Raw genomic sequence first — 57167 nt, 5'->3', positions numbered from 1 at the left:
GTGAATGCGATCGAGCACGCCCTGCACCATTTTGCCGCTGCCGCAGGCGGGACACGCCGCGGGAAGCTGTGCCGCCTCGGGCACGGATCCGCACTCCATGCAGCGCGATCGATGATACTTGCCCAGGCTCGGGTTCAGCCCGTAATTGGCATTGACGCACCGGCCGTCCCGATTCTGAAGCGCCAATGCCCACTCCTTGAAGCTGGGCTCGGCTACAGTCAATTGGTTGTACTCCCGGGCAATCTTGCGCAGCGAATGGGCATCTGAATTCGTCAGCAGCGTGTAGCGATCCAATTCGGAGATCAGACCGGCCATCTCGGTGTCGGCGCTCAGGCCCAGTTCCACCGCATCGATAAGCTCCATGTCCAATACATCCGCCATCCGCTCAGAGCAGTTGCCGTAGATGCTCTTGAACGGCGTGAATACATGCGCAGGAATGAATATGCCACCGTGAGCGGCCGTCTGCTCCTGCAGTGCCTGTCCCGATACGTATACCCGTTGAGAAGACAGATTCATATTGGTTACGTAAGGCGACACCCACGCCGAGAAATGACGCATCGCATCGAAGCTGGGAAGATAGCACAGCACATGCGCCATGCCGAGTCCTTCCGCACGGATTTCAAGCTCGGTGCCCAGGAGCAGCGTCGTGTTCCGGTAGCGGATGCCGCCGTCGGCCAGCTCCTCCATCTCTCCCCGCTCAAGCAAGGCAGCGATATCCTCCTGTACGCCCGGCGCGTGCGCATCGATAATCCCTATCAGGTGCAGGCCTTTGCGCTCCGACGCTTCCTTCGCAATCGCCTCGAACGTCAGATCCCGGCTTGCGCTCATCTTGCAGGGTGCGCCGCGGGACGTGCTCCCGATATGGATATGGAAATCTCCGAAGACGCGCATGCCGGTGAACTGGGAGCCTTCCGCGGACGTAATTATACCGGCCATGAGCCCGTCATCTCGTATATTTTCCATGCATAGAGCGCTTGTATCGTCTTCGCGTCGCCGATTCGGCCCTGGCGCATCGCCTCGAATGCTTCGTCCATCGTCAGCGCGCTCACCTCGAGGAACTCGTCTTCGTCCGGCTTCATTACGCCTTCTTCCAAGTCATCCGCCGCATACAGATAGATAATCTCATCCGCGAAGCCGGGAGAGGTCGAGAACGCCCCGAGCGGAATCAGGGAAGCTGCCCGGTAGCCCGTCTCCTCCTCCAGCTCCCGCTTGGCCGCATCCTCCGGCCGCTCGCCCGCGTCCAGCTTGCCTGCCGGAATCTCGACCTGCGTCCGTTCAAGCGGCTTGCGGTACTGCTCGACGACGAGCATACGCCCGTCCTTGATCGCCAGCACCGCGACCGCGCCCGGATGGCGGACAATTTCCCGAGTTGCTGTGGTCCCATCGGGTAAAGTAACCGTAGCGACCTGTAGATCGATGATTTTCCCTTCGAAAATGGTCGTTGTATCAACCGTCACTTCTTCGAGCGACGGGCGTTTCTTTTCTTGATTGACATCATCTTGCACGCTCATCTCGCTGCCACTCCCTTATAACAAATGGTTGGGTCATCCTTCAGGGGCTGTTCCCCTTCGGATTGAGCCATCGCTATGCATACATAATTCCGTTCGATGCAACATACTCATTATACCAAAACGGCTCGTCCGAACGAAATGAGGGTAATGACGTGAAACAATATTATTCGAAGCAGGATATGCTGCTCGTCGGGAAAAGCTATGAAATTCGCGCCGAGCTGAGAAGGCTCATGATTCGGGAAGGCCGTAACGCCATATTGTCCGTGATTCTCCAAAAGCAACAGAGCCGGGCCAAAAAATAGAGAAGCATTGCTTTGCGGCCTATCCAAGCTTGCTGCAAAGACAAAAGGGTACGGACCAAGGCGTGCATCGCCTCATCCGTACCCTTGTCTTCGTTGGCGGGATTATGACTCCCCCGCCGCATCAGAACATTTCGTCACGGCTTCCCAAATGCCGTTCAAGTAAACGGCGCCGAGCGCCCGGTCATACAGCCCGTAGCCGGGACGCCCCTGCTCGCCCCAGATCATGCGGCCGTGATCCGAGCGCAGCGGCCCGGTGTAGCCGATATCCGCAAGCGCGCGCATTACCGCCGTCATGTCGACGGATCCGGCGGACGACAGATGCGCCGTCTCCTGGAATGAGTGGTGCCCGGTAACCAGCACGTTCCGCGCATGAACGAAATGAATGCGGCCCGCATGGCCGAATTGCCGGATCATATGCGGCAAATCATTGGCCGGATCAGAGCCGAGCGAGCCGGTGCAGAAGCACATGCCGTGAGCCGGATGATCGAACAGGGACAAATAGCGGGCGAACTGCTCCTCGCGGCCCAGAATTCGCGGCAAGCCGAAGATAGGCCATGGAGGATCATCCGGGTGAACCGCCATCCGCATCCCCAGCTCCGCCGCCTCCGGCATGACCCGCTGGACGAAATAAGCGATGTTCTCCCAATACTGCTCCTCGCCGATGGAACGGTAGCGTTCGAACAGGCGGCCGACTTCCCCGTCAAGATAGCTGGTGTCCCAGCCGGGAAGGCGCAGCGTTCCGTCCGCCGGATCCATCTGTTGGATGACGTCATCCTCATAGATAAGCGTCCTGGAGCCGTCCGGCAGGACATGATCGAGCCTGGAGCGGGTCCAATCGAACACCGGCATGACGTTGTAGCAGACCGTTCGGATCCCTTCCGCCGCCAGATTGCGAAGCGTCGCAATGTAATTGTCGATATACCGATCCCGTCCGGCCAGCCCCAGCTTGATACCTTCATGCACCGGAACGCTCTCGATGACGGCGAGCCGCAAGCCGTGCGCCTCCACCGTCTCCTTCAGGCCGCGAATCCGTTCCCGGCGCCACACCTCACCAACCGGAACGTCATAGACGGCCGACACGATGCCTTGCATCCCCGGAATCTGATGAATATATTCAAGCCGGACCGGGTCATCCGCGCCATACCAGCGGAACGTTAATTCCAAGCTCTTCGCCTCCTTTTCCTGATGGATTCGGAATGACGATCGCATTCGCCTGTGCCGCCAGCGCCAGCTCGGCCGCCTTGAACGCATGCTGCTGCGTCATGGCCCGCTCCGTCCGGTGAAGGCAATCGAGAATCAGCTCCCCGAAGAAAGGGAATCCGACCTTGCCGGACACCGGAATATGCCGTTCTCCCTCATGATTGACCAGATAGACATGATCCGGAGTGTTGGATCGGGCGACATCGATATATTTGCGCAGCTCGATATAGCCGTCCGTGCCGAGGATGACAGTGCGGCCGTCTCCCCATGTGCCGAGGCCGTCCGGCGTGAACCAGTCGACCCGGAAATAATTGGTGGCTCCGTTATCCCCCAGCAGCATGGCGTCTCCAAAGTCCTCGATCTCCGGATATTCGGGATGCGCGTAATTAGCCACCTTGCTGTGCAGCACCTTCGCATCGCGGCAGCCCGCGTAGTACAGAAATTGCTCGGCCTGATGACTGCCGATATCGCATAATATCCCGCCGTAACGCTCCTTCTCGAAAAACCAGGCCGGACGCTGCTGCGCCTGCAGCCGATGCGGTCCCGTTCCCATCACCTGCAGCACTCTGCCGATCGCTCCCTCCTGAATCAGCTGTCCGGCATATACAGCGCTCTCCGAATGCAGCCGTTCGCTGTAGTAGACCATATACTTCTGCTTCGTATCGGCGACGGCGCAGCGCGCCGCTTCCAGCTGCTCGAACGACGTGAACGGCGTCTTGTCCGTAAAGTAATCCTTGCCGTGCTCCATCGCCCGAAGCCCGAGAGCGCACCGGTCCGCCGGAACGGCAGCCGCGGCGATGAGCCGCACCTCGGGATCCTCCAAAATCTCCGCCTCCGAGAGGGCGGCCCGCACGCCGGGGTAACGGGCCTGAAAAGCTTCTACCTTGGCGGGATCGGGATCATAGACCCATTTCAAGGTGGCTCCCGCTTCGACCAAGCCGTTGCACATGCCGTAAATATGCCCATGCTCCAGCGCCATGGCCGCGAACACAAATTCTCCCGGCCCGCATACCGGGTTCGGCTTGCCTTCCGGGGCGTAGCGCATGCCGTCAGTACGGTTCATCGTGAATTCCCTCCGCCACTTCCGGCTTCCTGACGGGCAGCGGCTCCATGCGCAAGCTCCTTCATCAGGGAGACGAAGCTGCGCAGCATCTCGCCTGATGAATGGATGCCGCTGAAATCTTCTACCCCGCAATAGCCGTCATAACCGACAGCGGCCAAGTCCTCCATCACCTGCTGCCAGCGGACGAAGCCCCGCTCCAGCGGCGACCATTCCAGCTTCGGGCCGTTATTTTCCCGTGCTGCCGCGACATCCGCATTTTTGACATGGACATGTGCCAAGTACGGACCCAGCATTTCCAGGCCCATGCGGTGATTCTCATACCCCTCGAACACCATATTGCCGGGGTCGAACAGCACACCGATATGTTCCGGGTCGAAGGAAGACGCGATCCGGTATGCCGCGCTTGCGCTTGGCGCGATCGTCATATGATGCGTCTCGATCAGTCCCCGGATGCCATATTGCTTCAGCAGCGGCACGAGCTTCGCCACGTATTCCATCTGGTCGTCATACAGCTCGCTGTAAGGCCGGCTCCGGTTATAGCCATGGACGCCGATGCGCATCAGCGGTGCGCCCAGCGCCTGGGCAATGCGCATCACTTCTTCCGCCGCCTCCACATCTCCGACCTTCAAGTAGGGCATAACGGCGGTGCTGTCAAGGCCATGCTCGCGCATCTGCCCCCGCAGGCCCTGAAGCACCTCCGGAGCGGTTCCGGGCTCGATGGTGCACAGATTATTGCCCCAGAAGGATGGCGGCTGGTTCCTCGCTTCCGCCGGGCTTGGGGAACAGCGCCATTCGATTCCATGCAGTCCGGCATCAACTGCTGCCGGAATGACTTGTTCCACCGATAGATCGGGAACGGCTACGGTAAAGACAGACCATTTCATAGATGCGTCCTCCTTCATATAGAGACCGTGATTTGAAATTGCTTGCTGTGTTCATTGGTGTATTGCAGCATAAGCTTCCTTCCGCTCCTCGCAGATCATGTTCAGTACGATTCTCTCATGTTCAGTTCGATTCTCGGATGCGCCGGGCAAGCCTTTAGATCGTCATCGCGCCGAAGCCGCCATCGACCCGGATCAAAGCGCCGGTCACAAAGCCCGAAGCCCGCTCCGACGCCAGCCAGACGGCAGTCCCTTGCAGCTCCTCGGGGGTGCCGAACCGTCCCATTGGCGTATGCCTCATAATCGCTTCCACCCGCTCCGGGGACAGGATCGCCCGGTTCTGCTCCGCCGGGAAGAAGCCGGGGATGATGGCATTGACCCTGACGCCGTGAGGAGCGAATTCACGGGCCAAATATTTGGTCATGCTGTTCAAGGCCGCCTTCGACATAGAATAGGTAAACACGCGGGATAACGGCGGATCCGACGAGACGGAGGAAATGAGAATGATAGAGCCTCCGCTGGCGCCCCCGATCATCGATTGCCCGAACTGCTGGCAAATCCGGATGGCGCCCTTGACATTAACGTTCATAATATGGTCCCATTCTTCCATCTCCAGCTCGAAGAACGGGGTCGCGCTGTTCACTCCGGGACAGTACAGCAGCACATCGACCTTCCCGTAGCGCTGTATCACTTCCGCGTGGACGCGCTCGATATCGCGCCCGTCCGTCATATCGCCCAGGAACGCCTGGGCTTTACCTCCCGCCTCGGCCAACTGCGCCACCACTTCAGCAGTTGCATCCGCCTTGCGCCCGATGATGGCGACTTGGGCGCCATGCGCGGCCAAGGCCTCGGCCATCGAGCGGCCCAGCGTGCTCGTTCCTCCGGCAATCACCGCGGTCTTGCCGTGCAAATCAAACCACTGCGACATATTCATCCTCCTTGCTCATCCTGACGCTCCGGCCGGCGCGATGCCGGCAAACGTCCGGAATTGACAGTTGAACCATTCATCCGCATCCCGTTCCATCTCTTCTCGCGACACCGTCCATCCGTCCCGCGCGAGACGGATATATTGATGAGCCAATACTTCCGCGATGGTGCGGCGCGAGTAGTCCCACTTCGTAAGCAACTGCTCCAGCACCCGGCAATCCGAATGCTGCGGAATATAGGAGGTGCCGAGCAGTTCGGTGCGCATCCGGGTCATCTCCGCAATCATCGATTCGGTATGCAGGAACCACCAGCAGCCGAAAGGCAGCAGATTGCGGAACTTGCGCGCCAGCACGGCCAGCTCATGCTGATTCTCGCGGGCGAGCAGGGTAACCATGAACCGCTGGGACGGATGGCGGACAAGCAGCCGCTCCAGCATGCCGATGTCGGTCCGCTCCCCGCGGTCTCCCGCGAGCCGCAAGGCCGGATTGACCTGGCGCTTGACTCCGATCATGAGCGCCAGCGGCAGATTCAACTCCCGGCAGACCGGAATGACCGCCTCGTCGAGGATGCGGCTGCTCCACCCGTCGTCCGGATACCGGAACGTTCCGGGCAAGGAGGCAGCAATATAGACCGCCTTCATCCGCACCGCCCACTCCTTCAGGAACCGTCTCGCCTCGCGGATATTCTGTTCGCCGTCCGGACCGCCCCATTCCGCCGTCACCGCCAAGCCTTCCGCCTGCAGCTTCGGACAGGCCGATTCCCAGTCCAGCAGCAAGGAATCGATCCGGAGCGCCGCCAGGAACCGGGAATCCCGGACTCCGCCGCCCTGCCAGACCGGACGCTCCAACGGGTCGAACGGATCGTTGGTCATCACGACCTGCTTGATATTGGCCAATCGGAAAATATGATCGATATGCTCCGATAAGCTTACCTTCGACCACGCTTCCCGGAGCGCCTCGATGCTCCGGCTTGCGATAGGCATGCCCAGCCGCTGACAGATACCAACGACCGCAATCGCCGCCTCGCTGACGGGAGAGCGATCGACGAACAAGGTCTGGAACACGTGATTCGCCTGCTGTTCCTTGCTCCAGCCCCAGAATGTCTCCTCCGGAACGGCGGAATGCCGGAACATTTCGGCAATCAGGTAATGGTACGTCAACAGCTCATCGATCCCCCAGAGCAGCAGGGAACCGAAGTTCTCGGCGTACAGATGGGTATGCATGTCGGTGACGGCGCATTGCTTCACGACCTCATGCGCCATCTGCCGAATCGCCTGTTCTTCCTGGTTCATCCACAGTCAACCTCCTTCTCCCATTTACCCAGGCGCCGTATTCGGACGTGTCGGCCACAGCCGGCTATGAACCGAATGAACGGCTCATATCCGCAGGAGCCCGCACCTCTTCCGGCGCATCGGCCGCATAGCGGGACTGGTCAATCCGCTTCTGCAGCTCCGCATGGAACAGATCCTCGTCCAGCGGGAACGTGACCCAATTGTCCGTCCAGGTCGACAGCAGCATCGCATTCGACAGCGTCAGGCCGTGGATGCCTTCCTCGCCCGGCGCAAGGAGCGGCGAGCCTGTCCGGATCGCGTCGGCCCAGTTCTGAATAATGTAGCGGTGCTCGCCGCCCTGTCCATGAACGGGAATATCGCATTTCCAGCATTCGGGCTGTCCGAACATGCCTTCATACTGCCTGTTGAATTCCGGCTCAGATACCCGCAGCCGCCAAAACGTCAGCTTCCCGTTCTCAATGACAACCTTGCCCCGATCCCCGGTGATCTCGAAGCGATTTGTGCCCGGTGCTTCGCCGGTCGTCGTCACGAATACGCCGCTCGCTCCGTTCTCGTATTCCACATAGGCGGTCACATCGTCCTCGACCTCGATGTCCCGGTAATGCCCGAAGCGGCAGAACGCCCGCATCCGCTTCGGCACAAGGCCGGTCGTCCATTGCCACAGATCAAGCTGGTGCGGATCCTGATTGATGAGCACGCCGCCGCCTTCGCCCGCCCAGGTCGCGCGCCAGCCGCCCGAATTATAATAGCTCTGCGGCCGGTACCAGTTCGTAATAATCCAGTTCGTCCGCCGGATCTCGCCCAGCTCTCCCGAGTGAATCAGATCGCGAAGCCTCTGATACATAGGCTGGCTGCGCTGATTGTACATGATGCCGAACACTTTGCCGCTTCGCGCCGCCCGCTCATTCATCTCCCGCACCTGCTTCGTATAGACCCCAGCCGGCTTCTCAATCAGGACGTGCAGACCTTGCTCGAAGGCGTTGATAGCCGATTGCGGGTGATGGTAATGAGGCGTCGCGATCAGGGCGGCATCGATCGTCCCGGAAGACAGCATCTCTTCCTCTGTCGAATAACACGGGATATGCTCCCCCAATTCGGACTTCGCCCATTCCCTACGGCCGGGAATGGTGTCGCAGACAGCGCTTAATACCGCCCCTGTTATCTCGCCGCGCGCAATGCACTTCGCATGCGCGCTCCCCATGTTTCCTAATCCAATGACGCCAATTCGTACGGTATCCACTCGCGTTTCCTCCTTAACTAACGAATAAATAGCTGGAACGCAGCCGGAACGGTTGCATTTGTACGTAGCGTATCACAAGACGAGTTGAGTGCGCTTTCATCGGATTAATCGTTTCCGGGGCTCATTTAACTGTGGTTGGCATTCCACGGATGGCGGCGGCGCCTGCTGGAGACAACCATCCTTTATTCGCGCCGCCCATACAAAAAAGCTTCCGTTCCAGGTTACCCTGACTCGGAAGCTTGAAGCTGCTTGCGGTATTGATCCGGCGAACACCCGACCATTTGCTTGAACAGGCGGGAGAAATGCGATAAATGCTTGAAGCCCGCCCGCATCGCCACCTCGGTTACCGACCAATCCGGTTCGGTCAAAAACCAGATCTTCGCCTGATTGATGCGGCGGTGGTACAGATACGTGAATACCGTCGTACCGGTCACTTCTTTGAATACTTTGCTGAGATAATGCTTGTTCATATGCAGGCGGCTGGCGATCTCCTCCAGCGTAATCTCCTCTTGATAGCAGCCTTCGATGACCTGTATCGCCTCCTGCACGCGGATTTCGGGCTCCCCCTCGGCCGATCGTTCCGCCAGCGGCTCCTGACACCAATCATAGATACAGTACAGCAACTCGAGAAAAGCAAGCCGCTGCCGCTGAACGCCAACGAAGTCCCCGCGCCCTTCCATCAGGCTTATGCGATCGAGCAGTTGCATCGCCTCCTCTAGCTGCCCTTCGGACAGCCGCAAGCGGGCGTACTTCAAGTCCCGGAACGGGCGCAGCAGCTCCTGAGCGGTATCGCCTGCCGCATGGATCGCCTCCACATATCGCGGATCAAAGTGAATGATGGAGCGGATATACGGATAACGGGTGTCGATATTCGGCCGATGCAGCGTCAAGCCATGCATCAGAATCAGATCTCCCGGCTGAAGGAGATAGATCTGATCGCCGATCAAATAATGAACATGGCCGGAATGGAACAGATAAATCTCATAATTGGCATGAGAATGGAAATACGGCGTCTCGTAAGGCGCCGTATTGTGATATTGAAAATCGAACATCGAGGAATGATGAATGAAGGACAATCGTCTCTCCTCCTTCAGCTGGCCGCTTCGCGGCCCGGACGCCTGCCCCGCCGGTTCGGGCGCCGATCTGCTCCCGGCTCGGTCCGACACGGCAGGCTTCCATCCGAATCGCTCGGCCGCTTACGCCTTCGCTGCCTCTTCGATCAAGGCAACGACCAGTTCGCTCGTCCGTACCAGATCGGATACGTGAATGCGTTCGCTCGTCGTATGGATATCTTCGTAGCCTACGGCCAGATTGACCGTCGGCACGCCCATGCCGTTAAAGATATTGGCGTCGCTGCCGCCGCCGGAATGGAACAGGCGGGACACGGAGCCGATTCGCTCGATGGCGCGCTGCGCCAGCTTCACGACTTCATCCTTTTCCGTAAAATTGAACGCCGGATAGACGATATCGCTCTTGAATTCCGCACGTGCGCCGTACTCGGCCGCCGCGCTCTCCAGCGCTACCTTCATCTTCTGAACCTGGGCTTCAACCTTGCTCTGCACGATGCTGCGTGCTTCGGCATCCAGCTTCACATAATCGCAGACGATATTCGTGGCGCCGCCGCCCTCGAAGCGGCCGATATTCGCCGTCGTCTCATGATCGATGCGCCCCAGCGGCATGCGCGCGATCGCCTTGCTGGCGACCTGAATCGCGCTGATGCCGTCCTCCGGATTAACTCCGGCATGCGCGGACTTCCCGATAATCTCCATCGAAATCTTCGCCTGGGTAGGCGCCGCCACCGCAATAGCACCGACCTCTCCATTCGAATCGAGCGCGAAGCCGAGATCGGCTTGAAGATGCTCGGCCGACATAGCCCGTGCCCCGACGAGACCGGATTCTTCGCCCACCGTAATCACGAATTGAACCTGTCCGTGCGGACGATTCGTCTCCGTGATGACACGAATGGCTTCGAACATGGCCGCCAGACCTGCTTTATCGTCCGAGCCAAGAATCGTGGTGCCGTCGCTGCGTATGTATCCATCCTCTCCGAGCTGCGGGCGAATGCCGTTGCCCGGCTTGACCGTATCCATATGGGAGGTGAAGAACAAGCGTGTGCTGCCTTCCTGTCCCGGCGTGGCCGGCCAGTTCACGATCAGGTTCCCTGCGCCATGCCCTGTCACCGGAGCCGTATCGTCCTCAGTCACCTGCAAACCGAGCGCTTCGAACTGCTGCTTCAGCACATCGCAGATTCCGCGCTCGTTTTTCGTCTCGCTATCCACCTGCACCAACTCCATAAAGTGCTTCACTACTCTATCCTGTTGAACCATATTCGCTTTCCTCCTGACGAATTGTTCGTTACAATAAGGGTATGATCTGAAATTCAGCTATTGCTGAAGAAAGGAGCTTACCCGTTACATGCAATCCAAAAAGTGGTTCAAAATTATCGTCTATCTGATGCTGGCGGCCATGCTTGTGTCCACTGCGCTCGTACTGATCGAGCCGTTGTTATTCGGCTGACAGCGGCAGCATCCGGAATGGGAGGGACAGGCTGTGCCCGACAGGACGCCTGTCCTCCCGCTATTCCCGTGCACCCTGCGTTCCTCCGCTCCATTCATGACCATTCCGCCCATGCTGTGGCGGGAACTCACTCCGCCTGCACTCGCTTCTACCTGCTCCGAGCCTCCAATGGCTCGACGATCGCCTCATCGTACTCCAGCACCTCGGCCAAGTGAGGCAGAAGCAGCCTGCCGACGTCCTCTACCGTAAATTCCATGCTTGTGCAGTCCTCCAGAGAAGTGACTCCATACTCGCTGATTCCGCACGGCACGATGCCGCTGAAGCCGCCTGCCTGGATGCCGCTCTTGACGTTCAGGGCGAATCCGTGGCTCGTAACGAAGCCCCGGTGCCGGCTGCATTTATTGAACTTGACGCCAATAGCCGCCAGCTTCATGTCGCCGACCCAGACGCCCGTATATTCCGGCTTGCGGCTTCCCTCGATCCCGAACGAAGCGAGAAGCCGAATGATCGCTTCCTCCAGGGAGCGCAAGTAGCCGTGAAGGTCGATCCGCTTCCCTTCGAGCAGAAGAAGCGGATAGCCGACAAGCTGCCCCGGACCGTGATAGGTGATATCCCCCCCGCGGTCAATCTGATAGACGGCGATGCCTTGCGCCTTCAATTGCTCGGGAGACAGCAGCAAATGCTCCGGATGCCGCTGCGATCCAATCGTATAGGTCGGCGGATGCTCCAACAGCAGCAGCGTATCGTCCCGCTCGCCGCTATCGACCTGCTTCACGATGCTTTTTTGCAGCTCCCACGCTTCGCCATAGTCGGTGAAGCCCAGGTGATGAACACGAAGTCTTCTCCCGCCTTGTCCCGATTCTGCCGTTCCATTCATCCTGATATCGCCTTCTTCTGTAAAAAGTCTTCTCTCGTGCCGTTCATGCCGATTCCTTCGCTCAGTATACTTTCGTATCGAGCGTATAGCCTTCCAGATTCTCCTTCACCCGCTGCAGGAAGCGGCCGCAGATGACGCCGTCCAAAATGCGGTGATCGAGCGATAAGCACATGTTCGCCATCGAGCGAACCGCGATCATGTCGTTGATAACGACCGGCTTCTTGACGATCGACTCGAACGTCAGAATCGCTGCCTGCGGGTAGTTGATAATCGGGTAGGACAGAATCGAGCCGAACGAGCCCGTATTGTTCACGGTGAAGGTTCCGTCCTGCATATCATCGGGTCTGAGCCGTCCTTCGCGCGTTTTGCGCGCCAGCTCGTCGATTTCCCGGGCGAGGCCCGCAATGTTCTTCTGATCCGCATGCTTGATGACCGGCGTCAGCACCGAGTCCTCCGTGCCGACCGCCAGCGACAGGTTGATGTCTCGCTTGACGATAATCTTGTCAACGGCCCAGACCGAGTTCATGATCGGATAATCCTTGATCGCGTTGACGACAGCCTTCAGCACAAAGGCGAGATAGGTCAGATTGAAGCCTTCCTTGCGCATAAATTCGTCCTTGACCTTGTTGCGCAGCAGCACGAGATTCGTCACGTCGACTTCAATCATCGTCCACGCATGCGGAATCTCGGAGACGCTTTGCCGCATCCGGCTCGCGATCGTGTGACGGATAGGCGTCACATCAATGAACGTCTCTCCGCGGCCGGCTTCCTCTACTTTGATGGTCGGTATGCGCGGCGAATCCGCCAAATGGAGCCCCGAATGGCGGACCGGCACCTGAGCCGCATCCGACAGCGGATTCGAAGCTGCGGCGGGCGATGCCGCGGCAGGCTGAGCCGCAGGCGATGAGGCTGCTTGGCGATGCGTCTGATCGCCCGCACCTGCTCCACCGGCCGCAGCAGGCGTGCCTGACTCGACGGCCGCCAGCACGTCCTTCCGTGTAATCCGGCCGCCTAAGCCGGAGCCCTTCAAGCGGGCCAGATCGATGCCGTGCTCGAAGGCCAGGCGTTGAACCGCAGGTGAGTAGCGCCCGCTCATATCTTGCCCGGCGGGAGCTGGCGCCTGACCGCTGCCCTGCGCGGCGGCCGGCTTGTCCGCCTGCTCTGACTCTGCGCCTGCCGGAACCGCTGCCGCGTCCGCACGGACGCGGCAGATAACGGCGCCGACGGCGACGGTCTCGCCCTCTTGGGCGATAATCTGTTCCATGACGCCCGCTTCGGTAGCCGGCAGCTCGGCGACGACTTTATCGGTAATGACTTCGCAGATCGGCTCATACGCCTCGAATGATTCTCCAGGCTGCTTCAGCCATTTGCCGATCGTAGCCTGAACGAGCGATTCGGCCAACTGCGGCATCGTGATTTCTTTCCCTTTAACATCAGACATTGATTTTCACTCCCGTTCTTGACAACCGGCCGGACCCGCGAATCTGCGGCATGCTAGAGCACAGTGCCGGCGTTCGCCTGTCCGGCCGCTTCCCGTCCTTAGAACAACGCCAGCTCGCGCATGGCATCCTTGACCTTATCCTTGTTCAACATAAAGAATTTCTCGAGCGGAGGGCTGTACGGGCCTGCCGGAATATCCGGGCCGCACAGTCTCTTGATCGGCGCGTCCAGATCGAATAGAAGCTCTTCCGCAATAATAGCGGATACCTCCGCGCCGACGCCTCCCGACTTGTTGTCTTCATGAATGATCAACACTTTGCCCGTCTTCGCCACCGCTTCGAGAATCGCTTCCCGATCCAGCGGCTGAATGGTGCGCAGATCAAGAATATGCGCGCTGATTCCTTCCTTGGCCAGCTCATCCGCAGCCTGCATCGCCATATGGACCGGGAGGCTGTACGCAATGACGGTAATATCCGTCCCCTCGCGCACGACATTCGCTTCTCCGATCGGAACGATATAATCGCCTTCCGGCACTTCCCCGCTAATCATGCGATAACATTTTTTATTCTCGAAGTATAATACCGGGTCTGGATCACGGATGGCCGCAATGAGCAAGCCCTTCGCGTCAAATGGTGTAGCCGGAGCGACGATCTTCAATCCGGGCGTGCCGAAAAATACCGATTCGGGACATTGCGAATGGTACAGTCCGCCAGCCACCCCGCCGCCAATCGGGGCGCGAATGACGACTGGACAGGTCCAGTCGTTGTTGGAACGGTAGCGTATTTTCGCCGCTTCACTAATGATCTGGTTCGTCGCCGGGAACATGAAGTCCGAATACTGCATCTCAGCGATCGGCTTCATCCCGACCATCGCGGCGCCGATCGCGACACCAGCGATCGCGGATTCGGCCAGCGGCGTATCGAGCGAGCGCGATTCGCCGAATTGCTCATACAGCCCCTTCGTCGTTGTGAAGACGCCGCCCTTGACGCCGACATCCTCGCCGAGCACGAATACGTCGGCATCCCGTTCCATCTCTTCCTTCATCGCCGTTCGTATAGCGTCAATATAATCGATTACTGCCATGTGCCTGATTCCTCCTCCGCATAGACGTGCCGCAGCGCCTCTTCGCCAGCCGGGAAGGAAGCCTGCTCGGCGTAGGCAATGTCGCGATCCATCATCGATTTTATGTCCGCGATCAGCTGCGCGTCCTCTTCCTCCGACCAGAGGCCGCATTCCATCAAATACGCCTTGTAGCGAGGCAGCGCGTCGTTCTTCCAGTTCATGTCCACTTCTTCCTTCGTACGATATACCATATCATTGTCCGAAGTCGAATGCGGAGTCAGCCGGTACATGACGGCCTCGATAAGGGTTGGCCCTTCGCCCCGTAGCGCCCGCTCGCGTGCTTCCTTGACTGCACGGTATATTTCCAGCACATCGCAGCCGTCAACGCGCACGCCCGGGAAGCCGTAGCCGAGCGCCCGGTCGCTGATGCGTCCCGCCACCTGCTTGTCCAGAGGGACGGAGATGGCATACTGGTTGTTCTCTACCATCACGATCATCGGCAGCTTATGCACGCCTGCGAAGTTGCACCCCTCATGGAAATCGCCCTGGTTGCTCGATCCGTCGCCCAGCGTGACGAAGGAAACCGCTTCTTCGCGGCGCATCTTCGCCGCAAGCGCAATGCCAACGGCATGCGGCACCTGCGTCGCCACCGGACTGGATCCGGTGACAATGCGAAGACGCTTGCAGCCGAAATGGCCCGGCAGCTGCCGGCCGCCGCTGTTCGGATCCTCCGCCTTGGCAAAAATGGCCAGCATCAATTCTCTTATAGTCATACCGACGGATAAGACGAATCCGTAATCGCGGTAATAGGGTAAAAAATAGTCTTTCTCCTTATCCAATGCAAATGCCGCACCGATCTGGGCAGCTTCCTGACCGATACCGGACACGTGAAAATTGATTTTTCCCGCCCGCTGCAGCAGCAGCGCCCGTTCATCGTACATGCGGGCAAGCCGCATCTTCCGGTACATGTCAACCGCCTGTTCATCCGAGAGTCCGAGGGACTCATGCCTCGTCTTCTGACGAGTATTCACTTCCGGCGCCATGAAGCAGACCTCCTTATTCATCAAGTCCATCGAAAGTATAATACCAGGTACTAAGACTTGACTCTAAACATATTATACTCTCATCGTTATGAAAAAGAAAACATCAGCTATGGTCAAGCCCCCGCTTCCGGATGCGTCAGATATGAATCGCTTTGCCTTCTACGGCCAGCATCGCTTCGGTCAAGATCTCGGAGAGCGACGGATGCGGCCGGATGACCTGTCCCATCTCCCACGCGGTCGCATCCAGCAGCATAGCTACCGAAGCTTCTCCGATCAACTCGGTCGCATGGGGCCCGACGATATGGACGCCGAGCAGATCGCGGGACCGGGCATCCGCAATCACCTTCGCGAACCCTTCCGGTTCGCCGTGCACCAATGACTTGCCGACCGCATGCAGCGGCACGCGGCTTACCTTCACGTCATAGCCTGCGGCTCTCGCCTCCCGCTCCGTCCAGCCGATAGACGCCGCTTCCGGACGGGAGTAGATCGCGCGCGGAATGTTCCGCGAGTCATAACCAACTGACGTATCGCCGAACAGATGGCGCACGGCGGTCAGACCTTCGGCTGCCGCAGCATGAGCCAGCTGCAGGCCGCCAATGACATCGCCAATCGCATAAATATGGGACTCGTTCGTCTGCATCCACTCATTGACGCGAATAAACCCCTGCTCCGTCTCGAGGCCGACATTTTCCAAGCCGATATTCTCGATATTGGCCTGTCTTCCTATAGATACGAGCAGCTTGTCCGCTCTTATGCTTACGCTCACCCCGTTTTCTTCAATGATGAGATGAACTTCTCCGTTCTCTTCATCCTTATGTACCGCTTCCGGCTGAAGCGCCGCCTTCGTATGGAAGCGGACGCCCCGCTTCGCCAATTGCCGTTGAAGCTCACGCGCCGTCTCTTCCTCTTCCATCGGGACAATCCGCTCCCCCGCTTCGATGACATCGACCTCCACGCCGAAGTCGGCTAACATCGATGCCCATTCGACGCCAATGACGCCGCCGCCCAGAATGGCGACACGTTCCGGAAGCTTCTCCCATTCCAACGCCTGATCCGTCGTAACGATGAGGTCTCCATCGGCCTCCAGTCCCGGCAGCATCCGCGGACGAGAACCGGTCGCGATAATGAGATGCTTCGGCACAATCGTATCGGCCTCCTTGTCCGAGTACTCGACCGCCACCGAACCGCTCTTCGGGGAAAAAATCGACGGCCCCATCACACGCCCGGTGCCATGAATGATTTCAATCGCATGCTTCCGCATCAGCATCGTAACCCCTTGATGCAGCTTCTCGACAATCTCCCGCTTGCGCGCCTGGACACGGTCGAAGCATAGCTTCACGCCCTCGACCTCGATGCCGTAGGCAGAGCCGTTCACCGCTTCCTGATACAATTCCGCGCTGCGCAGCAGCGCCTTGCTCGGAATGCACCCGCGGTGCAGGCATGTTCCTCCCAGCTTCTCCCGTTCGATGACGACAACCGATTTACCGGCTTGCGCCGCCGCGATGGCCGCGACATATCCACCCGTTCCTCCGCCCAAAATGGCTACATCAACTTGCTTTGTCATACCAAGCACTCCTTTTTATCGACCGAATCCAATGGTTCTATTGTACTCCCTTTTTCCGGCACCGCCAAACCTGAATCTGTCAACTGCTGGCGTCGCGACAGCGCTATCCGATTAGACAATCCCCCGATTTCAAGGTAAGATATAACGTAGTTAATGATAAATGATGAACATATTGCGACAGGTGATCTATTCATGAGACAGGATACGCATGTGATAACCCGCTTTATCGCCATCTTGCTGCTCGTCATTCCGGGCCTTCTTGCGACCTTCGGCTTTCTGACGATGAAGAACGTCATCTTCGATTACATCGCCGACCATGGGAATGACAGTCTCGCCGCCCCATCCTTCGGCTGGCTTCCTTTCCTTGGCGGCTTCATCATGTTCGCCATCGGAGTCGCCTTTATCGGAGGATGGGTGTTCTACCGCGACCGCAAGCGGAACTACGTCGCCCCCCGCTTCCGCAAGAAGAAGGGGCCGCGGCCAGCCTCGTTCAAGCCCATGATCGATCAGCAGGCCACTGCCCGCGAGGGTTCTTCGTCCGAACCTCCCGCCTCGCCATAACCCAAAAACGGTCTCCCCGCCCTTCCGGACGGCTGGAGACCGTTTTTGCATTTCCTTTTATTTATCGGACCGGTCTTGATCGAGCTTGGCACGCAGCCGCGCCAGTTCCTTCGCAACCTGCTCCTCCCGGCTCCATTGCTTCGCTTCGTCTTCGGCGGCCTTCTCTTCCTGCTCCGCCACAGCTTCAGGCCCGCCCGGGGCAGCATCCTGAGACTCCTGTATCTCGACGGGGGCAGACAGTTCCTCCTGCGGCTCCGCCACGGCATCCGCCCGAATAATAAGCTGCGATCCATCCTGGAAGTCCATCGTGCGGCGGACAGGCGAATTCTCTTCCGAATCCTCCCTCGTCTCCTTCGGATCGGCCGTGCCCGCGTAAGGCAGCATCCGGTCCGGGATCGTGATAGCGTTGCGGGTTCTGCTCATTTTTTCATAGAAGAGACGCTTATCCCGCCGGAAAATATGCAGCAGGACATGCAGACCCACGAACGCATTGAAGACGAGCCAGAGAATGATGACGATCCACGCGAATCGTCCCAGTTCCAGGATAGAGCCGGAATTCATCACATAGAAAAATACATAATTGATCCCGCCGATGCCGAAATACAGCAACCCGTACCGGATAAGCAGACCTTTGAAAGAAAGCTTGTTCGCCCGCTCCGGATCCTCTGCTAAGCGGTCATCGATCAGATGAATGCGCGTCACCCATTTGCCGAACGTCTTCCCTTCGGTCCACAGCGGCATCAGCATGAAATAGACAAAAATCGTGATTGCCAGCACCCAGCCATTGGACTCCAAGTAGTTCAGGAAGTGATCGACGTCATTCCCGTTGGCCGCCACCATGAAAATGGCGATAATCCAGTAAATAAAACCGATGCACAAATAGTCGAGCCAGAGCGCAAGCGCCCGCCGAATGAAGCCGACCGGCCTGCGCGTCAGATCCACGTCCGCATCCAATTGGCTGCTCCGCGGCAGGAAATACGTAATCAAGGGAGCCAATAAAAATCCAAGCATCCCCCCGACTGTGTTGAGAAGCAAATCATCGACATCGAACAGCCGGTATGGGCACGCATAGATCCCGTACAAGCCCGTGCGCTGCGTCGTCTCGAAAAAGAGAGACACGACAAAGGCGATGAGCGTCGTCGACAAGAACGATTTTCGAAAATAATAACGAAGATAGACCCCAAGCGGCAAGGTTAAGACGACGTTGAAGGCCGCCTGCCAGAAAGCCCGCTCCCCTAATATCGTCACATAGGTCGAAGGCTGGGACCAGACGACATTCGTCTCCTTCATGATGTCACGGATGAATGTGAATGGAATCCATTGAGAAAATATCCCGCTCCCGCCGGGCACGCAGTTGTCGCGATTGGCTGGCAGAGGCAGAATCACGAGATAGTACGCTGAAATAAAATACAGCAGCATCGAGTACAGCACAAATGACCGTACTTTGTTCACATAGCCGTATTTGCGGTACTGCACGATTAAAAACGGCAGCGTTAGAAAAAAAGCCATGATCGGAAACGTAATCAATGCAATTTTGATCGGAAATAAATAAGCATTCATCGTTGCTGGCTTACCCCTTTGTTGCACAGTCATATTTGATATGTATATGGCGTCAGGCTGCCGCACACCGAAGTCTTATTTTGGACGCAAACGCATACGGCGATTCCTTCAACGCTCGTCTATTTTACCGTATTTCTCCGAATTCTCCAATAAAAATCTGGAAACGCGCCGGCCCCGCGAACCGAGTTCATCTTCCGAACCCGACAAGTCAAAATTTGTTCCTATTTCATAGCCCTTTATCGTCCGCTAACGAATGAGCCTAGTTAATTTATCGGTAAGCAGTTATCGATTGATGAGGATAAATACCGCTCTACAACGATAAATTTGATATTCTTTGCATGGGTGGTGAGATTAGTCTTTTCATATCCAGGTGATATTTCGATAGACAGATCTGCACTGATTAGGGAGATACATTCGATTTGCAAACTTCCGTTTTCGTACGGAATCAGGTCTTCCCATCATTTCCTTTCCCCCCGGTTCATTGATAGACTGGGACAAAAGGAGGCTATGGGATCCATGATAAAATTGCCATCCAACGAAATGACGTCGGGAATGCTCGTATTGATGCTCTATTTCTTGAAAGGGGGGGTGCCAAGTAAAGATGCCTATCAGCTATTAGCTGATAGGCTAGGATTATCAGCGGCACAGCGTAATGCCAGAATGCACCGCGATCACCGCTCGCATTGGGAGAACCGAGTTCAACAGGCCTTTCGCCTTCACAACATGCGTATTTCCGAAAAGCTTCTTCTGGGAGAGCGATAAGGTCATGCTCGTTGGTCTTAGTCGCACTCTCCCTATTAGTCAGGTAGTGCATGTACTGCACCCGCCTTTTAAACGTTATCCCTATGCTTCAGGAGCGGAAATATGCGGTTCTATAGTTATTCCTGACTATGCCGTCATAGAAAGGAATGCCCCATAAATGTGAACGAAGACAACAATCAGGATGGCAGGCACGATCCACAACCCAGGAATTCCTGCAAGAATATAAGCAGCTTTAAACTGCCGATTATGATAAGCGATCCAACATGTAAGTGATGCGAGTAAAATCCCCTTTTATAAGTGAGCTTCCAAAGAAAGAATGCTACCGCGTGGCAGGTTGAACAAAAAACATCCGCAACGATTTAGTTACGGATGAAGATTTTTATTTGGTATTGATTCTATGCAGCTCGTATGACTCTAATTTATGTATTCTTTTAGCTTACCACATAATGGGTTTTGAATGAATAAAAAAATGACGCCTAAATGGGCCTGGACATACCTTTATAAAGAACACGCGCCCCCGTTTATTTTTACGATGTGAGTAGGATCAGTCCAGTTTCGGATTGATGAAGGTTTGAACGGCATGACAGAAATTGCGTGGTTAACGTTTTCTTTACAGCCTTCTCCGCCATATAGTCACGGAATGGCGGCATCCATACGTCGATGAGAACAGCCGACTCATTAGCATCGAGTCTAAGGTCAAGCGCACGGATTGGTTCCGGAATATCTTCCCCGTCTTGTTCCATACCGTACAGATGCAACGCAAGACATTCTTTTGCCATACGGAACGCCTCTTCATCGTTCTCCCCGCAAGAAAATGCTCCAGGTAAATCTGGAAAATTGACGGAAATACCATCATCTCCATAATCGAAGATCGCAGCAAAGATATATCGGTCTTTCATATTTTCAACTCCCTTAATGCTCTTCTGCAACGCGTTTCGACGCAAGTCTTTATTCGGATGAGGTATTCTTACCTCGCCCTTCTTTATTTGGAAGTTAATATTGATGATGACTGCCTGCCGTATGTATGAAAACCACCGTCAGCTTCTCATTTATCTTATCGGACTAATATCCAACCTTCATGTTAGCACGATTGGCAAAAATGAATAACCCAAATATGTAAGCCGTTAGTAAATGGAAAGAAGGTCAAGGGGGATCAAGAAATGAGGAGCATATGAATTGCCTATGTTTTAAGCTTCGCAAGAAAGTGAAAAAAGGTGGATGATCTTAAAAAAGAGGTAACTCCATTCTGATGAACTGTAATCAAAATGGAATTCTGTAAATGCGTACAACCCTTGTAGAAAATATACTTAATCCAGTACAGCCGGGATAATACCTTCCTTAATCAGTAGCCATCGATCACGCGGATTCATGCTGAACTCGGAGGCAATGGCCACGACCAGGTCTTTTTCCGGAAGGCAGCAAATGACATTACCGCTATCGCCTAGTGCCGAGTAGGCAAAAACTCCGTCCTCTTCGCGCAACCACCATAAATAACCGTACTGATTGGGGTTCATCGCCGTTGAGTCGCCAATCCATGTCCCCGAAATAATCTGATGATGGTCCCACATGCCGCGGTTCAGATAAAGAACGCCAAAACGTGCCATATCCCGGGGAGTTAATGTAAGTCCCCACCCTCCCGTGGAGTGACCGTGCGGGTCCGTAACCCATCCTTTTACGTTTTTCCCGAATAAATCGTCAAAGCCGAAAGATTTCATTTCAATATGCGGAATTTCTCTCATGCCGATCGGTTTAAATAAATGTTCATTCGCAAACTCACGGGCACTTTTTCCAGTGCTGCGAGTGAGGATGGCTGAAAGTAGGTGCGCCCCTGCGGTGGAATATTTGAAAGCTCCGATACTCCCTTTTTGGCCCATCATATCCAGCGTATACGTTACCCAATCGGGTTGCATGTACAACTTGTCCAACGGTTCATGCCAGTCCTCAAATGGATAGGGAGCCGTCATCGTGAGAAGATGGCGTATCGTGATTTCCCGCTTCTGCCTGTCAGCCGCAGCGGGTACATATTCGGGAAAAAAACCGAGCACCTTATGGTCAACATTTTGAATATATCCTGCATCGATGGCAATACCAATGAGGGCAGATAGGATGCTTTTCGTTACAGATGCCATATGGTGCGCAGCATCCGGGCCATAGCCATTATAATAACTTTCATAAGCAATGTATCCTTTTCTTACAACGACAATACCGTTAATATTGCTATACTCGGATTTTATCACAGGTTCAAGCTCTGACAGCTTGACAGCGTCCATTTCCAAGGCTGCCGGGTCTGCGGCTTGCCATTGTGTAGTTGGCCAGTAGCTTCTTGCATATATAGATACCTCTCTACAAGACGTTATTTTTTCTTTACGGGAAAATACACTTCAGTTACCATATCTTCCGGCACTACCTGCTTGGGGTCAGTTACATACACTTCATATGGTGATTTCACCAATTCATAGTCTTCATTTTCTACCCATTCCCTCAGCCTGGCATATACCGATGTCAGTTCTGAGTATGAACCCTTTAACACAGATTTCGCACTAAGGCCACCGGGGAAATCTCTCGTTCCCTTTGCAGCCTCCTTTATCGGGATAGCAAACTCAGTGTCATTGCCGTCAGGATTGTATTCGGGGCTGTGATAAATCGTCATCGGCGCACCAAGCAGGGTAAGTTTTTCAGTGGCAATCTTTTCATAGAGCCTGCTAAAATACATTCCATATCCGGCCGCATAGTCATCACTGCTCAGCATCTGCCGCATATACAGGATATTTATTGGCTCGGTTTCAACAAGCTGCACCTCTATATGATCAAGATGCGACATCATTGGAATGCCCTTCTCTACATTTGAAATATCACGGTTCATTTGATTGAGGGCATATGCGAATGCATTTATCTTTTCCTGTACTTCCCTTCGCTTGCGATTCAGGGCAGAACGAAGCTTCTCTTCCGCGTGATCCTCTTCCCATTCCAGAATGTCTTTAATTTCTTCAAGAGAAAAATAATAAGATTTCAACCGGTTGATCAAGAGCATCTTTTTGAGTTGCTTGATGGAATAATACCGATAACCGTTTTCGGGATTAATCTCATCCGGATGGAGTAGTCCGATTTCAGCATAATATCGAAGCGTTTTTGTAGACACTCCGCATATCTTTGAGAATTCTCCAATCGAAAGCAAGAGGTCACCTCCATTCTTCATTTTTTACGGGCGTTAAGGCTTTATATCTCAATACTTTGTTTAATTCAACCGTACACCTTACCCTACGGGCAAAGTCAACGGCAAAATTAAAAGAAACCCAACGTTCTAACAAAACGCGGGTTTCCCTGCAAGGAGAGCCTTAACAGGAAGTACTCGGTATTGGTAATGCTGTACACCTGCCAAAACCACGCAAACCGCGTCACATCGAAAAATAAAGTTAGTAAGTCACGGCTTCGACGAATTGAAAATTGTAGTCCATCGTCCAGTTGTGATGATCCCGAAGAAAATCGTAAAATGTTAAATTCCGAAGGAAGTCGAGAACTCGTAATATAAGCGCCTGTTCGTCGGCTTCTTTACGTTTTAACATCCCCAGCCATAATCCAGCCTTTGCGCTAGTATATAGGTCACCTTCGTCCTTCTTGCACACATGATACATCCACATCACATTATTCTCGATGACGACTATGTAATCGTCTGCGACTAGGTACCCAGTCAGATGAATGATCTCATTTCCGAGATCCAATTCTATGACCGCCTGTTTCATGCCGCTCTTCCCTGCTCTATAATGAAGCCGAGCTTCCCTATTTGCTTGGATGTCACCGTAACTAGTCCGGTAGTCTCGTCGGCCAATGTCAGCGGCGCGATGCTATTTATAGCGACAGGAAGAAATACCGCCCGTTTAACGCATTTGTTATCATAGCTGGACTTTGACGGTTCGACCCACGATACCTCGTAATTTCTGGTGCGGCAGTTTCGGTAATAGCCGATCTCGTAGCCGTAAACCTCACGCGGGTGACTGGGTCTGTGCCGGATTCGACGGACGAAACGGACATACCGCAAGCCTTCAGTCGTTCTCTCGCCTTTCGCGAGAAGCTGTGCGTCTCGTTGATTCATCGCTATATCCAGCGTTTTCATGTCGGTAATCCCTCCGTAAAATATTTTTTCAAATTGCACGCTTATACGTACATTATATATCTTAATTATAGTGTACCTTTATAAGTACAGTCAAGAGAGAATTTTAAATAATCCGGAGGTAACTTATAATGGCGAAAAAAGTAGTAGTAAAATTGAGCTCCTTATTAGCAGAGCGAGACATGTCATTGAATCAACTCTCTGATTTAACAGGGGTTCGCCGAGCGGCACTAAGTGAGATTGCTAACCACAAACGTGAACGAATTCAATTCGAGCATATCGAAAAAATTGCGGAGGCATTGAATATCGACGACATACGCGAGATTATTACGATCATGACAATACCAGATGAAGAATAAAAAGAAGCCCACTCTCGGAATCGTCCGTTGGTGGGCTTTAAAAAAAGAATATCGAAAAGTTTTCATTTTTGCTACATCAATCACCTCTCTACTTGTATCCCCCGTTTCTGTCTTCTAATCGTCTTGATTTGCTTTATATTATCAACCGGGTTCTTTTGTAGTTCCCCATCTCCCTTTAACCAATTAAAGAACACTTTTATATTACAGATGTAGTTATTGATTGTAACCGTGGAAACTCCTACTACATTTTGGGGGAAATTAATTTGTGCAGTCCTTTCGCGGCTTACGACTGTGTACTTTCCTCTTGCTTGAACATAAGAAAGGTACTGGCGGATGTGTCCTTTTTTCACTTCCGCCAATGTACCAACGCCATGTTTTTTTATTCAAGTAGGCAATTAGAAGTCGAAATGACTGCACATATGAGGATAAGGTTTTATTGGAGAGTTTTTTCTGCTGACAGTACATCAAAAAAATCTTCGAGATAAAATTCCATTTCCGACACTTTCAACGATTCCATCTCCCGTCTGTGCGTAACACAGACCCGAAAATCAAGAAATTCATCGAGTAAATGGAAAGAAGTTTAACCCACACCCCTATTGCCTTCAGCTCACCTTATGCTCAATCCGCAGCTTGTCAGCGACCATCGCGATGAATTCGCTGTTGGTTGGCTTCGACTTGCTGATGTTGATCGTGTAGCCGAACAGGCGGCTGATGCTGTCGATGTTGCCGCGGGTCCATGCCACCTCGATGGCATGGCGAATCGCGCGCTCGACGCGGGAAGGCGTCGTTTTGTATTTCTCGGCAATGGCCGGATAGAGCGTTTTCGTGATCGAGCCGAGAATTTCGATGTTGTTGTACACCATCGTAATCGCTTCGCGCAAGTACTGATATCCTTTAATATGCGCCGGAACGCCGATTTCATGTATGATGGACGTAATATTTGCATCCAAATTCTTGGTCTTGCCCAATTGGACGACATTCGACTTGGAGGAGGTCATGTAGCTGCCGGTGGAGCTGCCTACGGTCGCTGTCGAAGCGACGCCAGCCAGCTGCCGGATGCGGTTCGCCAGGATGTCCATGTCGAACGGCTTCAGGATATAATAGGACGCGCCCAGTTGCACTGCACGCTGTGTAATGCTCTCCTGCCCGAATGCGGTCAGCATGATGATCTTCGGTTGCGGGGACAGATTCATACTGCGTAAACGTTCTAACACGCCCAGACCGTCCAGGTGAGGCATAATAATATCGAGAATGAGCACATCAGGCACCGCTCTCGTCTGTTCCAGGAATTGAAGCACCTCCTCGCCATTATAGGCGACACCGGTGACAACCATGTCTTCCTGTTCTGATAAAAAATCAGCTAATAAGTTTGTGAACTCTCGGTTGTCGTCCGCTAACAGTATTTCGATCTTTTGCAACTTCTGATCCTCCCTTGTCAAAGTTTAGCATTCCCGTGCATTGATGTCGTTGGCATTCCTCTACAAGAATAACTTATTCGACACCAAGAATGAAATTCCTTCTGTCGAAAACTTTTTTTCTTTATTTTTTTAGGAACATGATTTATAATGTATAGTTATTCATTTTTTCTACATCATTCGCATTCCTTCGACACGCAAAAGGCGAATTAGCGCATAAAAAAGAAGGCTCACGCAGCGTGTGAGCCTTCTCTGCTGGAGGTCGGGGGTGGCGAGAGCACCACGCCCGCATCCTGCAACATCCATTCAATGAAGCATCCGTAGCCGGAGCTCGGATCATTGACGAACACGTGAGTAACGGCGCCAATGAGCTTGCCATTCTGTATGATGGGACTTCCGCTCATCCCTTGGACAATGCCCCCGGTCTTTTGCAGCAATCTAGGATCTGTAATGCGGATAACCATCCCTTTGGTGGCCGGTGACGTCTGCTTCGTCACATGAACCACTTCCAGCTTGAATCGTTCCACCTGCTGGCCATTGACGACCGTAAGCATTTCGGCGGGGCCTTCCTGCACTTCCTCGCTAAAAGCGACAGGGATGGGCTCCTTGTACAAACTGTGCTGCGGTTGATTCGTCATTTTGCCAAAAATGCCAAACGGTGTATTACGTTCAATATTGCCCAATACGCGGCTTTCCTTCAAGAAATGAGCCCGCTTCTCGCCAGGCTCGCCATTTTGGCTTTTGGAGATGGAGGTTACGTTGGACTGAACAATCTCGCCCCGGCCTACCGTGATGGGCGTCTGGGTATCCATGTCGGTAATGACATGGCCAAGCGCGCCGTACACTCCTTGATCAGGAGCATAAAAAGTAAGCGTGCCTACGCCTGCCGCGGAATCCCGGATATATAACCCAAGCCGCCAGGTCTTGTCCTCCACATCATAAGCCGGCTTCAGCTTCGTCTTAATCTCGGTGTCGCCTCGTTGAATGACCAGTTCAATCGCCTGCTTCTTCTCGCCGGCTTCGCGAACGATATCCGCCACCTTGGTCACATCGTTAAGACGGGTTCCGTTCATGCTCATAATCATGTCACCTAACCGGACGCCTGCTTCTTCACCCGGCGATATTTTGCGCTCAGGTCCGACATGAACAAGATGGTGTCCGACGACGAGAATCCCCGACGATTTGACCTTGACGCCGATCGTCTGCCCCCCGGGAACGACCCGCAGGTTAGGAACGACATTGACCTTCAACGTCTTCAACGGAATGCCGCCGAACAGCTTCAGCTTCAATTCAGCCTGCCCGGTCTGGGAAGAGTGCAGCGAGATCGGCTTCTGCAGCGATAAGCGGAAGGAGGTCTCGCTCTGCCCGTTGACCTTCAGAATGTCAGGCCGGTCCACGGTAGCCTGCGCTTGGACAGGCATAACCAGATTCAGTTGCTTGTGTTCTCCTTCAAAAAGGCGCAGATGATCAGGCAAAGCCGCGTAGGTGCGGAAAGGGGCTGTGGTGCAGCATAAACAAACAATAATGGCTAGCATAAGACCGAGCAGCCGTTTTGCGTTGGGGTTCAAAGGTGTCACACTCCTTTGTTGACGGAAGCTTTGACGAAAAAGGGCGTGCCCGTTTCGTAACATTAAGGTAACCTTGACCCCATCGTTTTATGAGTGAAAATCATTCCTCAAGCCCTTGAATTACGCACCTTTTTGACGTTCAGCCAACTTCAGCATTTCTTGAGCATGATGCAGGGTTCTTTCCGTTACTTCTACGCCGCCAAGCATGCGAGCCAGTTCGGCAACACGTCCTTGTTCCTGCAATTCCGTTACCTGGGTCGATGTTCGCTCGTCCCGCACGAGCTTCTCTATGTAGTAATGATGATCCGCCATGCACGCCACTTGCGGGAGATGGGTAATCGCGAACACTTGACCGCTGCAGGACACCTCGGCCAGCTTCTCCGCGATCGCCTGGGCTGCCCGGCCGCTTACTCCGGTATCCACCTCATCGAAGACCAGCACCGGAATGCGATCCATCTCGGCAAATATCGTCTTCAACGCCAACATAATCCGCGACAGCTCCCCGCCGGATGCGATCTTATGCAGCGGCCGCAGCGGTTCGCCCGGATTCGGTGAAATCAGGAATTCCGCATCGTCCCATCCGTTCTTCGTGAACCGGACGTTAACCCCGTTCACATCGAAGCCTTGTCCGTCCTGAAGCCGTTCCAGCCGGACATCGAGACGGGTTCGTTCCATATGAAGATGCTGCAGTTGCTTCTCGATTCGCTTCGTCAGCTTGCCGGACAATGCCCGTCGGGCATCGCTCAATGCCTGGGCCCGCTTGGCCAGCTTCGCCAGCCTCTCCTCGCTTTCCTTCTCCAGCGCGGCAATCCGTTCATCCTTATGCTCGATTTTGTCGGCCTCGGCCTGTATCCGTTCGCCATAGGTGATCATTTCTTCCATCGTCGCTCCATATTTCCGCTTCAATCCATTCAGCTGCTCCAGCCGATCCTCGATTTGCTCCAGCCGTTCCGGATTGAATTCGATGTTCTCCCGGTAGTCGCGCAGCTGATATGCCGCATCCTCCAATTGATAATAGGCGGTCTGCAGCTGTTCGACCATGGGCTGGAACCGCGCCGCATCATACGGCATGACGTCTTCGAGCTTCGCGATGGCGACGCTGACGGCATCCATTGCACCTTGGCCATACAATCGCTCATAAGCATGATTGACATGATCCATCAGCTTCTCGGCATTTGCTAGTTTGCGCTTTTCTTCCGCCAATAATTCATCTTCGCCCACCTGGAGGTTTGCATTGTGAAGCTCTTCAATCTGAAAACGGTACAGATCAAGCATCTGATAAGCTTGCTGGCTCGTCTGCTTCAATTGGTTCAGCTCATGCTGAAGCGCCATGAAGCAGCCGAATTCTTCCCGGTACCGCTTCTTGAGCGCAGCCAGGTCTTCGCCGCCGTATGCGTCAAGCCAGTCCAGATGACGCTCTACCTTGAGCAGAGATTGATGCTCGTGCTGGCCGTGGATATTGATGAGCAGTTCACCAACTTCCCGCAGCATCGTCAGGTTGACCATCTGGCCATTGATGCGACACATGCTCTTGCCGTTGGCCGTCAATTCCCGGCGAATGATGAGTACTTCTTCCGCATCGGCCTGAATGCCCAGCTTCGCGACAGCTTCCCATGCCGGATGGTCTGCAGGCAGATCGAAGGATGCCTCCACTTCCGCCCGATCGCAGCCATAACGCACGAATTCCGAGGAACCGCGGGCTCCTCCGATCAGTCCCAGCGCATCGATAATGATCGATTTGCCGGCGCCTGTCTCCCCGGTCAGAACGTGAAATCCTTGATGGAATTGAAGCTGAACGGATTCAATGACCGCCAGATTCGTAATGGATAATGCGATTAACATGGACTTCCCTCCCAGGATGCCGTTTACGAAATATACTCTTCAATTTGCGCTACGACTTGATCGCTTTGTTGCTTGGTCCGACAAATGATAAGTATCGTGTCGTCTCCGCAGATGGTGCCCATTATCTCTGGCCATTCGATGCTATCCATCAATACGGCAATGGCGTTTGCCGTGCCAGGCAGACATTTAATTACGACCAGATTTTCCGTGCTGTCGATGCTGATGAAGTTATCCAGCAGCGCCCGTTTCAGCTTTTGGGCCGGGTTGAAGCGCTGATCGACCGGCAGCGAATATTTGTACCGCCCGTCTTTCATCGGAACTTTGATCAAATGCAGTTCCTTCATGTCCCTGGACACGGTAGCCTGCGTCACGTGGTAGCCTGCCCTCCGTAAGGCATCGACTAATTCATCCTGGGTTTCGATCTCGTTGTTCATAATGATTTCCCTAATTTTGATATGTCGTTGACCTTTCATATGAGCCCTCCATTTTTGTTCCTTCTACTCTTGGCCTTGGCTGCAGCCAGCGAGACGGTTGTTAATATACTAAGTATTGCCTTATTCGCCGTGGACATAGGCTTGCCCCCAGTCCATGCGAATCAGGCGCACCCTGCGTTCTAACATATCTACAACTAGTAGGCCGGCGCTCTCGGGATAGGCGGCGAAGTAAGGCATCCATTGCCGCTTCATGCCGCTTCCGTCCCAATCGAGCTGCATCCGTTCGCGTGCGATACGAACAATATACCATTGATTGTTGCGTTTGACGATCATGTCGATCCAGATGCGGGCATCGCTCTCCTCACCGTCTAACGTGAAGTGCAGGGGCATGCAGAACTTGCCGCCGATGAGTTCATAGCCGGCATCCTCGACCAGCTGCAAAGCCTCCTCATCCTCAGGAAACCGATCGCTCAAGCAGACATCCTCCATCGGCTCGGGAGAATGCGCGTACGTCCGCAAGCCGAAGCCGACCCAAATCAATATCCCTATGAAAATCAATCCCATTACCCATATATCGCTCAATGGAATCACCACCCCGCTATGATGGAAAGACACCGCCGGTGCCTGCCAATTCATAAAGAAAGCTCATCCGTCGGATGTCTGTCCCGGATGAGCTTCTGCGGATGGAATCGTACGAAGGATTAAGAGGTCGATCGGAAAACCGAATTGGCCTCCTGGACGACTGCGTGAATCTGCTCGCGGGAGGCCGCAGGTTCCGGCGACCCGCCGTCCGGCACGCTCCAATAGGCCAAAAACTCGATATTGCCTTCTCCTCCCGTAATGGGGGAATAAGTCAATCCTTCTAGGCGAAAGCCCAACGATGCGGCAAAGTCCAATATCTCCCTCAACACCTGCTCATGCGTTCCCGGATCGCGGACGACGCCCGATTTGCCGACCTTGTCTCTTCCCGCTTCGAATTGAGGCTTGATCAGGGCGATGACGCGCCCCGGCTTGCCGATGAGTGCCTGAAGAGGCGGCAGAATCAGCTTGAGCGAGATGAAGGATACATCGATGGTCGCCGTATCCGGGGCCGGGCCTTGCAGATGCTCCGGCTCCGTGTACCGGAAGTTGGTCCGCTCCATGACATGCACCCGCTCGTCATTGCGAAGCGACCAGTCAAGCTGGTTATAGCCGACATCGATGGCATACACATAGCGTGCCCCATGCTGAAGGGCGCAATCGGTAAATCCACCTGTCGAAGCGCCGATATCCAGCATGACGGCATCCGTCATCGCGAGGGCGAAGTGGCGAATCGCCTTCTCCAGCTTCAAGCCGCCCCGGCTTACATAAGGATGAACCGCGCCCTTTACCGTAATCGTTCCGTCCCGCGGGACTTTCGTCCCCGCCTTCTCAATCCGTTCCTCGTTCACATATACCAAGCCGGCCATAATGGCGGCTTTCGCTTTTTCACGACTGTCGTAATAGGCCTGCTCTACGAGCAGAACATCAATCCGTTCCTTCGGTATGGACATGCTGTACTCCTGTCTGTCATTGCTTACTCGGGCTACGCCCGGCTCATCCGGTTATCGCCATGAGCGAAGAGCATCGTATGGACTTCCTTCACCAGCTGTTCCGCCGTTAGGCCCGCCTCCTGGCGCTGCTCATTGATGCTGCCGTGCTCTACGAAGCAATCGGGAACTCCAATTGGCTTCACCTTGACGCCGAATACATGATGCTGCGCATAATACTCCATGATGGCGCTGCCCAGGCCGCCTGCCACGGAGCCCTCCTCCAGCACGAGCATCGGCAGCTGCTCTCTGGCGAGCAGGGTAAGCATCGCCTCGTCGAGCGGCTTCATGAAGCGCGCATTAATGACGCGCAGTTGAATGCCTTCACGCCGCAACTGCTCCGCCGCTTCCTCGGCGACCTGAACCATCGGCCCGATTGCCACGACGGCGGCATGATCGCCGGGGCGAACCACTTCCCATGTCCCGATCGAAATCGGAACCAGATCGGCGTCCAGTTCGACGCCGACCCCGTTCACGCGGGGGTACCGAACCGCAATCGGGCCTTCATCGTATTCGAGCGCGGTCTTCAGCATATGGCGGAGCTCGTTTTCGTCCTTCGGCATCATCAGCACGATATTCGGAATATGGCGCATAAAAGCGATATCGTACACGCCTTGATGCGTCTCCCCGTCCGGTCCAACGAACCCGGCGCGATCGATAGCGAAGATCACGTTCGCGTTCTGGCGGCAGATGTCATGGACCACTTGATCGTATGCACGCTGCAGGAAAGTGGAGTATACCGCAAATACCGGCTTCATTCCTTCCATAGCCAACGCGGCGCACATCGTGGCGGCATGCTGTTCGGCGATGCCGACATCGATCATGCGGCCCGGGAAGCGCTCCGCGAATCCGAGCAGTCCGGAGCCCCCCGGCATGGCCGGCGTAACAGCGACCACGCGTTCATCCTGCTCCGCCAGCTCGACGAGCGTCTTGCCGAACACCTCGGTATACATCGGATTGCCTACCGCCTTCAGCACTTGCCCGGATTCAATCTTGTACGGCGAGATGCCATGCCATTTATGCGAATCGGCTTCCGCCGGCGTGTATCCTTTGCCTTTACGGGTAACGACATGAATAAGCACCGGGCCATTCACGCGGCTCGCTTGCTGAAAAATATCGATCAGCTTGTCAATGTCATGCCCGTCGACGGGGCCGAAATATTTCAGTCCGAACTCTTCGAACAGCATGCCGGACACGACCAAATATTTAAAGCCGTCCTTCACCCGTTCCGCCGTCTTGGCCAGCTTCCCGCCAATCGCCGGAATCTTTTTGAGCAGCTGCTCGACTTCTTCCTTCGCCTTTAAATAGTTCCGGTCGGAGCGAATCTTGCATAAATAGTTATGTAGCGCTCCGACATTCGGGGCAATCGACATCTCATTGTCGTTCAGCACGACCATCAGATTCTTCTTCTCATGCCCGATGTGATTGAGCGCCTCAAGCGCCATGCCGCCAGTGAGCGCACCGTCGCCGATGACCGCGATCACCTTGTTGCTCTCGCCCTTGAAATCCCGGGAGAGCGCCATTCCCATCGCTGCCGACAGCGAGGTGCTGCTATGACCGGCTTCCCATACGTCATGCTCGCTCTCCGCGCGCTTGACGAAGCCGCACAGCCCTTTATACTGGCGCAGCGAATCGAACCGGTCCTTGCGGCCGGTCAATATTTTATGGACATATGCCTGATGGCCGACGTCGAATAACATTTTGTCCCGGGGACTGTCATATAAATAATGCAAGACAAGCGTAAGCTCGACGACGCCCAGGTTCGATGCCAGATGTCCTCCGGTCACCGCCAGCTTTTCAATGAGAAATTGTCGAATTTCTTCCGCCAGGACAGGCAGTTCTTCCTTCGTCAACCGCTTCAGATCGCTAGGTTGGTTAATCTGTTCGAGCAGCACGGGAATTCCCTCGCTTTCGTTGTTTCGATTTGCCGGGTTTCTTGGCGAGCAAGCGAATATGGAGCTTGGTCTCCAAAAAATAGAAGCATTTGCCGATCAGCAATACAATCGAAGTGGAGTAATGAATCGCAAATGACTTCCCCAACGCTTTGCCTCCGACGGTTACTGCGGATACGAGGCCAGTAAATACAACGCTTACCGCTGTCGTCATCCATACGCTCTCCGCATTCATGGACCATAGCAAATTCGTCACTACGATCGCCGTGGCCGAACCGCTTATAACCCCTGTCATGTCACCAATCACGTCATTGCAGAAGTTCGAGAAACGATCCGCGTTACGCACGATATAGATCGCTTGCTTGGCTCCGCGCACCCTCTCCGCCGCCATCGCATGGAACGGAGTCTCCTTCGCGGAAGCCGCAGCTAAGCCCATAATATCAAAAAACACTCCAATAAGCACGAGCATCAACACAATCACCATACCGACGCCCCAGCCCGCTTTCCCCAGCATTGACGTGGAGGCAACAGACAATATAATGGCCAGCGCAAAGGTGACGAAAAAAATGAATATGCTCCACTTGATGGAATGTTTGAATGAAAACTTCATTTTCGCTGTCAACTCATCCTTTTATGAGATCCACGAACGAACTCATTGTATGTGTCTTGATAACCAATGATGGTTGGAGTGGTAGCTTTCTGGATAAACGCTGTGGCTTAGGTCCAGTAGGTTTTCCCAGACGCCCGCCTCCCCGTCGCCGGGCAGGCCGTTTCCAATTAAGAGCGTCTTGACGCCGTCGCCGGACGTCAGACTGGATTACCACTTAGACCACACTATAATCCCCACAAAGCCTCACAATGTGAACAGTCTAGGAGTTTTCCTCGAGCAGCCCTGAACCGACCCTTAGCCTCTTTTGCAAATCAGATTTCAAGCGGCATCCGATAGCCAGATCTTTGGCCAAAGACCGTCGTATCTACACATCCGCAATCCCTTCAGACTCACTCAAGGCAAGCTACGCTACATACAAGCCACCTTCACGGAACGATCCGGCAAGCCGGAGAGCGTTCCGCGTGACTCGCGGTATAGGTTCATACCCCAAGCCGTAATGCGGCGCGCGAGGGCGCCGTACCACGCACTTGGGCCTCCGCGGAAGCGGGGTCAACGCCCACATGCCATTGTGGATCGCCCCACAACCTTAACTCCCAGCATCAGCCCACGACTGGGCGTCGCAAGCCAACACCAGGAACTTCATCGATGTGCCCTTTGGCGAATTTTTAGGCCCGCCTTCGGTGTCGGGAGGCCGACTAGAATACTGCACCACTCTATGTACGCTCTATTATATCACAAAACGGGAAAGCGAATCACGCGATATCATTTCCATGGAAGCGCTGCCCTGGAATTCCACCGGCCTCAGACCGGCGGGCATTCAGAATCGGCGCGCCATCAAATAATCCGCCAGCTCGTACAGGCGCGACGGATAAGGGAATCCTGCCTGCCGCACCGCTTGCTTCGCTTCCTCCGTCAGCCGGGCGACCTCCTGCTTCGATGCCTCCAGACCGATAAAATACGGGTAGGTCACCTTCCCGCTCTTCTCATCGCTTCCCTTCGGCTTACCGAGCAGCGCTTCCTCGCCGGTGATATCCAGGATATCATCCTGAATCTGGAAGGCGAGGCCGAGCTTCGTCCCGAATTCGGTCATCGCGTTCAGCTGAGCTTCATTGGCCCCCGCCAGATGGGCGCCTGCCCGGAGCGCGAACACAATCAGATCGCTCGTCTTGTGAAGATGAATATATTCGACCTGGTCCAGGGTCGTCATTCCCTGCTCGCCCAGCATATCAGCGGTCTGGCCGCCCACCATTCCCCGCATGCCGGCATAGAAGGACAGCTCCTCGGTGATGGTCAGGGCGATCTCGGCCGGGATGCCATGACGGCGCGCGCATTGCGCAACCGTATAGAAGGCATGGGTCAGGAGCGCATCGCCCGCCAAAATGGCCAGAGCTTCTCCGAACACCTTATGGTTGGTCGGCTTGCCACGACGGTAATCATCGTTATCCATCGCCGGCAGATCATCATGCACGAGGGAGTAGGTATGTATCATCTCGATAGCGCAGGCAACCGGATCGGCGGCTTCCAGCGGGCCGTCCAGGCTCTCGCATGCGATGACAACACAGAGCGGCCGCAGGCGCTTGCCCCCGGCCATCAGTGAATACAGCATCGATTCCTTCAATACGGCAGGCACCTGCCAGCCGGCAGGGAATTGAGCGGGCAGCAGCCGCTCAATCCGCGCGACGTGACGCTCCAGATAAGAAGTGAACCTTTCTTCCGCTCCAGTGCTACTCAATCCGATCACCCGCTTCTTCCGCTGGGAACGGCTGCCGCTTCAATTCGCCATTCTGCTCCGACAAGACCTCGATTTTGCGTTCCACCTGCTCCAGCTTGCGGGAGCATAGACCGGACAGGCCCATCCCTTCCTGGAAAAGCTCGATTGCCTGCTCCAACGGCACGTCTCCGCTCTCCAACTGCTCGACGATATGCTCCAGCTTCTCCATTGCCGTCTCGAAGCTCATTTCCTGATTGGTAGCTTTTTCTTGATTATCCATCGATCAATCGCTGTCTCCTTTCATCGACCAGACGTGGCAATCGAGCTGCCCGTCGTTCAGCTTCACGCGGACGACGTCTCCCAGCTGCACATCCTTAATCGTGCGGATAATGTTCTCTTCCCGCTCATCATAGACGAGGCTGTAGCCGCGAGCCATAATCTTCAACGGACTCAGGGCGTCCAGATGCTTCAGATGCGCGCCAAGCTTCAGCCGCCGCTCATTCATCTGCATCGCCATCGCCCGGTGAAGCTGCCGTTCGATGCCGTTCAGCCGCTCCCGCGCGGAACGCACCTGGTGGACCGGCGTCTGCTCCCGCAGGCGTCCGCGCAGTTCCCTCCACCGCTCGTCTGCCTGCTTGAATCGGCTGCGCGACCGGTATGCGATCCGCTCAAGCAGCCGTTCATACCGCTCCTGATGCTTCGCCGTCAGCAGCTCGGGCTTCCGCAGCACAGGCGAGCGCTGGGCGCGCAGCAGCCGTTCCTGGCTCTGCTGCACCGTTCGCCGCATGCCGTGCCGCAACCGCTCCGCCAGATGCTGAAGATGCTGCCGCAACTCCTCCTGATGCGTCACCGCCAACTCGGCAGCCGCGGTCGGCGTCGGCGCGCGCAGGTCGGCGACGAAATCCGCAATCGTGAAGTCCGTCTCATGCCCAACGGCCGAAATGACAGGGATGGCCGATTGGGCGATGGCCCGCGCCACGATTTCCTCGTTGAAGGCCCACAGCTCCTCCAGCGATCCGCCGCCGCGCCCCACGATCAGCACATCGGCTTCCTGGTGGCGGTTCATCGCCTCGATGGCCGCCGCGATTGAGGCCGCCGCCTGATTGCCCTGCACCAGCACCGGATAGAGGACCACATGAACGCCCGGCTGGCGCCGCCGCAGCGTAATGATAATATCGCGCACCGCAGCGCCCGTCTGCGACGTAATGACCCCGATCTTCTTCGGATAGCGGGGCAGCGGCCGCTTGCGTTCGGCGGCGAACAGCCCTTCGGCTCCCAAACGCTCCTTCAGCTGCTCGAACGCCGCATACAGGCTGCCGATGCCATCCGGCTGCATATGCTGCGCATAGAATTGATACTGGCCGTCGCGCTCATACACCGTCACGTTGCCGCGGGCGATGACGCGCGCCCCTTCCTTCGGCCGGAAGGGGAGCCGTTGATTGTAGGATGCGAACATAATCGTCCGCAGGCGGCTGTCCGCATCCTTAAGCGTGAAATACATATGGCCGCTGGAATGGTGGGTGAAGTTCGAGATTTCGCCCCGCACCCAGACATCCTGCAGCCGCACATCCCCATCCAGCTTCATTCGTATATAACGGTTCAGATCCTTAACGGACAGAACCCGTGCCTGATTCGCCATTCCGGCAGCCTCCTCCCCCGAGACATCCTGCCAATCGAACGTTAGCGGCCGCGGCCCGTGCTGCGGATCGTGCTTCGACTCGTCTTCTGTTCATGCCCCGATCCGCCGCACGGCTATCCGCCTTGCCGCCAGCTACACCTCGACCGAAGCCTTGCCCAAGCGGTGGAACCGTTCCGCCGACTTGAGCGTATTGGACAACAGCATCGTTATCGTCATCGGACCGACGCCGCGCGGCACCGGCGTAATCCAGGAGCACAGCTCCTTCACGTCATCGGTGTCGACATCGCCAACGAGCTTCCCGTTCTCCAGCCGGTTCATGCCGACATCGATGACGACGGCTCCGGGCTTAATGAAGGAACGGTTCACGAAATGCGCCTTGCCGATGGCGACGACAAGAATATCGGCCATGCGGGACAGCTCTTCGATGTGCTGCGTGCGCGAATGGCACATCGTCACCGTCGCATGCTCCCGCTGCAGAAGCAGCGAGATCGGCTTGCCGACGATATTGCTGCGGCCGATAACGACGGCATGCTTGCCGGCAATCGGAATGTCGTTGCGCTTCAGCATTTCCATAATGCCTGCTGGCGTGCAAGGAAGAAGAGACTCGTCGCCAAGCACCATGTTCCCGACGCTGACCGGATGGAAGCCGTCGACATCCTTCTCCACCGCAATCGCGTCAATGACAGCCTTCTCATCGATATGAGACGGCAGCGGGAGCTGGACGAGGATGCCATGAATCGTCGCTTGCCCGTTCAGGCGGCCGACCAGATCCAGAAGCTCTTCCTGGGAGGTCTGTTCCGCCAGACGGTGCACTTCCGAATAGAACCCCAATTCGAGACAGGCTTTATGCTTGCTGTTCACGTATACGTGGGAAGCCGGGTCTTCGCCCACGATAATGACCGCCAATCCGGGGCGGGTTCCTTGCTCGATCAGCCGTGCCGCCTGCTGCTTGATTTCTTCGCGGATCGTCTGTGATAATGCTTGTCCATTCAAAAGTTGCGCTGTCATGGTCTCTCCTCCATTCGTTCTTGTAAGCCCGTCCAAGATCGCCGATTATCCCCGCAATTCGCTGTCTAACGCGGGTCCATCCGCTGGCTCATCGTTATCGGAATGAGCACTTCCGCTTGCGCTTGCGCCTGGGCTCGCGTCCGCTCCGTCCGGCTGGCGGCTGCGATCGCGCAGCATCTGGCCGAGCACGCCATTCACGAATTTGCCCGATTCCTCGCTGCCGAAATGCTTGGACAAAATGATTGCCTCGTTGATGGCCACCTTCGGCGGCACATCGGTGCGGAACGCCATCTCATAACAGGCAAGGCGCAGCACCTGGCGATCGACCCGCGACAGCCGGTCGACCTGCCAGCCCTTCAAATAACGGGCCAGAAGAGCATCGATCTCGTCCCGCTTCTTCCACGTATCGCGAACCCATTCCAGCACATGCTCATGCATCGCCCGCGCGTGCTCAGGCTTCAACCCGATTTCATTCTCTTCTTGATTCGATTCCGAAACGATCATGTCCACCGCTTGTTCAGGGGTCACGTCCGTCATTTCCAGCTGATACAAGCTTTGAACTGCCATCTCTCTGGCAATGCGTCTCTTCATGAAAAAAACTCCTCCTGCATCTATATAGCATCCGAATCGCCACTGTCACCCAACCGCCGGAAGGCGGCTCCTTCTCTCTAGGCTGCCATGGGCCATCCGGAATCATGCCCAGTCCAAAAAATCCTATGACCGCCCCGAGTGTTGTTCCGTCGGTATGAGACCGGCGGTCAAGCAGTCGTTCGGAGCGTCCATAGGACTACTTAAACCTATCAAACCGTTCTGACAGCCATAATCCGATACGCCGCCACGGGAACATGGGGCCCAGCTTCAAATCTTGTTGCCTGCCTACATTGTATCCGATGAAGACGAGCAGCGCAAAAAATAACATATCCCAAAATCCGGCGATCAAATAAATGACGCCGAAAAAAATTCCAGCCGCGATGCCGATGATGCGATTCCTGTGACTCTCCCACCATTCATTCCACATCCGGAAAGCTCACCACCTATTCAACTCGCGCTTTGAAGGTCTGCGTCTGGACCACATTCGCCACATACACCGATACGTACGAGACCGGAATCCCCGTAATTTGCTGGACATAGTCGCGAACTTGGCGCTGGACCTCCTCCGTCAGCTCAGGAATGGATGTCTCGCCGTCTACGACCGTCCGGATAACAATGTCCAGACCGGCCTCATTCGTGCGGACGCGGGCCTTCAAGTCCTTGACTCCCCGTACCCGTCCGGCCGCCTTGAGCGCCAGATTCTCTATCGTCTCAATTGAGATTTTGATATCGCCAATCTCTGTCCGCTGATCGATCGAAGGCAGCGCCGCACGCTCTCTGCGAATCGACACATAGAAAAAACGGATGCTCAACAAAAACAAGACGGCGGCGGTCGTGATGACCGTCGACTGCAGCCAGAACGGCTCCGTTAGCCGAATCGGTTGAGCGATGAAGCCTGAAGCGGCAAGAATGACAGCTATGGCAATCGTGCCGATCGCGAAACTGTATATAAACAGGAAGAGCCTGTCCACAATTTTGCTCACACTAGCCTGCCTCCTTTGAACAATATCGTATTGAATGGCAGTAAACCCCCTCCAAGAGGGGGTTCCATATCACTCTTATTTAACTCGTGCCGGATCCATCTCTTCAATCTTCTCTTGCGCCTTGAAATGGACGTCATGCACGTGCACGTTCACTTCCACGACATGAAGCCCGGTCATCATCTCGATCGAGCGCTTGATGTTCTGCTGAATCTCGCTCGCTACGGTAGGAATGCGATGGCCGTACTCAATAATAATATTGACATCGACAGCCGCTTCACGCTGTCCTACTTCTACCTTCACGCCCTTGGACAAGTTCTTCCGTCCGAGCATCTCTGCGATGCCGCCGGCGAATCCGCCGCTCATGCCTTCTACGCCTTCCACTTCGATTGTCGCAAGACCGGCGATAACTGCAATAACCTCCGGCGCAATCTGGATGTTGCCCAGATCCGTGCGCTCAAATTCCGATGCGATTGCCTGATTCATCCGTCACACTCTCCTCATCTTTTTGTACTAGAGGCAGTTCCTGTCCATGATTATCCTAACTATACCATTTGACCCTGCGTAAGACAAACGGCGCTGGCTTATCTAGGACTATTAGACCTCGTGTTCTTCCAAAAACTTAATGTCAAAATCGCCCTTGATGAACGTAGGGTGTTCAAGCAGGCGGGTATGAAACGGTATTGTCGTATGAATGCCCTCGATGGCGAATTCGGCCAAGGCCCGCTTCATGCGGTCGATCGCCTCTTCGCGCGTCGGCGCCCACACAATGAGCTTGGCAATCATCGAATCATAATGCGGCGAGATCTGGCAGCCTGGATAGGCGGCGCTGTCGACGCGAACGCCAAATCCGCCCGGCGGCAGGTAAAAACCGACCTGGCCGGCCGAAGGCATGAAGTTGCGTGCCGGATCCTCGGCATTAATGCGGCACTCTATAGCCCATCCGTCAATGACGACATCCTCTTGACGGAAAGATAAAGGTTCGCCTTGAGCAACACGAATCATCTCCTGAATGAGATCGATTCCCGTAATCATCTCCGTCACCGGGTGCTCAACTTGAATCCGGGTATTCATTTCCATAAAGTAAAAGTTGCGGTCCGGCCCGAGCAAAAACTCCAACGTGCCTGCACCGGAGTAATCGACAGCCAGCGCGGCCCGAACCGCCGCTTCTCCCATCCGCTCCCGGACTTCGGGCGTCAATACCGGACATGGCGCTTCCTCGACCAGCTTCTGGCGGCGCCGCTGCACGGAGCAGTCGCGCTCTCCCAAATGAACGGCATGGCCATGCTTGTCGGCAATGATCTGAATTTCCACATGCTTCATTCCGGTTAAATACTTCTCCAGGTACACGCCCGCATTGCCGAACGCTTTCTCGGCTTCCTGCTGAGCGGCCGTCATCTGCTTGATCAGGGCTTCTTCGTCCTCCGCGATGCGGATTCCTTTGCCTCCGCCGCCTGCGGTAGCCTTAATAATGACAGGATATCCGATATCCCGCGCGATCATAAGCGCCTGTTCCAGATCCTCGACCAGCCCGTCCGATCCGGGAATAACCGGAACGCCGGCGTCCTTCATCGTCTGCTTGGCGACGGATTTGTCGCCCATGCGCTCGATGGCGTCTGCAGACGGACCGATGAACGTAATGCCGCACGATTCGCAGATCTCCGCGAAGTCCGCGTTCTCCGCCAGGAACCCGTATCCGGGGTGCACGGCGTCGCATTCCGTCAACGTGGCGACACTCATCAGATTCGTAAAGTTCAAATAACTATCCTTGGACGCGGTGGGACCGATGCAATAGGCTTCGTCCGCAAGACGCACATGCAGCGCTTCCCTGTCCGCCTCCGAATAGACGGCGACCGTCGCGATACCGAGCTCGCGGCAGGCGCGAATGATGCGAACGGCAATCTCACCGCGGTTAGCGATTAAAATCTTATGGAACTTCATCCTTGGACCTCCTTGGCTGGGCATCGTAATGGAATGACGGAGTACGTCATTCTGGCTTCACCAGGAATAAAGGCTGGCCGAATTCGACCAATTGGCCGTTCGTTGCTAGCACCTCGACGATCTCGCCCTTGACCTCGGCTTCCAGCTCGTTCATCAATTTCATCGCTTCCAGAATGCACACAACCGTCTTCTCGTTAATCTTGTCGCCCACCTTGACATACGGCGGTGATTCCGGCGAAGGCGCACTGTAGAAGGTGCCGACCATCGGGGATACGATGCGGACCAAGCCCGCCTGCTCTTCCTTCTTCTCCGGCTGTGGCTCAGCCGCTGCCGTGACCGCCTCTGAAGGGGCAGCGACCGCTGCTGGCGCTGGATATGTAAGCGGCGCGGCCGATGTCTGTACATTGAACACCTCAGTCTTGCCGGGCTTCCGGATCGCAATGCGGCAGCCTTCGTTCTCTATTTCCAGTTCATGCACGGATGTCTGGTCCAGGAGCTTGATCAGTTCCTTGATTTCGCTAATTTTGAACAACTTGAATCACTCCTTGAGACGATATGTATGACCAAGTAGATTATGTATCAGGCGGACAATCTACGACGTATGTATTATATCATAATCGCCTCAAATGGAAAGAGCCCAGTTTTTAACCGGGCCAGTTCCGACAACTCCGCAGCAACTTCGCATTATTCCGAGACATACTGCACGCTTACCTTGTCCTGCGTTATGTTCAGCTCTTTCATCATTTTCGAGATGATGTCGACTGCTTCGGTCACTTCCATCTTGTTGCTCTGCACGACGACGGTGAACCGGTCGTCATTCTGCGTAATGACCGCGCTGTTGTAATCTTTCTGAAGCTCGGTTTCCAGATTGGAGATTTTGACCTCCTGTTCTTCCAGTTGATTCATCTCTTCATAGGCTTGCGCCAGCTTGTCGCCCGTCGTCTTGTCATCGTTGATCATGCCCATCAGCTTTTCCAGCTCCTGCTGGTAATGCTCGTTGCGCTCCATCTGCTTCTGCTCGATCGTGCTTCGCTTCATGACGCCCTCGGCCACGACTTGATCCAGCATTGCCTGCTCTTTGTCCTCCGGAGTCGCCCCTGGCGCCGCCACACCCTGTTCTGGCTGTCCGCCTTCGACGTTGACCGCCGGATCGGCTCCTTGCTCCGGAGCGGCCATTCCGTTCTCTGCCGCCTTGGCCTGCGCGTCCTCCCCGACGGACACCTCAGTAATTTCCACTTGCGGAAGCTGGGTCGCTTCGGTCGCATCGCCCTTCAGGTGCTGCTGCTCGGCCGCCATTTCAGGGGCTTTGGGCGTGTCCTCCGTGAACAGATAATAAGCGGACAGCACCACCATCAAGCTAAGCATCGAGACCAGCCATATCGTTTGTCTTTTCGTATTCATCGTCCTTTTTCTCCTCCTTCACAATTCATGCATTATGCAGGTTGATTTGCTACTCGGCGATTTTGCGCGGCACGACAGAGATTCGATAGGCCGGCACATTAAGCCCTTTCTCGACCGCATCGACGATGAGCGACTTGACGACGGCGTTCTCCGCTCCTTTGGCGACGACGACAACGCCGCGAACCTTCGGCTTGATGCGCTTGGTCACGATCGGGGTCTTGCCGTCGGTAGACTCGTACATCACAATCTCGCCATCGCGGGTATGCTGCGTAGTATGCCGCTTGCCCCCCTTCGCATCGGTCTCGTCCGTCAGCTGCTGGTTGTCCTTGAAGTTGCGCTGGACAACAATTTCTTCCGTCGAGTCAATCGTGACCAACACATCGACTTGTCCCACCCCTACAATTTCCTCCAAAATGGACTTGACCCGGGCTTCGAATATCATCTCCACCGACTCAAATGAGCCCGGCGCGGCCGGTGTGCTGGACGCGCTCTGTTCCGCGCCGTCAAATACGCCTACCGCCGGCGGTTCCGGGCCAACATTGCTTGTGCCCTTCGGCCATCCGCCACCCCCGGACTGAAACGTGCCGTACAAGAGGAGCGCCGCGCCGGTCAAGCCGAGAAGAAGCAGCCAGCGGAACGCTTTGATCCGTGTGGAACCGTTCGAGCCCTTCCCGATCCACTGTTCAATCTGCTGCAACCATTTCGCCAACGCTATCGACCGCCTTTGCGTAGTATGGACCTGCTCTCACTTGTCCTATTTTCACCTATACGCGCGGCTGGCGAATTTATGACGGTTTGTCCGCATTTTTTTGCGGCGGCTATCTTTTGAAGACGCCTGCCGGGAGGCCGCGTTCCGGCGACCAGGACACCGCAATCTGCTCGGGCTTCACGAGCCAGGCGGAGGTCAGCGCCCCGACGGCAGCAGCCTCGAGGCGCAGGAGCTCGCCGCTGCCCGTGTCAGAGGCAGGCGCTTCCTCCGGCGCATTCTCCGGCGTTCCCGGCGGCGAGCTGCCGGCCTCGATCGGCTCGATCCGAATCGGCTCGATAGCCGCGACCGGGTTCGGCTCGGGCGGGCCGCTGCTGCCCGGGACTGCCGCCTGCCCGGTCGCCGGGGCTTCCTCCAAGGTGAGCGCGATCCGCTCAATCGCCGGCTGGCCCTGCCTGCCGTCCTGCGCCAGCGTCACGTGCACGGCCGCCACCTGAACGGCCGTTCCCCCGCTGGAGCCGGAAGCGCCCGCCTGGAGCAGCGCCCGGTTGATCTGCTCCTTCATGCTCGCTTCCATCTGCGCACCGGCTAATCGGAGCGCCTCCTGCTCGCGTGCGCGCGCCAGCCGCTCCCCTTCCCGCCGGATCTGCTCCAGCGTCTTCCCTTCGGGGCTCATGGCGGACGACGTGCTCAGGAGCGAATTCCATTCGCGGTCAAGCTCAGCCGTCACATTGGAGTCGAAGAGACGCAGCACCGGGGACAGTAGCGTGAGCAAAATAATCAAGCTGAGCATCAGCTTGACATAGCGCTGCATCGATCGGTTCGGCAGCAGCAGGTCGATGAAGGCGGCCAGCAAAATGACCATGATTATTTCTTTGAGCCATTGACTGAACCATTGCATACTCCTGCCTCCCTTTTCTCCCCCGGCCTACCTCATCATGACCGCGACATTGCCTGCCGTCAGCAGTATCGTAATAGCCAGGAAGAACATCAGACCGACGGCCGCGAGCGCCGCGAAGACGTAGATCATGCTTTTGCCTACCGTCTTGAGGCACTCGGCTGCCGGCGTATCGCCAAGCGGCTGCATGATGGCGGAGGAGACGTTGTAGATGAGCGCCAGCGTCACGATTTTCAGCGCCGGGAACGTGCAGATGAACAACAGGATGACCACCCCGGCCAAGCCGACCGCGTTCTTGACCAGCAGCGAGGCGGAAATGACCGTATCGGCGGCATCCGAGAAGACGCGCCCGACGACAGGCACGAAGTTGCCGGTAATATACTTCGCTGTCCGGACCGTCACGCCGTCGGTAACCGAGCTCGTCGCCCCCTGCACGGAGATGACGCCCAGGAAGACGGTCAGCAGGACGCCCAGCAATCCGATGCTGATATTGCGCAGCAGATTGGCGAGTTGCGTTACTTTGTACTTCTCCGACAAGGCGCTAACAATGTGCAACAGCGTCGAGAAGAACAGCAGCGGAAAGACGCCGGTATAGATTAGCGTTCCGATGAGATGCACCATGAAGACGATGAGCGGGTGCATGATCGAGACAGTAACGAGATTGCCCATCGAAGCAAGCAGTGTGAATAGAAGCGGCACCATCGCCATCATGAAATGAATCATGCCCGATATCGCTTCCTTCGCATAGCCGATCGCCACATGGAAGCTGTTGATGGCCAAAATAATGATGACCATATAAGAGACGGCATACGCGATCTTGCTGACGGCATTCCGTTCGAACGCGGATTGCAGCGTCTCCAGCACCATGCTGAATACGGCTAGAATAACGATGGTCAGGATCAGCTTGCCGTTCAGGATCACTTCCTGTATAAGGAAATTGCCGAGCGCTTGCAGCACCGTCCCGGTTGTGAGCTTCTCTCCCCCGGGCAGCAGCAGATCGGTAAATTCGGGCAGCGAGTCTCTCGGAAAAAAACCGCTGTATTTCCCCAGCAGTTCGTTCCAATATCGCTCGACATCCCCCGTATCCAGCTTGTCCGCCTGCTCGCGGCCCCAATGTTCAGTTACCGCCTGCACACGAGTATTCCCCGCGTCCCCCTGAGGGGAATCGGGAGACGCGTACCCGGACCCGATTAAGGCGAACAGGATGCACAACAGAGCTGGAATCCAGATGCGCAACCTCTTCAGCGGCGGCTTGTCTATCCGTCGTAATCGATTCATTCCCTCTCCACCTTATGTTGGAAGCAATCTCATTACGGTCTCGATAATGACGCTAATGATCGGAACCGCCAGCACCATGATGAGCACCTTGCCCGCCAGCTCGATCTTCGAGGCGATGCCTTCCTGGCCGGCGTCCCGCACCACCTGTGCGCCGAATTCGGCGATATAGGCGATTCCGATAATCTTGAGAATCGTCTTCAGGTAGACCGGCTGAATCCCGGATCGATCCGCTAGATCCTCCAGCACATGAATGACGATCTCGATTTTGCCGATAAGAAAAATAAAAATAATAACTCCGGTCACGGCCGAGATCAGAAAGCCGAACATCGGCTTCTGTTCTTTGACCACCAGCACTAGGATGGCGGCAATCAATCCGAGACCGACCACCTGTATGATTTCCACGGAAATACACCTACCCGGAAAATGCGGCCGCGCCGCGCTTGTCAATTTCACTCATTGGAACAAAAAGATGGTCCGGATCTCTTGAAAGAGATGATCCAGCAGACGGACGACCATGAACAGGACAACGACGAAGCCGATGACCGTCACCCAGTGCGCCATGTCCTCTTTGCCCATTTGCTTGAGCACGGTATGTATCATGGCCACGATAATGCCGATCCCGGCGATTTGGAAAATGGCGCTGACATCCACATTCATTTACTGGCACCTCAATACATCAAGATAACGGCCAACAAGCCGCTCAAAACGCCAAGACTGCGGCACATCGTGCCATACCGCTGGTATTCCTCCCGGGCCACGAATTCTTCCTGCTCCAGCTGCTTGATCGCATGGCGGATATGCTTGCGCTGATCGTCGCGATCACTGATGCCTAGGCTGTAGCCCAATTCGAGCAGAATGCGCAGGTCTTCGTTAGCCAGCGCTGTATTCCCGCGATGGCGCTCCCAGGAAAACTGCCACGCTTCGCGAGCAGTGAGAGGAACCGCATCCGCGGCGTCCATCGCCTGCGCCGCATCGGCGAAGACGGCGCGCAGCGGAGGCGGCAGTTGACGGCTAATCTCGGCGAACGCCGCAGCAAGCGGCGTGTAGCCGTACATGATGGCCGTCTCCAGCCGCTGAAGCGCATGATTGAGCAGGCGGAGCTGCTTCGGCCGCGCTGCGAAGGAAGCGGACTTGAGCCAGCCGATGCTGGCTGCTGCGGCGATCACGATGGCCGATCCGAGGAGCTTGAACATTCCGGCCACCTCCCTTCCAGCGGAAGCACGGGCTTCTGCAGCACCCTGCCTTTCTCGTCGTAAACTCTGCGCTGCCATTCCCTTTTGGCCCGGCGGAGCGTGACAATGCGGCGGAAAGCCCCTTCCTCGAGCAGCTGCCGAAGGCCAGGGCGGCGCAGCAGATCGTCCATATCCTCGGCATGCGCGGTCGCAATTAGGCGGACGCCGGCATGCATCGCCTCTCTCATCGCCAGCACATCTTCCTCCCGTCCCAGTTCGTCGACAGCCAGCACGTCGGGCGACATCGAACGGATGAACATCATCATCCCTTCCGCCTTGGGGCACCCGTCCATCACGTCGGTCCGATAGCCGAGATCATAGCTCGGCACGCCCTTGATGCAGCCGGCAATCTCGGACCGCTCGTCGACGACGCCCACCTTGAGCGCCTTCCATCTCGCTTCGGGATGGTTCCATAATCCGCTTCCGATCGCCCGCACAAGGTCGCGCAGCAGCGTCGTCTTGCCCTGCTGCGGAGGCGACACGATCAGCGTATGATGAACATGCGCATGCTTGAAATCAAGCAGCATCGGCATGACCGACGCCGCGATGCCGTGCACTTCGCGTGCAATCCGCAGATTGAAGCCGGTAATCTCCCGCAGATGGCTTACCCGGCCTTGCGCGAGCACCGTGCGGCCGGCGAGGCCAATCCGGTGTCCGCCGGGAATCGTGACGAATCCGCGGCGCAATTCTTCCTCCATCGTGTACAACGAATGATTCGTTATCAGATCGAGCAGCTGATGCCCATCCTCCCGGCTTGGGCGGTAGGCGGCATCCGGATTGTCCGTCCGCTCTCCCCGCTCCGTCACGAGCTGGAAGTCGCCCATGACGCCGATTTCGAGCGGGCGTCCTACGCGGATGCGAATCTCCTCCAACTCCCGATATGTGCCGGCGGGCAGCCGCATCAGAATTGACTTGAGCATCGGCGGAAGCACCGCCGACCAGCTTAGCGCTTCCATTGGCATTCCCTCCCGTGTCATCATTCGACAGCCGGACAACCTAGGCTTGTATCCCTATATGTATGGCCCCGCGCCGCTTTTTATGCCCTCGCCGGGCCTAGCGTCTCGAAAACCCGGTTCCTACTTTTTCAAAATGCCAATAAGCAGACAAGATACCCCGACCGCAATCCAGGCGATCTTGCTCCAGTTCAGCTTGTCTGCGATGCCGATGAGACCGATGGTCGTCGTCGCGATCAGAACGAGCGGACCGACTAGCGCAAGCATAGAATTGACGGCCAGCGCCTTCTCCGGCTCATTCAGCTTGAGCATAATCAGAGCCGCAGTGATCTCCAGACAGCCCGATATGATGCGGAGCCCTGACATACTGGCTACAAATTTATCGACGGACAACTTGGCACCTCCTTTCGCTGCAACGGTAACGGTTGAGCGATCCCTATTCCCCCGGCATTTTCGACACCCGCAGGCGCAACCCGTGCGGCCTGTCCTTTTCCGTATATTGCTATTGTATGCGTGCAACCGCCCCATTCATGCTCGTCCTTTCGATCCGCCCATCCTCTCCCTTGCCCTTCACTTCCCCCCCGGGTAGGCACCTGTCAGCAGGCGGGCGCATATATTGCTTGCATGATTCGACTAATCTGGGGACATGAAGGGGATTATGTGATGAGTCTTTCTGAACCTCAAATCGAACTATGGCCTCGCGCCATGGTAGATCCGAGCGGAGTACGAACCCACAAGCCGAGATCAACCGGATTGACGATGGTAATGGACAAAGGCTTAGGAGCGAACGCATTTACCGATCTGCTCTCTTCAGCTCATGAGCATATCGATATTATTAAGCTGGGCTTCGGCACGGCTGCGGTTACGCCGGCCCCGCTGTTGTCATGGAAGCTGGACACGGCGCGGCAGTATGGGGTTACAGTGATGCCAGGGGGAACATTTCTCGAATACGCCGTCGCCAAAGGCATGGTCGAACCATTTTTTCATATGATTAAAGAAATGGGCTTCACTGGAATCGAAGTATCCGACGGGACGATCGCGCTGCCGCGGCAGAAGCGCAATGACCTGATCCAACGCGCCCGTGAGGAAGGGTTCTTCGTCTGCTCCGAATATGGGAAGAAAGCGGCCGGCTCAACCTTCATTTGGGACGATGTTTTGGAAGCGTTCAATGAAGATATTGCGCATGGCGCCGAATGGATGACGCTTGAAGGCAGAGAATCGGGAGCAGGTGTCGGCGTATTTGACGAGCGCGGGAGCTGCGATACGGAGATGGTGTCGTTGATTGCCGAAGCGGTCCACTCCCCGCAGCGGCTCATGTGGGAGGCTCCGCGCAAGGATCAGCAGACCGCCATTCTCCGAACGCTCGGTCCGCAAGCCAATCTGGGCAATATCGCGCCGGATGACATTATCGCTTGCGAGGCGCTTCGGCGGGGACTTCGTTCGGATACGATGGGCTATTTGCTGGATACGGTGAAGTAGAGCCGCAATCTAACGGTATCGCCAGTGCGAATTCGAGAGAGAGGAAGGGGGGAGCACATATGCAAATCGATGTCATAGCGAGCGTCAATGAAGCAAGAGCGATTGAACTGGCGAACCGTACGGTCATCGTCATCGATGTGCTTCGGGCCACGAGCACCATCATTACCGCGCTGGCGCACGGGGCAGCAGGCATCCTGCCGGTCGAAACGGTACAGCAGGCCAAGCAGGCTGCCCGTGACGGGGACATAACGGGAGGCGAGCGTAATTGCAAGAAAATACCAGGTTTCGATGCCGGCAATTCTCCATTCGAATATATGGGCGAGAGCGTATACGGGCGGCGTGTCGTACTGACGACGTCGAACGGGACGCGGGCCATCCATAAAGCGTCGAAAGCCGACGTCATATTGGGCGGTGCCTTCCTGAACGCCTCGGAATGCGCGCGCACCGCCTACCAATTGCGCAAGGACATTACGCTATTATGCGCCGGCACGCAAGATGAGTTCGCCTTCGAGGACGCTCTATGCGCCGGTCTCATCGTTGCCGAGCTGTTCCGGCTTGGCTGCCCGGAACAGGAGATGCGTACGAATGATCTCGGGAGCATTCTCATCAGCGCCTATCAGCACCATGCAGGAGAAATTCCGGCAGCGCTGCTCGCCTGCTCCGGAGGCATGCGCCTTGCCAAGCTGGGGTACGCCAAGGATGTTGAATTCTGCGCCGGCATCGATACAGTGTCGGTCGTACCGGTATGGGTTCAGCAGATGATGCTTCCGTTTGCGCCATAGGACGCGGCAGTTCATGGATGATAAGGTATGATCATTGTTCTAAACGGAGAGGGCTTGTTCATAGAGTAAATAGAGGATGTTCAATACGTCCCCTTTTGATCAATTGGACGGACAAACTTTCTTGTCGAGGAGCAATAATCATGAATGGCGAGTTGGTACTGGTTGTACTCATTGTTGTCGGACTGGTCAGCCGTTCTCCGATCATTACGACGGCTGCATGCATCCTGCTTATCGTCAAGCTCGTACATCTGGAACGGTATCTGCCTGCCATCGAGCGGAGAGGACTGGAATTGGGGCTACTGTTCCTGACGATAGCCGTACTTGTCCCCTTCGCTGCTGAGCGGATTACGTCCGAACATCTGTGGAGCACACTGACATCTTGGCCGGGAATTATCGCGTTGGCTGGCGGGGCCATCGCCACGTCCATGAACGGCAGAGGCCTGGAGCTGCTGAAAACAGATCCTCAGATGATCGTCGGCCTCGTTGCCGGATCTCTCATCGGAATCATTCTATTGCGGGGCGTGCCTGTGGGCCCGCTGATGGCGGCCGGAATCACAGCCTTGCTCTTGACTATTAGCCGATGGATTATTGATAAGTTCTAGCCGCTTCTCCCCGCCTCTTATTTGAGGCATGACAACAAGCCGGCCCTCTCGGACCGGCTTATCTTGTGCACAGCTTCCTAATAAATATCTGCAATTTATCTGCGGTCTTTCGGACCGCCGACGAACGCTTCCTCTACCGCATCCAGGCCGTATGAAGTGTGAAGTGCAGCAATTATATCATTCAACTTGGAGTTCGACACGACGCAGGACACTTTAATCTCGGAGGTGCTTACCATTTTAATGCTAATGCCTGTCTCCGAGATGACACGGAACATTTGCGCCGCGACACCAGGGTGACTGACCATGCCCGCGCCGACAATCGAGATTTTGACCAGATCCGCTTCAGAGGTCACTTCGCGGTAAGGAACTTCACTCCTGAAGTTCTCCAGCACCTGAACAGCGCGATCCCGGTCATGCAGTGCGGTCGTGAACGAGAAATCGGCTTCCCCTTTCGTTACCCCGCTCTGAACGATGATATCAACATCGATCTGCTCATCAGCGAGCGCGCCGAACATGCGGGCGAGCACCCCCGGAAGATCGGCTACGCCCAGAACACTAATGCGCGCCACATTTTTATCATAGGCGATGCCGCTAACGACCACCCCTTGCTCCATCTTCGCTTCCTCCTTCACATAGGTCCCTTCATTGTAATTGAAGCTTGATCTCACGACGAGACAGACCATGTTATGCTTCGCATATTCTACAGCCCGGGGGTGAAGAACCGCCGCACCAAGATTGGCCAGCTCCAGCATTTCATCGTATGAGATCTCCTTCAGCTTGCGCGCACGTCGCACGATTCTAGGATCGGTAGAATAGATTCCGTCGACATCCGTATAGATTTCACATACATCGGCTTCAACCGCCGCAGCCAGCGCGACCGCCGTCGTGTCGGAGCCGCCGCGGCCGAGGGTTGTAATCTCTCCGCCCTCGGTCATGCCTTGGAAGCCGGCGACGATAACAATGTTCCCCGCTTGCAGCGCCGCATGCACGCGCTCCGGAACGATGTCCATAATACGGGCCTTACAATGCGTGGCATCGGTCCGGAAGCCCGCCTGCCAGCCGGTCATCGACATTGACGCATGGCCCAGCTTCTGGATGGCCATCGATAAAAGGGACACCGAGATCTGCTCTCCCGTCGTCAGCAGCATATCCATCTCGCGGGCCGGCAGTTGATCGTTTATACTTTTCGCTTGATCAATCAAATCATCCGTAGTATCGCCCATCGCAGACACAACGACAACACATTGGTGGCCTTCTAATTTTTTCTCTACGATCCGTTCGGCAACCCGCTTCATCCGTTCGACCGTGCCGACGGAGCTGCCTCCGAACTTCATAACGTATAGTGCCACGCTGACTCACTCCCACCCTAAATGGACTGTATCAATCATTAATTGCATATTATAGCACGTTTTTGGGCGGATGGAAGAAAAAAATACAAAAATCACGGACGACCTGACACCCCTCATTCGAATTCGTTCGGATTGGGCAAAAGAGAAGAAAATGTGATGATGTCCTTTTGAATATCATCCCCATCGCTCAGGGGCTTTTCTCTACTTATTTTGTACCCCTTCTGTACCCTTCCGATGATTCTCCCAGACACTCAGGTAAACTCCCTCAGCCTTGAGTCTCCCAAACATTCAAGTAAGTTCGCACATCCTTATAGCCATTCTCCCGTACATTCAGGTAACCCTGTATATCCTTATGACAAGCCTCCCGATCGTTCCGGTAACCTTTTACTCCTTATACCGAGTCTCCCAAGCGCTCAGGTCTGCTCCAATCTTAAAAAATCGTTTCCTTATTAAGGAGTTGACATGCCACAACCAAGTTATAGTTTCATTGGGCTTTTTTAGGGATTAATGTCCCACTTTCACGCTTGATATGGAAACATATGTTTGGTATAACCAAAACAAGAACATTTGTTTGTATATTTTGTTTAGAAGGAGGCTGCCGGGATGAATGGCTGGTCGAACGTCGGCACGTTGGAGGAGGTAATGAATCTATTCCCTACAGAAAAATCATGCATTCCTGCCCTGTTTGCGTCGAGATGGCCTCATGGCTTTCGCTGCCCGAACTGCCGGCATGCCCGCGCCTATACAATCCGAACACGGCGGGTTCCTCTGTATGAATGCAGCGACTGCAAGCACCAGACGTCTCTGACAGCCGGCACGATCCTGGAAGGAAGCCGGACCTCTTTGCGGAAATGGATCGCAGCGATTTGGCTTGTCTCTCATCCTGATGCAGGAATTAATGCAGTTAGGCTGAGCTCCGTACTTAAGGTTACCTATAAAACAGCTTGGGCGATGCTGCATAAAATTCGTATTGCGATTAGTTGTGCCGATGAAGAAGAACGGCTTGATCATCGTGTGTTTGGCTTTATTGCCTTTAATGGCCCGCGCCAATATCCCAATGTCGAGCTAGGTCCACGGGAGCAGTCGATAATCGTAGCAGTCTCTTTGGATTCGAACGGGGAAGAACGTCAATATAAAATGAAGCAGGTTAACCGGCGGCATATATCCGGCAAGCTGTTGCTTCCTTGCGGCCGCGATCATTTTATTGCAGAACATGTCTCTGCGCCGGAGTCCATGATCTCTATCATCCGCCAACGATTTCGGGTTAAGCAAAATAGCCCTTTGTATGGTGTGTTCCGGCGTGCGCAGCGTTGGTTATGCGATACGTTCCGCGGGATTAGCGGCAAGTATTTGCAGTATTATTTGGACGAATTTTGTTACCGTGAAAATGCTACCGCCCGCCAGACAGCAGGATGGGAACCCTTGGCGGCGATATGCTGTGCCGACAACGGGGCAAGACGCCGTTATTTATGGAGGGTATCCCCCTCGAAAACTTCCGTTCACTCTCTTATGGCTGCCTAAATGAATTGATGCAGGAATTCGGGAAAAATCTATGCCTACTGGACTGATCAGTCCCTCTGTTCTTAGTTAAATTTTCGTTGAGAATCCCACATTAAAAAGTTCCATTTTTTGATTGGGTCGTTTTTTTGCTTATCACAACATTATCGTGCTCCTAGTAAAAAAGCTTTCCTGAGTCACCGGGATAACGGAATGAGGGATAATGGAATAAGGGATCCCGAAATGAGGAATGAGAGGATATTGGTTTTGGCACTCCTCGGAAAGAGAACCCTGAGCAAAGGGGATACTATGCATAAGGTACAGATATATAGATCCTGGTCTCGCTGGCTGAACATCGTTATTTGTCATCTCAGGTATAAGTAATGGTCATGTCTCACAGTGTTTCTGGTTATCTCAGACAAATACTAACGGTAATGCCAGAGTGTGTTTTTGATTTTATGCAGGGAGAAAGAATGGTTATGTTAGAGTAATATGGTTATGTTAGAGTAAACGGTGTTGACAGCCATCTCCTGCACGCTTGACTCCCTGAGTTACGGGGATACTGTTCATAAGGGTTCGAGGATACTTATCTACATAGGTTCATGGATGTTTATCAGTTTACGACATACTGAAAAGTTTGAGGATACTCAGCAGTTTGAGGCTACTCAACAGTTTGAGGATACTTAAAAGTTTGAAGGATACTCAACAAGTTCAGGGACTCAATCTGTCATAAGAGACTTAAGGCATCCGCATGTAAAAGCCCCGGAAGCGAGCTTGCTTCCGGAGCTTTGCTTTTCGGGGCGGGCCATTACCGCCGTCCGCTAAAATTATGCGCGGGAAATATATTTGCCTTCGCGCGTGTCGATCAGGAGGACGTCGCCTTCGTTGATGAACAGTGGCACTTGAACGTTGAGGCCGGTTTCCACGGTTGCGTTTTTCGTTGCACCCGTTGCGGTGTTGCCCTTGACGCCCGGCTCTGTCTCAACGACCTTCAGATCAACGCTGTTCGGGAGATTGATGCCGATAATCTCGCCTTGGTAGCTGCTGATATGAACGATCATATTGTCTTTGAGGAAGTTCAGTTCCCATTCGAGCTGATCCTTCGTCAGATTGAACTGATCATAGGTCTCATTATCCATGAACGTGTATTCATCTCCGCTGTTGTACAGGTACTGTACTTCGCGGTTATCGATTTGCGCCTTCGCAAGCGTCTCGCCCGCGCGGAACGTTTTCTCCACCGTGTTGCCGTTGCGCAGGTTTTTCAGCTTGGAGCGCACAAACGCGGCGCCTTTGCCCGGCTTCACATGCTGGAAATCGAGGACCGTAAAAATATCTCCGTCCACTTCAATTGTTAATCCTGTCTTAAAATCGTTAACTGATATCATTTGCTTGATTCCCTCCTACAATTATGCAACCCAGATTCCTTGGACGGAGTAGATCCCTGATGCTCCCCAATCCTGTCCGACTACATGTCCAATACGAGCAGTTCCTTGGTCGAGTGAGTAATAATCTCAATTCCACTGTCCGTAATGACAATATCATCCTCAATGCGCACACCGCCGAAGCCCGGCAAATAGATGCCCGGCTCGACCGTTACCGTCATGCCCGGGGTGAGCACATCATCGGACGAAGAAGCAAGACGAGGCATTTCATGGATTTCCATGCCTACGCCGTGCCCGGTGCTGTGTCCGAACTGATCGCCATATCCATGGCGCTTGATAATATCGCGCGCCAACGCGTCGGCTTCCCGTCCCGTCATGCCCGGACGGATGTGAGCCAGCGCATTCAGCTGCGCTTCCAGTACAATATTGTAAATGTCCCGGTGTTTATCCGACGGAGTGCCGAGAACGACAGTCCGTGTCAGATCGGAACAGTAGCCGTTGTACAATGCGCCGAAATCAAATTTGATGAATTCGTTGCCTTGAATGACCCGTTCGCTCGCCACGCCGTGCGGAAGCGCCGAGCGCTCCCCGGATGCGACGATCGTATCGAACGAGCTGGATGTCGCCCCATGCTTGCGCATGAAGAACTCCATTTCCAAAGCGAGATCCTTCTCCCGCACGCCAGGCTTGATGAAGCCAAGAATGTGGCTGAAGGTTTGGTCGGCAAGTTGGGCCGCTTCCCTCATTACCGCCAGTTCCTCCGCATCCTTGATCATGCGCAGGTCTTCTACCAGTCTGCCGACCGGAACCAGCTCGATTCCTTGCAGCTGCTCGCTGTATGCGGCATACGTCGAATACGTCACATGCTCCTGCTCGAAGCCGATACGGGTTAGGCCCGCCTCCGACAGCAGCTGCTTCAGCGTGTCTGTCATTTTCGGCGCGTGCTCCACCACTTGCATATGCTTGGCCTGATCCGATGCTTGCGTCGTGTAACGGAAATCCGTCATTAGAACCGCCCGATCGGCTGTAATGAAGACATAGCCTGAAGAACCGGTAAATCCGGTCAAATACCGCCGGTTAACCGCACTGGTCACAAACAGTGCTTCCAAGCCGCGAGCTTCCATCGCTTCTCTCAATCGAGTAATGCGGTGTCGACTCATTCTCATCATCTCCTGACATGGACTATTGTCAATCCGTAATTCGAGCCGCCCGATTATTCCCGCTTCGAATCGGTTATGGCCTGGTGAAGCGCCACAAGTCCCAACTCGTAGGACCTCGATCCGAATCCCGCAATCTGACCGAGGACAACCGGTGCGGTTACCGATACATGCCGGAAGGCTTCCCTTTTATGTATGTTCGACATATGGACTTCAACTGTCGGGATATTTACGGCGCTGATCGCATCGCGCAGCGCATAGCTGTAGTGCGTCAGTGCGCCCGGATTGATCAGGATGCCGTCATGCGTGCCGTAAGCGGCATGAATGCGGTCGATGAGCTCACCTTCGTGATTGCTCTGGAAGGTCTCCAATAGCACGCCCCATTCCTCCGCCATCCTCGACAGCCTGCCCTCTATCGCAGCCAACGATTCGTCTCCATAGACTCCGGGCTCGCGTATGCCGAGCATGTTCAGATTCGGTCCGTTCAATACCAGATAGGAAGCCAAGCCGTACACCCCTTTCCCCGTACACGATTACATAAGAATCCTCACGTATTTTAACATACGCAGCGGCAAATGAGAAGCGTAACCACAGAGGAGAAGCGTACTTTCGAAGCGTACTTTCCGGCCTCTGGCTGAATTACATGACAGGCTGAGGCTGCGAGCGGTCGTCGGATGCATCCCCGCCGCCGTCCTTCTCTCCCTTGTCCGGTGAATCTTGCCGGTCTCCCGACGCATCGGATTGATCCGAATCTTGCGGCTCCCGCTCCCGCTCTTCATTGAATTCCGTCGCCACAGTGTAGCCGATGAACAGCCCCCACAGCAGCATCGTGCACGATTCTGTCCATATCGTATTCCATGTCGTATGCCGCACCGGCGGAACCAAGCCTAGCAGCGGCCCGGCTGCAACGAATAGGATAACCCACCACACGAGGCCGAAGACGACGCCCGCCCAGGGGCCAGGCACCTTGCGGAGCACAAGCAC

62 protein-coding genes (2 of these 62 running past the window's edge) are annotated in these 57167 nt (G+C 55.2%); 9 read left to right on the top strand and 53 right to left on the bottom strand.

Going from position 1 to position 57167, the window contains the following annotated elements:
- Both DQX05_RS11710 and DQX05_RS11705 read right to left on the bottom strand, forming a co-directional pair.
- Window positions 1-936, bottom strand: the 5' portion of a protein-coding gene (locus tag DQX05_RS11710) for an endonuclease Q family protein (RefSeq protein ID WP_119793718.1). The gene continues 276 nt to the left of window position 1, outside the view; the window shows 936 of its 1212 coding nt (coding positions 1-936); it begins with the start codon at window positions 934-936; its stop codon lies beyond the left edge, outside the window.
- On the bottom strand, window positions 924-1511 hold the full coding sequence (locus tag DQX05_RS11705) for an NUDIX domain-containing protein (protein ID WP_119793716.1): 588 nt from the start codon (window positions 1509-1511) through the stop codon (window positions 924-926). The genes DQX05_RS11710 and DQX05_RS11705 overlap by 13 nt, the downstream gene beginning before the upstream one ends.
- A gap of 152 nt (window positions 1512-1663) precedes the next feature.
- Here DQX05_RS11705 and DQX05_RS30680 point away from each other — a divergent pair, with 152 nt between their 5' ends.
- On the top strand, window positions 1664-1813 hold the full coding sequence (locus tag DQX05_RS30680; RefSeq protein WP_182914712.1) for a hypothetical protein: 150 nt from the start codon (window positions 1664-1666) through the stop codon (window positions 1811-1813).
- 102 nt (window positions 1814-1915) lie between these two features.
- On the opposite strand, the gene DQX05_RS11700 is transcribed toward DQX05_RS30680, so the two are convergent.
- The 8 genes from DQX05_RS11700 to DQX05_RS11665 form a co-directional block, all read right to left on the bottom strand.
- Window positions 1916-2977 carry a mannonate dehydratase gene (locus DQX05_RS11700; RefSeq protein ID WP_119793757.1) on the bottom strand — a complete coding sequence of 354 codons (1062 nt, stop codon included), beginning with the start codon at window positions 2975-2977 and terminating at the stop codon, window positions 1916-1918.
- A complete protein-coding gene (locus DQX05_RS11695) occupies window positions 2943-4076 on the bottom strand; it encodes a Gfo/Idh/MocA family protein (protein ID WP_119793714.1) in 1134 nt (377 codons plus the stop codon). Before DQX05_RS11695 ends, DQX05_RS11700 begins: the two co-directional genes overlap by 35 nt.
- Entirely contained in the window at window positions 4073-4960 is an 888-nt protein-coding gene (locus DQX05_RS11690) for a sugar phosphate isomerase/epimerase family protein (protein ID WP_119793712.1), read from the bottom strand. The genes DQX05_RS11695 and DQX05_RS11690 overlap by 4 nt, the downstream gene beginning before the upstream one ends.
- Before the next feature lie 154 nt (window positions 4961-5114).
- On the bottom strand, window positions 5115-5885 hold the full coding sequence (locus tag DQX05_RS11685) for an SDR family oxidoreductase (RefSeq protein ID WP_397335308.1): 771 nt from the start codon (window positions 5883-5885) through the stop codon (window positions 5115-5117).
- A gap of 15 nt (window positions 5886-5900) precedes the next feature.
- Window positions 5901-7175 (bottom strand): glucuronate isomerase, encoded by a 1275-nt coding sequence (locus tag DQX05_RS11680; protein WP_119793708.1) that lies wholly within the window; start codon window positions 7173-7175, stop codon window positions 5901-5903.
- A 64-nt stretch (window positions 7176-7239) separates the two neighbouring features.
- Entirely contained in the window at window positions 7240-8415 is a 1176-nt protein-coding gene (locus tag DQX05_RS11675; protein ID WP_119793706.1) for a Gfo/Idh/MocA family protein, read from the bottom strand.
- Between the two features lie 221 nt (window positions 8416-8636).
- Entirely contained in the window at window positions 8637-9581 is a 945-nt protein-coding gene (locus tag DQX05_RS11670) for a helix-turn-helix transcriptional regulator (RefSeq protein WP_259391924.1), read from the bottom strand.
- A gap of 30 nt (window positions 9582-9611) precedes the next feature.
- Window positions 9612-10742 (bottom strand): M20/M25/M40 family metallo-hydrolase, encoded by a 1131-nt coding sequence (locus DQX05_RS11665; protein ID WP_119793704.1) that lies wholly within the window; start codon window positions 10740-10742, stop codon window positions 9612-9614.
- 88 nt (window positions 10743-10830) lie between these two features.
- Between DQX05_RS11665 and prli42 the strand changes: the two genes are divergently transcribed.
- Window positions 10831-10932, top strand: coding sequence for a stressosome-associated protein Prli42 (prli42, locus tag DQX05_RS11660; protein ID WP_119793702.1), 102 nt, complete (start codon window positions 10831-10833; stop codon window positions 10930-10932).
- A 148-nt stretch (window positions 10933-11080) separates the two neighbouring features.
- On the opposite strand, the gene lipB is transcribed toward prli42, so the two are convergent.
- The 5 genes from lipB to lpdA all read right to left on the bottom strand — a co-directional run bounded on the left by lipB (window position 11081) and on the right by lpdA (window position 16918).
- Entirely contained in the window at window positions 11081-11809 is a 729-nt protein-coding gene (gene lipB / locus DQX05_RS11655; protein ID WP_119793701.1) for a lipoyl(octanoyl) transferase LipB, read from the bottom strand.
- Window positions 11810-11870: 61 nt separating this feature from the next.
- A complete protein-coding gene (locus DQX05_RS11650; protein WP_119793699.1) occupies window positions 11871-13250 on the bottom strand; it encodes a dihydrolipoamide acetyltransferase family protein in 1380 nt (459 codons plus the stop codon).
- Between the two features lie 98 nt (window positions 13251-13348).
- Window positions 13349-14332 (bottom strand): alpha-ketoacid dehydrogenase subunit beta, encoded by a 984-nt coding sequence (locus tag DQX05_RS11645; RefSeq protein WP_119793697.1) that lies wholly within the window; start codon window positions 14330-14332, stop codon window positions 13349-13351.
- Entirely contained in the window at window positions 14323-15354 is a 1032-nt protein-coding gene (locus DQX05_RS11640) for a thiamine pyrophosphate-dependent dehydrogenase E1 component subunit alpha (protein WP_119793695.1), read from the bottom strand. The genes DQX05_RS11645 and DQX05_RS11640 overlap by 10 nt, the downstream gene beginning before the upstream one ends.
- A 136-nt stretch (window positions 15355-15490) precedes the next feature.
- Window positions 15491-16918: a dihydrolipoyl dehydrogenase gene (lpdA, locus tag DQX05_RS11635; RefSeq protein WP_119793693.1), complete on the bottom strand. Its 1428-nt coding sequence runs from the start codon at window positions 16916-16918 to the stop codon at window positions 15491-15493.
- A gap of 192 nt (window positions 16919-17110) precedes the next feature.
- Here lpdA and DQX05_RS11630 point away from each other — a divergent pair, with 192 nt between their 5' ends.
- Window positions 17111-17479, top strand: a complete 369-nt coding sequence (locus tag DQX05_RS11630; protein WP_119793691.1) for a DUF2627 domain-containing protein — start codon at window positions 17111-17113, stop codon at window positions 17477-17479.
- 57 nt (window positions 17480-17536) lie between these two features.
- Here the strand turns inward: DQX05_RS11630 and DQX05_RS11625 are convergent, their stop codons facing one another.
- A complete protein-coding gene (locus tag DQX05_RS11625) occupies window positions 17537-19039 on the bottom strand; it encodes a VanZ family protein (protein WP_119793689.1) in 1503 nt (500 codons plus the stop codon).
- Window positions 19040-19555: 516 nt separating this feature from the next.
- Between DQX05_RS11625 and DQX05_RS11620 the strand changes: the two genes are divergently transcribed.
- Window positions 19556-19801: a hypothetical protein gene (locus DQX05_RS11620; protein ID WP_119793687.1), complete on the top strand. Its 246-nt coding sequence runs from the start codon at window positions 19556-19558 to the stop codon at window positions 19799-19801.
- A gap of 527 nt (window positions 19802-20328) precedes the next feature.
- On the opposite strand, the gene DQX05_RS11615 is transcribed toward DQX05_RS11620, so the two are convergent.
- From DQX05_RS11615 to DQX05_RS11595, 5 genes are all read right to left on the bottom strand, one after another.
- The gene (locus tag DQX05_RS11615) at window positions 20329-20700 is read right to left on the bottom strand and encodes a type II toxin-antitoxin system HicB family antitoxin (protein ID WP_119793686.1); all 372 of its coding nucleotides are present in this window, start codon (window positions 20698-20700) and stop codon (window positions 20329-20331) included.
- A 408-nt stretch (window positions 20701-21108) separates the two neighbouring features.
- A complete protein-coding gene (locus tag DQX05_RS11610) occupies window positions 21109-22071 on the bottom strand; it encodes a serine hydrolase domain-containing protein (RefSeq protein ID WP_119793684.1) in 963 nt (320 codons plus the stop codon).
- Window positions 22072-22154: 83 nt separating this feature from the next.
- Complete coding sequence (locus DQX05_RS11605) at window positions 22155-22976, bottom strand: MerR family transcriptional regulator (protein WP_119793682.1); 822 nt, start codon at window positions 22974-22976, stop codon at window positions 22155-22157.
- A gap of 238 nt (window positions 22977-23214) precedes the next feature.
- Window positions 23215-23541: a hypothetical protein gene (locus DQX05_RS11600; RefSeq protein WP_119793680.1), complete on the bottom strand. Its 327-nt coding sequence runs from the start codon at window positions 23539-23541 to the stop codon at window positions 23215-23217.
- The gene (locus DQX05_RS11595) at window positions 23538-23912 is read right to left on the bottom strand and encodes a hypothetical protein (RefSeq protein ID WP_119793678.1); all 375 of its coding nucleotides are present in this window, start codon (window positions 23910-23912) and stop codon (window positions 23538-23540) included. Before DQX05_RS11595 ends, DQX05_RS11600 begins: the two co-directional genes overlap by 4 nt.
- A 128-nt stretch (window positions 23913-24040) precedes the next feature.
- Between DQX05_RS11595 and DQX05_RS11590 the strand changes: the two genes are divergently transcribed.
- On the top strand, window positions 24041-24268 hold the full coding sequence (locus DQX05_RS11590) for a helix-turn-helix domain-containing protein (RefSeq protein WP_119793676.1): 228 nt from the start codon (window positions 24041-24043) through the stop codon (window positions 24266-24268).
- Between the two features lie 602 nt (window positions 24269-24870).
- Here the strand turns inward: DQX05_RS11590 and spo0A are convergent.
- The 27 genes from spo0A to DQX05_RS11450 form a co-directional block, all read right to left on the bottom strand.
- Window positions 24871-25686, bottom strand: coding sequence for a sporulation transcription factor Spo0A (spo0A, locus tag DQX05_RS11580; protein WP_119793672.1), 816 nt, complete (start codon window positions 25684-25686; stop codon window positions 24871-24873).
- Window positions 25687-25913: 227 nt separating this feature from the next.
- Window positions 25914-27251, bottom strand: a complete 1338-nt coding sequence (spoIVB, locus tag DQX05_RS11575) for a SpoIVB peptidase (RefSeq protein WP_119793670.1) — start codon at window positions 27249-27251, stop codon at window positions 25914-25916.
- A gap of 120 nt (window positions 27252-27371) precedes the next feature.
- Complete coding sequence (recN, locus tag DQX05_RS11570) at window positions 27372-29093, bottom strand: DNA repair protein RecN (RefSeq protein ID WP_119793668.1); 1722 nt, start codon at window positions 29091-29093, stop codon at window positions 27372-27374.
- Between the two features lie 23 nt (window positions 29094-29116).
- The gene (gene ahrC / locus DQX05_RS11565; protein ID WP_119793667.1) at window positions 29117-29566 is read right to left on the bottom strand and encodes a transcriptional regulator AhrC/ArgR; all 450 of its coding nucleotides are present in this window, start codon (window positions 29564-29566) and stop codon (window positions 29117-29119) included.
- Window positions 29567-29647: 81 nt separating this feature from the next.
- A complete protein-coding gene (locus DQX05_RS11560; protein WP_259391923.1) occupies window positions 29648-30163 on the bottom strand; it encodes a DNA-binding protein in 516 nt (171 codons plus the stop codon).
- Window positions 30164-30228: 65 nt separating this feature from the next.
- Entirely contained in the window at window positions 30229-31059 is an 831-nt protein-coding gene (locus DQX05_RS11555) for a TlyA family RNA methyltransferase (RefSeq protein ID WP_119793665.1), read from the bottom strand.
- A gap of 32 nt (window positions 31060-31091) precedes the next feature.
- Window positions 31092-32990, bottom strand: coding sequence for a 1-deoxy-D-xylulose-5-phosphate synthase (dxs, locus tag DQX05_RS11550; protein ID WP_119793663.1), 1899 nt, complete (start codon window positions 32988-32990; stop codon window positions 31092-31094).
- Window positions 32971-33597: a CNNM metal transporter family protein gene (locus DQX05_RS11545; RefSeq protein ID WP_119793661.1), complete on the bottom strand. Its 627-nt coding sequence runs from the start codon at window positions 33595-33597 to the stop codon at window positions 32971-32973. Before DQX05_RS11545 ends, dxs begins: the two co-directional genes overlap by 20 nt.
- Before the next feature lie 817 nt (window positions 33598-34414).
- A complete protein-coding gene (locus tag DQX05_RS11540) occupies window positions 34415-35329 on the bottom strand; it encodes a polyprenyl synthetase family protein (protein ID WP_119793752.1) in 915 nt (304 codons plus the stop codon).
- On the bottom strand, window positions 35322-35588 hold the full coding sequence (xseB, locus tag DQX05_RS11535; protein WP_119793659.1) for an exodeoxyribonuclease VII small subunit: 267 nt from the start codon (window positions 35586-35588) through the stop codon (window positions 35322-35324). Before xseB ends, DQX05_RS11540 begins: the two co-directional genes overlap by 8 nt.
- Window positions 35589-35591: 3 nt before the next feature.
- Window positions 35592-36947: an exodeoxyribonuclease VII large subunit gene (xseA, locus tag DQX05_RS11530; RefSeq protein ID WP_119793657.1), complete on the bottom strand. Its 1356-nt coding sequence runs from the start codon at window positions 36945-36947 to the stop codon at window positions 35592-35594.
- Window positions 36948-37079: 132 nt separating this feature from the next.
- Window positions 37080-37955, bottom strand: coding sequence for a bifunctional methylenetetrahydrofolate dehydrogenase/methenyltetrahydrofolate cyclohydrolase FolD (folD, locus tag DQX05_RS11525; protein ID WP_119793656.1), 876 nt, complete (start codon window positions 37953-37955; stop codon window positions 37080-37082).
- A gap of 45 nt (window positions 37956-38000) precedes the next feature.
- On the bottom strand, window positions 38001-38546 hold the full coding sequence (nusB, locus tag DQX05_RS11520) for a transcription antitermination factor NusB (protein ID WP_119793654.1): 546 nt from the start codon (window positions 38544-38546) through the stop codon (window positions 38001-38003).
- Window positions 38547-38742: 196 nt separating this feature from the next.
- Complete coding sequence (locus DQX05_RS11515) at window positions 38743-38973, bottom strand: DUF2273 domain-containing protein (protein ID WP_087442582.1); 231 nt, start codon at window positions 38971-38973, stop codon at window positions 38743-38745.
- A gap of 16 nt (window positions 38974-38989) precedes the next feature.
- Window positions 38990-39529, bottom strand: coding sequence for an alkaline shock response membrane anchor protein AmaP (gene amaP / locus DQX05_RS11510; protein ID WP_119793652.1), 540 nt, complete (start codon window positions 39527-39529; stop codon window positions 38990-38992).
- Window positions 39530-39604: 75 nt separating this feature from the next.
- Window positions 39605-40012, bottom strand: coding sequence for an Asp23/Gls24 family envelope stress response protein (locus tag DQX05_RS11505; RefSeq protein ID WP_119793650.1), 408 nt, complete (start codon window positions 40010-40012; stop codon window positions 39605-39607).
- A gap of 111 nt (window positions 40013-40123) precedes the next feature.
- A complete protein-coding gene (accC, locus tag DQX05_RS11500) occupies window positions 40124-41467 on the bottom strand; it encodes an acetyl-CoA carboxylase biotin carboxylase subunit (protein ID WP_119793648.1) in 1344 nt (447 codons plus the stop codon).
- A gap of 46 nt (window positions 41468-41513) precedes the next feature.
- Entirely contained in the window at window positions 41514-41999 is a 486-nt protein-coding gene (gene accB, locus DQX05_RS11495; protein ID WP_119793646.1) for an acetyl-CoA carboxylase biotin carboxyl carrier protein, read from the bottom strand.
- Between the two features lie 152 nt (window positions 42000-42151).
- The gene (locus tag DQX05_RS11490; protein WP_119793645.1) at window positions 42152-42868 is read right to left on the bottom strand and encodes a SpoIIIAH-like family protein; all 717 of its coding nucleotides are present in this window, start codon (window positions 42866-42868) and stop codon (window positions 42152-42154) included.
- A 49-nt stretch (window positions 42869-42917) separates the two neighbouring features.
- On the bottom strand, window positions 42918-43577 hold the full coding sequence (gene spoIIIAG / locus DQX05_RS11485) for a stage III sporulation protein AG (protein WP_119793643.1): 660 nt from the start codon (window positions 43575-43577) through the stop codon (window positions 42918-42920).
- Window positions 43578-43686: 109 nt separating this feature from the next.
- Window positions 43687-44475: a stage III sporulation protein AF gene (gene spoIIIAF, locus DQX05_RS11480; RefSeq protein WP_119793641.1), complete on the bottom strand. Its 789-nt coding sequence runs from the start codon at window positions 44473-44475 to the stop codon at window positions 43687-43689.
- Window positions 44476-44502: 27 nt separating this feature from the next.
- A complete protein-coding gene (gene spoIIIAE / locus DQX05_RS11475; RefSeq protein ID WP_119793639.1) occupies window positions 44503-45750 on the bottom strand; it encodes a stage III sporulation protein AE in 1248 nt (415 codons plus the stop codon).
- 12 nt (window positions 45751-45762) lie between these two features.
- Window positions 45763-46152 (bottom strand): stage III sporulation protein AD, encoded by a 390-nt coding sequence (gene spoIIIAD / locus DQX05_RS11470; RefSeq protein WP_119793637.1) that lies wholly within the window; start codon window positions 46150-46152, stop codon window positions 45763-45765.
- 51 nt (window positions 46153-46203) lie between these two features.
- Window positions 46204-46407 carry a stage III sporulation protein AC gene (spoIIIAC, locus tag DQX05_RS11465; protein WP_006676747.1) on the bottom strand — a complete coding sequence of 68 codons (204 nt, stop codon included), beginning with the start codon at window positions 46405-46407 and terminating at the stop codon, window positions 46204-46206.
- 11 nt (window positions 46408-46418) lie between these two features.
- On the bottom strand, window positions 46419-46943 hold the full coding sequence (spoIIIAB, locus tag DQX05_RS11460; RefSeq protein ID WP_119793635.1) for a stage III sporulation protein SpoIIIAB: 525 nt from the start codon (window positions 46941-46943) through the stop codon (window positions 46419-46421).
- On the bottom strand, window positions 46913-47938 hold the full coding sequence (spoIIIAA, locus tag DQX05_RS11455) for a stage III sporulation protein AA (RefSeq protein ID WP_119793633.1): 1026 nt from the start codon (window positions 47936-47938) through the stop codon (window positions 46913-46915). The genes spoIIIAB and spoIIIAA overlap by 31 nt, the downstream gene beginning before the upstream one ends.
- Before the next feature lie 120 nt (window positions 47939-48058).
- Complete coding sequence (locus tag DQX05_RS11450) at window positions 48059-48328, bottom strand: YqhV family protein (protein WP_174818139.1); 270 nt, start codon at window positions 48326-48328, stop codon at window positions 48059-48061.
- Between the two features lie 270 nt (window positions 48329-48598).
- On the opposite strand from DQX05_RS11450, the gene comA reads away from it, so the two are divergent.
- The 3 genes from comA (at window position 48599) to DQX05_RS11435 (ending at window position 50798) form a co-directional block, all read left to right on the top strand.
- Window positions 48599-49414, top strand: a complete 816-nt coding sequence (gene comA, locus DQX05_RS11445; RefSeq protein WP_119793632.1) for a phosphosulfolactate synthase — start codon at window positions 48599-48601, stop codon at window positions 49412-49414.
- 59 nt (window positions 49415-49473) lie between these two features.
- Entirely contained in the window at window positions 49474-50196 is a 723-nt protein-coding gene (locus tag DQX05_RS11440; RefSeq protein ID WP_119793630.1) for a 2-phosphosulfolactate phosphatase, read from the top strand.
- 140 nt (window positions 50197-50336) lie between these two features.
- Window positions 50337-50798: a DUF441 domain-containing protein gene (locus tag DQX05_RS11435; protein ID WP_087442568.1), complete on the top strand. Its 462-nt coding sequence runs from the start codon at window positions 50337-50339 to the stop codon at window positions 50796-50798.
- A 95-nt stretch (window positions 50799-50893) separates the two neighbouring features.
- Here DQX05_RS11435 and DQX05_RS11430 read toward each other — a convergent pair whose 3' ends face one another.
- The gene (locus DQX05_RS11430; protein WP_119793628.1) at window positions 50894-52147 is read right to left on the bottom strand and encodes an aspartate kinase; all 1254 of its coding nucleotides are present in this window, start codon (window positions 52145-52147) and stop codon (window positions 50894-50896) included.
- Between the two features lie 603 nt (window positions 52148-52750).
- Between DQX05_RS11430 and DQX05_RS11425 the strand changes: the two genes are divergently transcribed.
- Window positions 52751-53668 (top strand): transposase, encoded by a 918-nt coding sequence (locus tag DQX05_RS11425; protein ID WP_119793626.1) that lies wholly within the window; start codon window positions 52751-52753, stop codon window positions 53666-53668.
- A gap of 803 nt (window positions 53669-54471) precedes the next feature.
- Here the strand turns inward: DQX05_RS11425 and efp are convergent.
- The 4 genes from efp to DQX05_RS11405 form a co-directional block, all read right to left on the bottom strand.
- On the bottom strand, window positions 54472-55029 hold the full coding sequence (gene efp, locus DQX05_RS11420) for an elongation factor P (protein WP_119793624.1): 558 nt from the start codon (window positions 55027-55029) through the stop codon (window positions 54472-54474).
- 80 nt (window positions 55030-55109) lie between these two features.
- On the bottom strand, window positions 55110-56186 hold the full coding sequence (locus DQX05_RS11415) for a M24 family metallopeptidase (RefSeq protein ID WP_119793622.1): 1077 nt from the start codon (window positions 56184-56186) through the stop codon (window positions 55110-55112).
- A 53-nt stretch (window positions 56187-56239) separates the two neighbouring features.
- Window positions 56240-56689: a type II 3-dehydroquinate dehydratase gene (aroQ, locus tag DQX05_RS11410; RefSeq protein ID WP_119793621.1), complete on the bottom strand. Its 450-nt coding sequence runs from the start codon at window positions 56687-56689 to the stop codon at window positions 56240-56242.
- Between the two features lie 133 nt (window positions 56690-56822).
- Window positions 56823-57167, bottom strand: partial view of a YqhR family membrane protein gene (locus DQX05_RS11405; RefSeq protein WP_119793619.1) — the 3' portion only. It continues 252 nt past the right edge of the window; the window shows 345 of its 597 coding nt (coding positions 253-597); its start codon lies beyond the right edge, outside the window — the gene reads right to left on this strand; its stop codon occupies window positions 56823-56825.

This window comes from Paenibacillus thiaminolyticus (assembly GCF_003591545.1).
Taxonomy (GTDB): Bacteria; Bacillota; Bacilli; order Paenibacillales; family Paenibacillaceae; genus Paenibacillus_B; species Paenibacillus_B thiaminolyticus_A.
Note: the sequence above shows the minus strand (reverse complement) of the source record. Positions and strands in the feature narration are given on the sequence as shown.

Excerpts from the sequence above, each read along its gene's own strand:
- DQX05_RS11425 (WP_119793626.1), top strand. The coding sequence starts at position 52,751 with ATGAATGGCTGGTCGAACGTCGGCACGTTGGAGGAGGTAATGAATCTA.
- DQX05_RS11560 (WP_259391923.1), bottom strand. The coding sequence starts at position 30,163 with ATGAATTGGCAGGCACCGGCGGTGTCTTTCCATCATAGCGGGGTGGTG.
- DQX05_RS11620 (WP_119793687.1), top strand. The coding sequence starts at position 19,556 with ATGATAAAATTGCCATCCAACGAAATGACGTCGGGAATGCTCGTATTG.
- DQX05_RS11435 (WP_087442568.1), top strand. The coding sequence starts at position 50,337 with ATGAATGGCGAGTTGGTACTGGTTGTACTCATTGTTGTCGGACTGGTC.
- DQX05_RS11595 (WP_119793678.1), bottom strand. The coding sequence starts at position 23,912 with ATGAAAACGCTGGATATAGCGATGAATCAACGAGACGCACAGCTTCTC.
- DQX05_RS11440 (WP_119793630.1), top strand. The coding sequence starts at position 49,474 with ATGCAAATCGATGTCATAGCGAGCGTCAATGAAGCAAGAGCGATTGAA.
- DQX05_RS11505 (WP_119793650.1), bottom strand. The coding sequence starts at position 40,012 with ATGAATCAGGCAATCGCATCGGAATTTGAGCGCACGGATCTGGGCAAC.
- DQX05_RS11490 (WP_119793645.1), bottom strand. The coding sequence starts at position 42,868 with ATGAATACGAAAAGACAAACGATATGGCTGGTCTCGATGCTTAGCTTG.
- spoIIIAC (WP_006676747.1), bottom strand. The coding sequence starts at position 46,407 with ATGAATGTGGATGTCAGCGCCATTTTCCAAATCGCCGGGATCGGCATT.
- DQX05_RS11625 (WP_119793689.1), bottom strand. The coding sequence starts at position 19,039 with ATGAATGCTTATTTATTTCCGATCAAAATTGCATTGATTACGTTTCCG.
- xseB (WP_119793659.1), bottom strand. The coding sequence starts at position 35,588 with ATGGATAATCAAGAAAAAGCTACCAATCAGGAAATGAGCTTCGAGACG.
- nusB (WP_119793654.1), bottom strand. The coding sequence starts at position 38,546 with ATGAAGAGACGCATTGCCAGAGAGATGGCAGTTCAAAGCTTGTATCAG.
- prli42 (WP_119793702.1), top strand. The coding sequence starts at position 10,831 with ATGCAATCCAAAAAGTGGTTCAAAATTATCGTCTATCTGATGCTGGCG.
- DQX05_RS11680 (WP_119793708.1), bottom strand. The coding sequence starts at position 7,175 with ATGAACCAGGAAGAACAGGCGATTCGGCAGATGGCGCATGAGGTCGTG.
- spoIIIAE (WP_119793639.1), bottom strand. The coding sequence starts at position 45,750 with ATGAATCGATTACGACGGATAGACAAGCCGCCGCTGAAGAGGTTGCGC.
- DQX05_RS11685 (WP_397335308.1), bottom strand. The coding sequence starts at position 5,885 with ATGTCGCAGTGGTTTGATTTGCACGGCAAGACCGCGGTGATTGCCGGA.
- DQX05_RS11640 (WP_119793695.1), bottom strand. The coding sequence starts at position 15,354 with ATGGCGCCGGAAGTGAATACTCGTCAGAAGACGAGGCATGAGTCCCTC.
- DQX05_RS11610 (WP_119793684.1), bottom strand. The coding sequence starts at position 22,071 with ATGGACGCTGTCAAGCTGTCAGAGCTTGAACCTGTGATAAAATCCGAG.
- DQX05_RS11645 (WP_119793697.1), bottom strand. The coding sequence starts at position 14,332 with ATGGCAGTAATCGATTATATTGACGCTATACGAACGGCGATGAAGGAA.
- accC (WP_119793648.1), bottom strand. The coding sequence starts at position 41,467 with ATGAAGTTCCATAAGATTTTAATCGCTAACCGCGGTGAGATTGCCGTT.
- DQX05_RS11515 (WP_087442582.1), bottom strand. The coding sequence starts at position 38,973 with ATGTGGAATGAATGGTGGGAGAGTCACAGGAATCGCATCATCGGCATC.
- DQX05_RS11590 (WP_119793676.1), top strand. The coding sequence starts at position 24,041 with ATGGCGAAAAAAGTAGTAGTAAAATTGAGCTCCTTATTAGCAGAGCGA.
- xseA (WP_119793657.1), bottom strand. The coding sequence starts at position 36,947 with ATGGCGAATCAGGCACGGGTTCTGTCCGTTAAGGATCTGAACCGTTAT.
- lipB (WP_119793701.1), bottom strand. The coding sequence starts at position 11,809 with ATGAATGGAACGGCAGAATCGGGACAAGGCGGGAGAAGACTTCGTGTT.
- DQX05_RS11615 (WP_119793686.1), bottom strand. The coding sequence starts at position 20,700 with ATGAAAGACCGATATATCTTTGCTGCGATCTTCGATTATGGAGATGAT.
- spoIIIAB (WP_119793635.1), bottom strand. The coding sequence starts at position 46,943 with ATGTTCAAGCTCCTCGGATCGGCCATCGTGATCGCCGCAGCAGCCAGC.
- ahrC (WP_119793667.1), bottom strand. The coding sequence starts at position 29,566 with ATGAAAGGTCAACGACATATCAAAATTAGGGAAATCATTATGAACAAC.
- DQX05_RS11690 (WP_119793712.1), bottom strand. The coding sequence starts at position 4,960 with ATGAAATGGTCTGTCTTTACCGTAGCCGTTCCCGATCTATCGGTGGAA.
- DQX05_RS11415 (WP_119793622.1), bottom strand. The coding sequence starts at position 56,186 with ATGAGTCGACACCGCATTACTCGATTGAGAGAAGCGATGGAAGCTCGC.
- DQX05_RS11545 (WP_119793661.1), bottom strand. The coding sequence starts at position 33,597 with ATGAAGTTTTCATTCAAACATTCCATCAAGTGGAGCATATTCATTTTT.
- DQX05_RS11630 (WP_119793691.1), top strand. The coding sequence starts at position 17,111 with ATGAGACAGGATACGCATGTGATAACCCGCTTTATCGCCATCTTGCTG.
- DQX05_RS11705 (WP_119793716.1), bottom strand. The coding sequence starts at position 1,511 with ATGAGCGTGCAAGATGATGTCAATCAAGAAAAGAAACGCCCGTCGCTC.
- efp (WP_119793624.1), bottom strand. The coding sequence starts at position 55,029 with ATGATATCAGTTAACGATTTTAAGACAGGATTAACAATTGAAGTGGAC.
- DQX05_RS11600 (WP_119793680.1), bottom strand. The coding sequence starts at position 23,541 with ATGAAACAGGCGGTCATAGAATTGGATCTCGGAAATGAGATCATTCAT.
- spoIIIAA (WP_119793633.1), bottom strand. The coding sequence starts at position 47,938 with ATGGAAGCGCTAAGCTGGTCGGCGGTGCTTCCGCCGATGCTCAAGTCA.
- DQX05_RS11665 (WP_119793704.1), bottom strand. The coding sequence starts at position 10,742 with ATGGTTCAACAGGATAGAGTAGTGAAGCACTTTATGGAGTTGGTGCAG.
- recN (WP_119793668.1), bottom strand. The coding sequence starts at position 29,093 with ATGTTAATCGCATTATCCATTACGAATCTGGCGGTCATTGAATCCGTT.
- DQX05_RS11695 (WP_119793714.1), bottom strand. The coding sequence starts at position 4,076 with ATGAACCGTACTGACGGCATGCGCTACGCCCCGGAAGGCAAGCCGAAC.
- comA (WP_119793632.1), top strand. The coding sequence starts at position 48,599 with ATGAGTCTTTCTGAACCTCAAATCGAACTATGGCCTCGCGCCATGGTA.
- spoIIIAF (WP_119793641.1), bottom strand. The coding sequence starts at position 44,475 with ATGCAATGGTTCAGTCAATGGCTCAAAGAAATAATCATGGTCATTTTG.
- lpdA (WP_119793693.1), bottom strand. The coding sequence starts at position 16,918 with ATGACAAAGCAAGTTGATGTAGCCATTTTGGGCGGAGGAACGGGTGGA.
- folD (WP_119793656.1), bottom strand. The coding sequence starts at position 37,955 with ATGACAGCGCAACTTTTGAATGGACAAGCATTATCACAGACGATCCGC.
- DQX05_RS11555 (WP_119793665.1), bottom strand. The coding sequence starts at position 31,059 with ATGTCCATACCGAAGGAACGGATTGATGTTCTGCTCGTAGAGCAGGCC.
- DQX05_RS11650 (WP_119793699.1), bottom strand. The coding sequence starts at position 13,250 with ATGTCTGATGTTAAAGGGAAAGAAATCACGATGCCGCAGTTGGCCGAA.